Source organism: Microbispora sitophila (genome assembly GCF_014892245.1).
GTDB lineage: Bacteria > Actinomycetota > Actinomycetes > Streptosporangiales > Streptosporangiaceae > Microbispora > Microbispora siamensis.
Map to the genome: position 1 here is coordinate 1 of NZ_JADBGC010000027.1, position 57,671 is coordinate 57,671.

Annotated in this window: 54 protein-coding genes and 1 pseudogene (1 of these 55 running past the window's edge); 40 read left to right on the forward strand and 15 right to left on the reverse strand. The window is 72.0% G+C overall.

Annotated features, from left to right (window positions below; genetic code table 11):
- Positions 1–521: 521 nt before the first annotated feature.
- Positions 522–920: an ACT domain-containing protein gene (locus IL992_RS36635; protein ID WP_193207905.1), complete on the reverse strand. Its 399-nt coding sequence runs from the start codon at positions 918–920 to the stop codon at positions 522–524.
- A 188-nt stretch (positions 921–1,108) separates the two neighbouring features.
- Between IL992_RS36635 and IL992_RS36640 the strand changes: the two genes are divergently transcribed.
- The 4 genes from IL992_RS36640 to IL992_RS36655 all read left to right on the forward strand — a co-directional run bounded on the left by IL992_RS36640 (position 1,109) and on the right by IL992_RS36655 (position 7,880).
- Positions 1,109–1,645 carry a P-loop NTPase family protein gene (locus IL992_RS36640; RefSeq protein WP_193207906.1) on the forward strand — a complete coding sequence of 179 codons (537 nt, stop codon included), beginning with the start codon at positions 1,109–1,111 and terminating at the stop codon, positions 1,643–1,645.
- A gap of 569 nt (positions 1,646–2,214) precedes the next feature.
- Positions 2,215–3,774 (forward strand): alpha-L-arabinofuranosidase B, encoded by a 1,560-nt coding sequence (locus IL992_RS36645; RefSeq protein WP_193207907.1) that lies wholly within the window; start codon positions 2,215–2,217, stop codon positions 3,772–3,774.
- Between the two features lie 127 nt (positions 3,775–3,901).
- Complete coding sequence (locus IL992_RS36650; RefSeq protein ID WP_193207908.1) at positions 3,902–5,455, forward strand: chymotrypsin family serine protease; 1,554 nt, start codon at positions 3,902–3,904, stop codon at positions 5,453–5,455.
- Between the two features lie 175 nt (positions 5,456–5,630).
- Positions 5,631–7,880 (forward strand): N-acetylmuramoyl-L-alanine amidase, encoded by a 2,250-nt coding sequence (locus IL992_RS36655; protein WP_193207909.1) that lies wholly within the window; start codon positions 5,631–5,633, stop codon positions 7,878–7,880.
- Between the two features lie 8 nt (positions 7,881–7,888).
- Here IL992_RS36655 and IL992_RS36660 read toward each other — a convergent pair whose 3' ends face one another.
- A complete protein-coding gene (locus tag IL992_RS36660) occupies positions 7,889–8,983 on the reverse strand; it encodes a hypothetical protein (protein WP_193207910.1) in 1,095 nt (364 codons plus the stop codon).
- Positions 8,984–9,093: 110 nt separating this feature from the next.
- The gene (locus IL992_RS36665; RefSeq protein WP_231514017.1) at positions 9,094–9,432 is read right to left on the reverse strand and encodes a PadR family transcriptional regulator; all 339 of its coding nucleotides are present in this window, start codon (positions 9,430–9,432) and stop codon (positions 9,094–9,096) included.
- Between the two features lie 125 nt (positions 9,433–9,557).
- Here IL992_RS36665 and IL992_RS36670 point away from each other — a divergent pair, with 125 nt between their 5' ends.
- The 16 genes from IL992_RS36670 (at position 9,558) to IL992_RS36740 (ending at position 26,520) form a co-directional block, all read left to right on the forward strand.
- Positions 9,558–10,127, forward strand: coding sequence for a TetR/AcrR family transcriptional regulator (locus IL992_RS36670; RefSeq protein WP_193207911.1), 570 nt, complete (start codon positions 9,558–9,560; stop codon positions 10,125–10,127).
- A 64-nt stretch (positions 10,128–10,191) separates the two neighbouring features.
- Positions 10,192–11,367, forward strand: coding sequence for a GDSL-type esterase/lipase family protein (locus tag IL992_RS36675; RefSeq protein WP_193207912.1), 1,176 nt, complete (start codon positions 10,192–10,194; stop codon positions 11,365–11,367).
- 140 nt (positions 11,368–11,507) lie between these two features.
- Complete coding sequence (locus tag IL992_RS36680; RefSeq protein ID WP_193207913.1) at positions 11,508–12,452, forward strand: aldo/keto reductase; 945 nt, start codon at positions 11,508–11,510, stop codon at positions 12,450–12,452.
- Between the two features lie 168 nt (positions 12,453–12,620).
- The gene (locus tag IL992_RS36685; protein ID WP_193207914.1) at positions 12,621–13,877 is read left to right on the forward strand and encodes a glycosyltransferase; all 1,257 of its coding nucleotides are present in this window, start codon (positions 12,621–12,623) and stop codon (positions 13,875–13,877) included.
- A gap of 450 nt (positions 13,878–14,327) precedes the next feature.
- Positions 14,328–15,353 (forward strand): ROK family protein, encoded by a 1,026-nt coding sequence (locus tag IL992_RS36690; protein WP_319019059.1) that lies wholly within the window; start codon positions 14,328–14,330, stop codon positions 15,351–15,353.
- 98 nt (positions 15,354–15,451) lie between these two features.
- The gene (locus IL992_RS36695; protein WP_193207916.1) at positions 15,452–16,483 is read left to right on the forward strand and encodes an alcohol dehydrogenase catalytic domain-containing protein; all 1,032 of its coding nucleotides are present in this window, start codon (positions 15,452–15,454) and stop codon (positions 16,481–16,483) included.
- A complete protein-coding gene (locus IL992_RS36700; protein ID WP_193207917.1) occupies positions 16,480–17,274 on the forward strand; it encodes an SDR family NAD(P)-dependent oxidoreductase in 795 nt (264 codons plus the stop codon). The genes IL992_RS36695 and IL992_RS36700 overlap by 4 nt, the downstream gene beginning before the upstream one ends.
- Positions 17,271–18,074 carry a sugar phosphate isomerase/epimerase family protein gene (locus IL992_RS36705; protein WP_193207918.1) on the forward strand — a complete coding sequence of 268 codons (804 nt, stop codon included), beginning with the start codon at positions 17,271–17,273 and terminating at the stop codon, positions 18,072–18,074. Before IL992_RS36700 ends, IL992_RS36705 begins: the two co-directional genes overlap by 4 nt.
- Entirely contained in the window at positions 18,071–18,760 is a 690-nt protein-coding gene (locus IL992_RS36710; protein WP_193207919.1) for an HAD-IA family hydrolase, read from the forward strand. Before IL992_RS36705 ends, IL992_RS36710 begins: the two co-directional genes overlap by 4 nt.
- Positions 18,761–18,770: 10 nt before the next feature.
- Entirely contained in the window at positions 18,771–20,072 is a 1,302-nt protein-coding gene (locus IL992_RS36715; protein ID WP_193207920.1) for a sedoheptulose 7-phosphate cyclase, read from the forward strand.
- Between the two features lie 73 nt (positions 20,073–20,145).
- The gene (locus IL992_RS36720; RefSeq protein WP_193207921.1) at positions 20,146–21,612 is read left to right on the forward strand and encodes a GMC family oxidoreductase; all 1,467 of its coding nucleotides are present in this window, start codon (positions 20,146–20,148) and stop codon (positions 21,610–21,612) included.
- A gap of 122 nt (positions 21,613–21,734) precedes the next feature.
- Complete coding sequence (locus tag IL992_RS36725) at positions 21,735–22,976, forward strand: MFS transporter (RefSeq protein ID WP_193207922.1); 1,242 nt, start codon at positions 21,735–21,737, stop codon at positions 22,974–22,976.
- Between the two features lie 104 nt (positions 22,977–23,080).
- Positions 23,081–23,251 carry a hypothetical protein gene (locus tag IL992_RS46965; protein ID WP_226874465.1) on the forward strand — a complete coding sequence of 57 codons (171 nt, stop codon included), beginning with the start codon at positions 23,081–23,083 and terminating at the stop codon, positions 23,249–23,251.
- Positions 23,248–24,597, forward strand: coding sequence for a TrkH family potassium uptake protein (locus IL992_RS36730; protein ID WP_226874467.1), 1,350 nt, complete (start codon positions 23,248–23,250; stop codon positions 24,595–24,597). Before IL992_RS46965 ends, IL992_RS36730 begins: the two co-directional genes overlap by 4 nt.
- Position 24,598: 1 nt before the next feature.
- Positions 24,599–25,252 carry a potassium channel family protein gene (locus tag IL992_RS36735; RefSeq protein WP_226874468.1) on the forward strand — a complete coding sequence of 218 codons (654 nt, stop codon included), beginning with the start codon at positions 24,599–24,601 and terminating at the stop codon, positions 25,250–25,252.
- A 227-nt stretch (positions 25,253–25,479) separates the two neighbouring features.
- Entirely contained in the window at positions 25,480–26,520 is a 1,041-nt protein-coding gene (locus tag IL992_RS36740) for a PP2C family protein-serine/threonine phosphatase (RefSeq protein WP_193207924.1), read from the forward strand.
- A gap of 82 nt (positions 26,521–26,602) precedes the next feature.
- On the opposite strand, the gene IL992_RS36745 is transcribed toward IL992_RS36740, so the two are convergent.
- Positions 26,603–26,776, reverse strand: a complete 174-nt coding sequence (locus IL992_RS36745; protein WP_193207925.1) for a hypothetical protein — start codon at positions 26,774–26,776, stop codon at positions 26,603–26,605.
- A 53-nt stretch (positions 26,777–26,829) separates the two neighbouring features.
- On the opposite strand from IL992_RS36745, the gene IL992_RS36750 reads away from it, so the two are divergent.
- Positions 26,830–27,399, forward strand: a complete 570-nt coding sequence (locus IL992_RS36750; RefSeq protein ID WP_193207926.1) for a hypothetical protein — start codon at positions 26,830–26,832, stop codon at positions 27,397–27,399.
- Between the two features lie 200 nt (positions 27,400–27,599).
- On the opposite strand, the gene IL992_RS36755 is transcribed toward IL992_RS36750, so the two are convergent.
- Positions 27,600–27,863 (reverse strand): DUF1883 domain-containing protein, encoded by a 264-nt coding sequence (locus IL992_RS36755; protein WP_193207927.1) that lies wholly within the window; start codon positions 27,861–27,863, stop codon positions 27,600–27,602.
- A 500-nt stretch (positions 27,864–28,363) separates the two neighbouring features.
- Here IL992_RS36755 and IL992_RS36760 point away from each other — a divergent pair, with 500 nt between their 5' ends.
- The gene (locus IL992_RS36760; RefSeq protein ID WP_193207928.1) at positions 28,364–28,822 is read left to right on the forward strand and encodes a hypothetical protein; all 459 of its coding nucleotides are present in this window, start codon (positions 28,364–28,366) and stop codon (positions 28,820–28,822) included.
- 95 nt (positions 28,823–28,917) lie between these two features.
- Here IL992_RS36760 and IL992_RS49125 read toward each other — a convergent pair.
- Together IL992_RS49125 and IL992_RS36765 are read right to left on the reverse strand one after the other, a co-directional pair.
- A pseudogene (locus IL992_RS49125) lies at positions 28,918–29,019 on the reverse strand (helix-turn-helix domain-containing protein); the annotation flags it as partial.
- Positions 29,020–29,034: 15 nt separating this feature from the next.
- A complete protein-coding gene (locus IL992_RS36765; RefSeq protein ID WP_226874469.1) occupies positions 29,035–29,460 on the reverse strand; it encodes a recombinase family protein in 426 nt (141 codons plus the stop codon).
- Positions 29,461–29,674: 214 nt separating this feature from the next.
- On the opposite strand from IL992_RS36765, the gene IL992_RS36770 reads away from it, so the two are divergent.
- Positions 29,675–29,815: a hypothetical protein gene (locus IL992_RS36770; protein WP_193207929.1), complete on the forward strand. Its 141-nt coding sequence runs from the start codon at positions 29,675–29,677 to the stop codon at positions 29,813–29,815.
- Here IL992_RS36770 and IL992_RS36775 read toward each other — a convergent pair.
- A complete protein-coding gene (locus IL992_RS36775) occupies positions 29,790–30,230 on the reverse strand; it encodes a MarR family winged helix-turn-helix transcriptional regulator (protein ID WP_193207930.1) in 441 nt (146 codons plus the stop codon). The genes IL992_RS36770 and IL992_RS36775 overlap by 26 nt on opposite strands.
- Before the next feature lie 70 nt (positions 30,231–30,300).
- Here IL992_RS36775 and IL992_RS36780 point away from each other — a divergent pair, with 70 nt between their 5' ends.
- From IL992_RS36780 to IL992_RS36790, 3 genes are read left to right on the forward strand one after another with little or no spacing between them, the layout of a single operon-like run.
- The gene (locus tag IL992_RS36780; protein WP_226874470.1) at positions 30,301–30,939 is read left to right on the forward strand and encodes a maleylpyruvate isomerase family mycothiol-dependent enzyme; all 639 of its coding nucleotides are present in this window, start codon (positions 30,301–30,303) and stop codon (positions 30,937–30,939) included.
- Positions 30,936–31,928 carry a hypothetical protein gene (locus IL992_RS36785; protein WP_193207932.1) on the forward strand — a complete coding sequence of 331 codons (993 nt, stop codon included), beginning with the start codon at positions 30,936–30,938 and terminating at the stop codon, positions 31,926–31,928. Before IL992_RS36780 ends, IL992_RS36785 begins: the two co-directional genes overlap by 4 nt.
- Positions 31,925–32,515, forward strand: coding sequence for a hypothetical protein (locus tag IL992_RS36790; RefSeq protein WP_193207933.1), 591 nt, complete (start codon positions 31,925–31,927; stop codon positions 32,513–32,515). Before IL992_RS36785 ends, IL992_RS36790 begins: the two co-directional genes overlap by 4 nt.
- Before the next feature lie 382 nt (positions 32,516–32,897).
- On the opposite strand, the gene IL992_RS36795 is transcribed toward IL992_RS36790, so the two are convergent.
- Positions 32,898–33,245 carry an FAD-binding oxidoreductase gene (locus IL992_RS36795; RefSeq protein WP_319019060.1) on the reverse strand — a complete coding sequence of 116 codons (348 nt, stop codon included), beginning with the start codon at positions 33,243–33,245 and terminating at the stop codon, positions 32,898–32,900.
- Between the two features lie 398 nt (positions 33,246–33,643).
- Here IL992_RS36795 and IL992_RS36800 point away from each other — a divergent pair, with 398 nt between their 5' ends.
- The 5 genes from IL992_RS36800 to IL992_RS36820 all read left to right on the forward strand — a co-directional run bounded on the left by IL992_RS36800 (position 33,644) and on the right by IL992_RS36820 (position 37,640).
- Entirely contained in the window at positions 33,644–33,853 is a 210-nt protein-coding gene (locus IL992_RS36800; RefSeq protein WP_193207934.1) for a hypothetical protein, read from the forward strand.
- 51 nt (positions 33,854–33,904) lie between these two features.
- Positions 33,905–35,671 (forward strand): thiamine pyrophosphate-dependent enzyme, encoded by a 1,767-nt coding sequence (locus IL992_RS36805; RefSeq protein WP_193207935.1) that lies wholly within the window; start codon positions 33,905–33,907, stop codon positions 35,669–35,671.
- 22 nt (positions 35,672–35,693) lie between these two features.
- Positions 35,694–35,855, forward strand: coding sequence for a hypothetical protein (locus IL992_RS36810; protein ID WP_193207936.1), 162 nt, complete (start codon positions 35,694–35,696; stop codon positions 35,853–35,855).
- A 152-nt stretch (positions 35,856–36,007) separates the two neighbouring features.
- The gene (locus IL992_RS36815; protein ID WP_193207937.1) at positions 36,008–36,895 is read left to right on the forward strand and encodes an NAD(P)-dependent oxidoreductase; all 888 of its coding nucleotides are present in this window, start codon (positions 36,008–36,010) and stop codon (positions 36,893–36,895) included.
- Between the two features lie 67 nt (positions 36,896–36,962).
- Positions 36,963–37,640, forward strand: a complete 678-nt coding sequence (locus IL992_RS36820) for an SDR family NAD(P)-dependent oxidoreductase (RefSeq protein ID WP_319019061.1) — start codon at positions 36,963–36,965, stop codon at positions 37,638–37,640.
- 9 nt (positions 37,641–37,649) lie between these two features.
- Here the strand turns inward: IL992_RS36820 and IL992_RS36825 are convergent, their stop codons facing one another.
- From IL992_RS36825 to IL992_RS48680, 3 genes are read right to left on the reverse strand one after another with little or no spacing between them, the layout of a single operon-like run.
- On the reverse strand, positions 37,650–38,534 hold the full coding sequence (locus IL992_RS36825; RefSeq protein ID WP_319019062.1) for an AraC family transcriptional regulator: 885 nt from the start codon (positions 38,532–38,534) through the stop codon (positions 37,650–37,652).
- Between the two features lie 31 nt (positions 38,535–38,565).
- Entirely contained in the window at positions 38,566–39,249 is a 684-nt protein-coding gene (locus IL992_RS36830) for a response regulator transcription factor (protein ID WP_319019063.1), read from the reverse strand.
- The gene (locus tag IL992_RS48680; protein WP_193207938.1) at positions 39,242–41,383 is read right to left on the reverse strand and encodes a sensor histidine kinase; all 2,142 of its coding nucleotides are present in this window, start codon (positions 41,381–41,383) and stop codon (positions 39,242–39,244) included. Before IL992_RS48680 ends, IL992_RS36830 begins: the two co-directional genes overlap by 8 nt.
- A gap of 202 nt (positions 41,384–41,585) precedes the next feature.
- On the opposite strand from IL992_RS48680, the gene IL992_RS36840 reads away from it, so the two are divergent.
- From IL992_RS36840 to IL992_RS36880, 9 genes are all read left to right on the forward strand, one after another.
- Entirely contained in the window at positions 41,586–42,263 is a 678-nt protein-coding gene (locus tag IL992_RS36840) for a hypothetical protein (protein WP_193207939.1), read from the forward strand.
- Between the two features lie 57 nt (positions 42,264–42,320).
- A complete protein-coding gene (locus tag IL992_RS36845) occupies positions 42,321–43,367 on the forward strand; it encodes a LacI family DNA-binding transcriptional regulator (protein WP_319019064.1) in 1,047 nt (348 codons plus the stop codon).
- A 292-nt stretch (positions 43,368–43,659) separates the two neighbouring features.
- Positions 43,660–45,795, forward strand: coding sequence for an alpha-galactosidase (locus IL992_RS36850; RefSeq protein ID WP_226874473.1), 2,136 nt, complete (start codon positions 43,660–43,662; stop codon positions 45,793–45,795).
- Between the two features lie 62 nt (positions 45,796–45,857).
- Positions 45,858–47,192 (forward strand): ABC transporter substrate-binding protein, encoded by a 1,335-nt coding sequence (locus IL992_RS36855; RefSeq protein ID WP_193207940.1) that lies wholly within the window; start codon positions 45,858–45,860, stop codon positions 47,190–47,192.
- Between the two features lie 134 nt (positions 47,193–47,326).
- Positions 47,327–48,280, forward strand: coding sequence for a carbohydrate ABC transporter permease (locus tag IL992_RS36860; protein ID WP_193207941.1), 954 nt, complete (start codon positions 47,327–47,329; stop codon positions 48,278–48,280).
- Positions 48,277–49,158, forward strand: coding sequence for a carbohydrate ABC transporter permease (locus IL992_RS48685; RefSeq protein ID WP_319019065.1), 882 nt, complete (start codon positions 48,277–48,279; stop codon positions 49,156–49,158). Before IL992_RS36860 ends, IL992_RS48685 begins: the two co-directional genes overlap by 4 nt.
- Positions 49,159–49,266: 108 nt before the next feature.
- A complete protein-coding gene (locus IL992_RS36870) occupies positions 49,267–51,882 on the forward strand; it encodes a CBM35 domain-containing protein (RefSeq protein ID WP_193207942.1) in 2,616 nt (871 codons plus the stop codon).
- Between the two features lie 127 nt (positions 51,883–52,009).
- On the forward strand, positions 52,010–54,235 hold the full coding sequence (locus IL992_RS36875) for a P-loop NTPase fold protein (RefSeq protein WP_193207943.1): 2,226 nt from the start codon (positions 52,010–52,012) through the stop codon (positions 54,233–54,235).
- 233 nt (positions 54,236–54,468) lie between these two features.
- Entirely contained in the window at positions 54,469–55,803 is a 1,335-nt protein-coding gene (locus tag IL992_RS36880; protein ID WP_193207944.1) for a glycosyltransferase family 4 protein, read from the forward strand.
- Positions 55,804–55,852: 49 nt separating this feature from the next.
- Here the strand turns inward: IL992_RS36880 and IL992_RS36885 are convergent, their stop codons facing one another.
- The 3 genes in view from IL992_RS36885 to IL992_RS36895 are tightly spaced (at most 1 nt apart) and all read right to left on the reverse strand, a layout consistent with a single transcriptional unit that may run on beyond the window.
- Positions 55,853–57,121, reverse strand: coding sequence for a cytochrome P450 (locus IL992_RS36885; protein WP_193207945.1), 1,269 nt, complete (start codon positions 57,119–57,121; stop codon positions 55,853–55,855).
- Position 57,122: 1 nt separating this feature from the next.
- Entirely contained in the window at positions 57,123–57,323 is a 201-nt protein-coding gene (locus IL992_RS36890; protein ID WP_079317301.1) for a ferredoxin, read from the reverse strand.
- Positions 57,320–57,671, reverse strand: partial view of a TetR/AcrR family transcriptional regulator gene (locus IL992_RS36895; protein WP_193207946.1) — the 3' portion only. 266 nt of this gene lie beyond the right edge of the window; 352 of the gene's 618 nt are visible here — the last part of the coding sequence; its start codon lies off the right edge, out of view; the stop codon is at positions 57,320–57,322. Before IL992_RS36895 ends, IL992_RS36890 begins: the two co-directional genes overlap by 4 nt.

Genomic DNA, 57,671 nt, shown 5'->3' on the forward strand with positions numbered 1-57,671 from the left:
GTGCCGGTCTGATTCGTGGTCACGGCCGCGTGGGCGACGCCGGGCAGCAGCGCCACGGCCGCGGCCAGCACCACGGCGCAGACACGGCCGACGAGCAGCCTGACGCGGCCGCGCCTGCGGCCTGTCCAGTGAGCGGGTGCGTCGATCATGCGCGCTTCCTCCTCGTGAAGGCTGACGGGGGCCAGGCGGCGTACGACGCTCGGCCGGGCGTAAATGGGCGGGTCGCGGCTACCGCACGTCAGTGCCGTACACCTCCGAAAATTATCGGAGTTTTGTCGAAAGTATCGGACCGCAATTGTCCAGCTGTCAACGATTCCCGCAATGCCACCGAAGCCTTATGCTGGGAGAAATGCGCGTTATCCCTGGCCAGCGATCCTCGTCAGGCCAGTGAACGTCCGGGTGACGCCTGCAGAATCAGGGCCGGAGTCCTTGAAACTTTCAGACAGGCTCCGGAGTTCATGCCACGCTCGCCCTCCTGTACGAAGGCGTGCGTGCTGAATCGCGCCGGCAGCGTCGGCTGGTCAGGCGGAGCGTCGCGCGAGATCCTCCAGCACGGCCACCGCCTCGGCGGCACGCTCGTACGGCACGAAAAGATGGTCGTGGTGGAAACCCGCGACGACGTTGCAGCTCAGGCCGGCGGCCGCGAGTTCCCGCGCGACGGCGGAGGTCAGGCCGACCGCCTCGAGCGCCGAGTGGACGCGCAGCGTGATCCAGCCCGCGACGTACTCGTACGCCAGCCCCGCGGCGTCGGCCTCCTGCTGCGGCAGGACCAGTGTGAGGCCCTCTTCCTCGGCGACCGTGACGACGGGACCGACGCCGGGAGGGATCTGGCCGTCGACGGTGGTGAACACGTAGCGGCCCGGGTTGAGCCGCGGGCGCATGGCGCTCAGCAAGATGCGCAGGTCGGTCTCGCCAGTCACACCCAGCACCGTACAAGCGGCCCGCACACCGTCTGCGGAAGACCGCGGCGACCATGGACCGAACTCGACGCCCGCACCCGCGTCCACCTGGTCATCGCCGCCTACGAGGCTCACCTCGCCTAAGGACGTCCCGCGCTCACCGGCGGGCGCGGACCGGCCGCCCGCGAAACGGCTGGTGGAATGTCATCGTGGACAGAGTGCTGATCGCGGGGATCTCCGGGGCGGGGAAGACGACGATGGCCAGGGCCCTGGAGCGGCGGCTCGGGCTCCCCCGCCATGAACTCGACGCGTTGCACCACGGGCCGGGCTGGACGAAGCGGCCGGAGTTCGAGTCCGACGTCGACGGCTTCTCGTCCGGGCCTCGCTGGGTGACGGAGGACCAGTACCACGGGTTCCTGCATGACCTGCTGTGGGAACGGGCGGACACCGTCATCTGGCTCGACCTCCCGCGCCGAACCGTGATGCACCGGGTCGTACGCCGCTCGCTCGCCCGCGCCGTGTCCAGGACGGAGTTGTGGAACGGCAACAGGGAGAGCGTGCGAAACTGGATCGACCCCGGGCACCCCATCCGCTGGGCATGGTCGCAGCACGAACGGAAGCGGACGACCACGCTGGAGCGCATCGGCCGGCATCCGCACGTCACCGTCGTACGACTGGGCACCGCGGGCGAGGCCCGACGCTGGCTCGCCGGCGTCGGCATTCCCGAGGACACCGGGCGACCGTGAGCGCCGGGAATGATGACGGGTGCCGGCTCTCATTCGACGCGCAGTACTACGGCGTTTGATGTTATCCATAACATTTTAGGCTTGCGAATGGGGTCGGAGACGGCGGGATGAGACGCCCGCGGGCGGCGGGTACGGCGGGCGTCCGCCGTTACTGTGAGCGATTCCGGCCCGCCCGTCAAGAGCCGGAAAAAGCCGAGCGGCAGCGCGCTGGCGTCGGTGGTGAAACTTTCACACCTGTCCGTCCCACGCTCGCACTGCCGACCGGATCCGGACGCCGCGGCGATGACCGGAACACCTTCTAATATCCCCTGAACAGGACTAACACACGAATGATCACTCCGGGCGGGCAGCGGCCACTCGTCCGAAAGTCAACCCCGGGCGAGACCCGAAAGGCGCGAGCGAGCGTGCCCTTCGCGAATTCGGGCCTTGACGGAGACGGGTCAGACGCCAACACTGAGCGCACCGATCCCCGTGCATGACTGTGAGACGGCGGCGGCTCACAGCTGCGATTGTTAGCGCTAACAGAAATGACCGGAGACACCCCCCACCAGGAAGGCACGGAAGCCATCATGATTTCCCGATTACGGCATCTGAAGAGGGCGGCGCTGTCCGCGGGCGCGACGATCACGCTCGCCGCGGGACTGCTGGCCGGCCTCTCCGCACCGTCGGAGGCCGCCACGCAGGGGCCGTGTGACATCTACGCTGCGGGCGGCACGCCGTGTGTGGCCGCGCACAGCACCACCCGTGCCCTGTACGCGAACTACAACGGCCCGCTCTACCAGGTGCGCCGCTCCTCCGACAACACCACCCGCGACATCGGCGTCCTGAGCGCGGGCGGCGTCGCCAACGCCGCCGCGCAGGACTCCTTCTGCGCGAACACCACCTGTCTGATCACGATCATTTACGACCAGTCCGGCCGGAACAACCGCCTCACCCAGGCGCCTCCCGGCGGATTCTCCGGCCCGGCCGCGGGCGGCTACGACAACCTCGCGGTCGCGACCGCGGCGCCGATCACGGTCGGCGGGCAGAAGGCCTACGGCGTCTACGTGGCCCCCGGCACCGGTTACCGCAACAACGCCACCAACGGCGTCGCCAAGGGCGACCAGCCGGAGGGCATGTACGCCATCTTCGACGGCACCCACTACAACGGCGGCTGCTGCTTCGACTACGGCAACGCCGAGACCAACAGCCGCGACAACGGCAACGGCACGATGGAGGCCATCTACTTCGGCAACAACAAGGTCTGGGGCTACGGCGCCGGCAACGGCCCCTGGATCATGGCCGACCTGGAGAACGGCCTGTTCTCCGGTGTGAACCAGCACTACAACGCCGGCGACCCGAGCATCAGCCACCGTTTCCTGACCGCCATCGTCAAGGGTGAGCCCAACCACTGGGCCATCCGCGGCGGCAACGCCCAGTCGGGCAGCCTGTCGACCTTCTACAACGGGGTGCGGCCCAACGTCGCGGGCTACAACCCGATGAAGAAGGAGGGGGCCATCATCCTCGGCATCGGCGGCGACAACAGCGTCGGCGCCAGGGGAACCTTCTACGAGGGCGTGATGACCTCCGGCTACCCGTCCGACGCCACCGAGAACGCCGTACAGGCCAACATCGTGGCCGCAGGGTATGCCACGTCGACGGGCGGCGTACAGAACGGCACGCTCACCCCCGGCTCGGCGATCTCGCTGCGCGCGACCACGTCCGGCTACACCGATCGCTACATCCGGCACCAGAACGACAAGGCCGTCACGTCGGTGATCACCTCGTCCAGCTCCACACTCGACAAGAACGACGCGACCTGGATCGTGCGCAGCGGCCTGGCCAGCAGCTCGTGCGTGTCGTTCGAGTCGAGGAACTACCCCGGCGACTACCTGCGCCACCAGAACTACCAGCTCTACCGGCAGCGTGACGACGGCAGCTCGCTGTTCGCCGCGGACGCCACCTTCTGCCCGCAGACCGGCAAGAACGGCCAGGGCACGTCGTTCGCCTCCTACAACTTCCCGACCCGGTTCATCCGCCACTACAACAACACCGTCTACATCGCGAGCAACGGCGGCTCGAACGCCTTCGACAGCGCCACCGCATGGAATGACGACGTGAGCTGGGTTGTCTCCCAGCCCTGGGCATAAGCCCTCCAGCAAGAGCGGAGCCGCCTCCGGCCACGGGGGCGGCTCCCGCCTTCTGCGGCGCGATCACGTGATGTCTTCCGCGGCGCCATGCCTCCGAACGAAGGGCAGGCTGGAGCGCCACCCGCTGGTGAACCAGGCCGTCGTGCTCGCCCCCGGCGACGAGGAGGGCGCCCGCAGGCTCGTCGCGTACGTCGAACCGACCGGCCCCGGCCTCGGCGACGGGCGGTTGCGGTCGTGGCTGCGCGAGTGGCTGCCCGGCTCCGCGGCGACCGGTCCTATTCAGCGACAAGCCGATCACAAGTCCGCCTGCCTACCTTCGGCCGCTGGAAGTCGGTGGAACCGAGGGCTCCAGCATCCGAGGGGGACGAACAGCATGTCGTTGATGTCGAAGGTCACGGGCGCCATCCTGGCGGCGGCCGCCGTGACCGCCGTCGCCGTGCCCGCCGTCGCGGCACCCACCGTCCCGGCGGGGCAGACGGCGCCGATGCCGGGAAACCGGGCTCCGGCGTACCTGACGCCCGAGCAGCAGGACGTTTTCCGGCGGCAGGCGCCCCTGGTCGCGGCGGCCGACGAGATCAGGAAGGCGGTGGAGAGCGGCCCGTCCGCCGGGTACGCGGGGATCGAGCTGGCCGGTGACCGGGTGATCGTCTGGTGGAAGGACAAGGTGCCCGGGCCGGTCCGGGCCGCGATAGGCCGGGCCGGGAAGGCCGTCACGGTGGAGGTACGCCCCGCCGCGTACTCGCAGAGCGAGCTGTCGGAGGCCGCGGACCGGCTCTGGGCCGCGTCCGGCGCCGACCGCGGTGGCCGCGTGCACGCCGTCAAGCTGGCCCTCGACGGTAGTGGGCTCACCGCGGCGGTCAGGGAGCAGGACGCCGCCCTCGCCCGGCAGGAACTGCCGAAGGTGGGGGTTCCGGTCGAGATGGTCGCGCAGGAGCCCATGAAGCTCAACAAGACTCGCTGCGACGACGACGCCCCCTGGTATGGCGGGGCGGCGATCCGCAACGCGACCTTCGCCGCCGGTGGCGGTTGTGGAGGGAACGGCAGCCTCGGCTACCACTGCACCGCCGCCTTCGCCGTGCACATCAACCTGGTCCGCTACCTGCTGACCGCCGGCCACTGCGGCGCGCCGGGCGACCGGTTCACCGACGCCGCCGGCCAGACCATCGGCACCGCCGAGGCCGAGCACGTGGGACACGACCTGCTGCTCATCAGGGTGACGGGCGTCGTCTCGGTGAGCGACGCCACGGGCTGGATCTGGGACGGCATGCCCGGCGTGAACGACTTCGTCAAGCCGGTGGCCGGATGGGGGTGGACCTACAAGGGGCAGTCGCTGTGCGTCTCCGGCGCGACCAGCGGAGCGACGTGCGGGCACGTGGTGGACGGCAAGTACACCGAGATCTGCGGCGAGGACATCTACGGGAACAAGGAGTGCCACGACGACCTGATCTCCGCCAAGCGGCCGCTCGGCAGCACAGCCGGCGGCGACAGCGGTGCGCCCGTCTTCGAGTTGACCGGCGACTCCAGCATGGTGCGGGCGATGGGTTCCCACACGGGCAGCATCAGGACGACTTCGATCTTCGGCAGCAAGAGCGAGTGGACCATCTTCCAGGACTTCGGCACGGCCACCCGGGACTTCCCCGGGCTCGAGCCCTATCTCGGTTTCGACAAGGACCCCGCCTGAGCGGCCGTACCACGTCCGGTATGCGGGTGCCGATGTCCGCTTGACCAGTTCTGTCGGGTTCAGTTAACGATCTCGATGAGATTCGCCCGATTCGCTGGCCACCGGGCCCGTCCGGCGGTGTGATGACCCCTGTCCGATCTTCCCGACACCCCCCGCAGGGAAGGGGCCTGCCCCCGTGAGACTCGCACTGCGCACCACCGCCGTCGCGGGCGCCGCCATGGCGATGCTGCTCCCGGCCGCTCCATGCTGGCCGGAGTCGGCGGCGGACGGATCCGGCTCCCGGGTGTCCTGCGCCGCGACGGTGTCGGCGCCCACCCGCGAGGCCGCCTTCGGCGAGGCGGCCAAGGCGACGGGTGTGCCCGAGTCGCTGCTGAAGGCCGTGGCGTACATGCTGTCTCGTTGGGACGACCACCAGGGCAGGCCGAGCTCCGACGGCGGCTACGGCGTGTTCGACCTGAGCGACGGAACGCCGGTGACGGGAGACGGGGCCGGCAAGGGCCGGACGGCCGTCTCGAAAAGCCAGCTGGCGGCGGCGGCCGAGCTGACCGGTCTGACGGCCGACGCGCTGCGCCGGGAGCCGAACGCCAACATCTGCGGTGGCGCGGCGCTGCTGGCGTCCTACCACGACGGCGGCGACGACCTGAGCTCCTGGCGCGACGCGGTGGCCCGGTTCGGCGCGAAGCAGGACTTCGTCCGGCAGGTCTACCAGACCCTCCGCACCGGCGAGAGCCGCGTCACCACCGACGGCCAGACGATGACGCTCGCCGCCGACGAGTCGATCGCGCTCCCGCAGACCAAGGCGGCGGCCGACCCGGGCGCCGACTGCCCGTCCGGGCTCGACTGCGAGCTGATCCCCGCGCCGTACGCCAGGCACGTCCCGGCCGACCCGGACGACACGACGCGCTACGGCAACCACGACATCGCCGACCGGACCGGGCCGGGCGGGCCGAAGCTCGACTACATCGTCATCCACGACACCGAGGGCTACTACGACTCCTCCGTACGGCTCGTCCAGGACCCCACGTACATGGCCTGGAACTACACCATCCGCTCCTCCGACGGCCACATCGCCCAGCACCTCGACGCCAAGGACGTCGGCTGGCACGCCGGCAACTGGTACGTCAACATGCACGCCATCGGCATCGAACACGAAGGCTTCGCCGGAACCGCCACCTGGTTCACCGAATCCATGTACCAGACCTCCGCCGCCCTGGTGAAACACCTCGCACAGAAGTACGGCATCCCCCTCGACCGGGCGCACATCATCGGCCACGACCAAGTACCCGGAACCGTCCTCGGCGCCACCCAAGGCATGCACTGGGACCCGGGCCCCTACTGGGACTGGGACCACTACTTCGACCTGCTCGGCACCCCCATCGGCGGCACCCGGAAGACCACCACCGACGTCGCCCCCGGAGACGTGGTCGAGGTGCGAACCGGTTACCAGGACAACCCCCAGCCGCTGACCGGCTGCGCCGCCGCCTCCCCGCACTCCCCCGACTGCGTTCCCGGAGCGGGCACCAACTTCCTCCCCCTCTACCAGTCGCCGTCCGAGACCGCGCCGCTCGCCGCCGACCCCGGCTGGAAACCCACCGGAGAGGCCGGCACCACGTACGTCAGCGACATCAGCGCCCGCGTCGTCTCTGGCCACAAACTCGTCATCGCCCAGGTGCAGGGCGACTGGCTCGGCATATGGTGGGCCGGCTCCCTCGCCTGGCTGCACAACCCCGCCGACCGGCCCGTCGTGGTCCGCACCCAGGCGAAGACGGTCACCGTGAAGACCGGAGCGACCACCCCCGCCGCCGTCTACGGCCGCGCCTACCCCGAGGCACCCGCCTACACCGGCACGAACATCCCCGTCCAGGCCCTGTCGCCGCTGGAATACAAGGTCCCGGTCGGACAGACCTACGCCGTCAGCGACGACGACGTCGTCACCGACTACTACCGCGCGACCACATACAACGGATCAGCCCCCGGCGACCGCACCGACCTCAAGGGACAAGACCGCTACTACCAACTCTGGTACGCCCACCGCCAGGTCTTCGTCCGCGCCGCCGAGGTCGACCTGCACGACGCGCGGCCGGTCGCGGTGGTCAACACGACGCCGCCTGTCGTGCGTGGCGTCCCGAAGGTCGGCCGCACGCTGACCGCCTCCCCCGGCGCCTGGACACCGTCGCTCAAGCGGCTCCGCTACCAGTGGCTGCGCGACGGCGCCGAGGTCAGGGGCGCGACCGGGCGGACCTACCACCTCAAGAGCCGCGACCGCGGCGCCCGGCTGTCCGTGCGGGTGACGGCGTCGGCTCGCGACTACGAGCCGGGCGTCGCCACGTCGGCGGCCACCTCGCCGGTCCGGTCCGCGAAGCCCGTGTGGCACGGCAAGCCGCGATGGCGCTTCCATCCCCGGCACGTGAGGTCCTACCGGTAGGCGGAGCGTTATCCGGGCTGCCCGCTCACCTCGGTGAGGCTCCCGTCCTCAGCCCGCAGCGCCCGTACGCCGATGACGACGAGGGTGATCCCGCTCGCCAGGAGCACGGCCAGTTGCAGGGTCGCGTTGAGGCCGATCACGCCGGTCGCGCCCCAGGGCATCGTGCCCGCCCGGGCGAGCACGGCGGGCACGGTCAGGATCGCCGCCGCCAGCGCCACGGGCGCGGCGGGCTTTCCCTGCGCCCCGCGCCGGGCCACGCACCACACCGTGACCGCCAGCAGCGACACGCACATGAGGCCCGGCGTGTCGACCCACATCCAGGCGGACATGAGGGGCCGCGCCGGAACGGTCCCCGCTCGCACCATCGCCCCCAGCACACCGACGACCACGCTGAGCAGGACACCGGCGGCGATCGGGAGCCCGAGCAGGAACAGGGCCCGCCGCGCGGACAGGCGGGGCGGCGGCGCGTCGCGGTGGAACCCGATCACCAGCGCCAGCACCGTGACCGCGGCCGGCAGGACCGAGCAGGCCCAGCGCACCGCGTCCATCTGCCCGATGACGAGCGGTGGCACCAGCACGTACGGCACGACCAGGGCAGCGGTGGCCGCCACCTTGGCCGTGCGGGGACGGCCATGGACGAGCGCGCCGACAGCGACCGCCCACAGCAGGGGCACCAGGTCGGCCGGCACGAGCCGCAGACGGTCGGGCGACTCGGGATCGCCGATGCCCATGACACTGTCAGGGAGAGCATCCACGGGGATGCCGTACGTCAGCACCGCCTGCCCGGCGTACAGGCCGCCGACCATCGTCCAGAAGACAAGGCCGAGCAGGGCGGCCCGGCGGACCGCCTCACCCCACAGGTAGGACCTGGGCGGTGACCCCGGACCGCCCAGCCGCAGCCGCAGCGCGAGCGCGACCACGCTGGCGATCTCCAGGAAGCGCGGGCGCTGGTCGTCGTGTCCGGCCCGCCCGCGTTGAGCGCCCTCCATGAAGGCCGAGACCATCTCCTCCTCGCGCTCCGCCCGGTAGGACGCGGGCAGCAGCCGGAGCCACCGCCGGTAGCGCTCCTCGAGCACGCTCCCTCTACCGAGTCGCTCGCTCATGTCTCCCCCTCGCCTTGCGGCTCGGGGTCGCATGAGCGAACCCCGCCCTGTGCTTATTGATTCGCTCGCTTCGCTTGCTCATGGCTTGTTGATTCGCTCGCTTCGCTCGCTCATGCCAGCCCTCCCGCCTGCCTGAGCCGCAGCCGCTCGACGGCGCGGCGCGCGTTGTCGGCCAGCCGTACGGCCTCCTCCTCCAGCGCCCGCGCCCCCTCGTCGGTCAGCCGGTAGTAGCGGCGCAGCCGTCCCTGCCGCACCTCCTCGCGGTCCGCTTCCACGAACCCGTCGGCCGCGAGCCGGTCCAGCACGCCGTACAGGGTGCCGATCTTTAGTTGAACGCGCCCTCCGGAGAGCCGCTCGACCTCCTGCGCGATGCCGTAGCCGTGCCGCGGCTCGTCGACGAGTGCGGTGAGAACGAGGAACGCCGGTTCCGTCATCGCCCGTGCTGTCACGCCTCCAGGATATATCGGAAGACATGATATTCAAGAGCGCCGCACATCTCCGCGCAAGCTGTCCGGATTTGCCTAAAAGTGTTAGGCAAATACATAATGAGTTCAGGTCAATCAGGGAGAGGGCTATGGCGCGCGCGGGGCTGACCACGGAACGCCTGATCAGAGCGGGGGCGGAGCTGGCCGACGAGGTCGGCTTCGACCAGGTGACGATCTCGGCGCTGGCCCGGCGGTTCGGCGTCAAGGTCGCGAGCCTGTACTCACACCTGAAGAGCTCCCAGGACCTCAAGACCGGAATCGCCCTGTTCGCTCTGGAGGAACTCGCCGACCGGGTCGCGGACGCGCTGGCCGGGCGCGCCGGCAGGGACGCCCTGGCCGCCTTTGCGGACGCCTACCGCGACTACGCCCGGGAGCATCCCGGCCGCTACGCCGCCGCCCGGCTCAGGCTCGACCCCGAGACGGCGGCCGCCAGCGCCGGCGTCAGGCATGCACAGATGACGCGGGCGATCCTGCGCGGCTACGACCTCGCGGAGCCGGACCAGACACACGCGGTCCGGATGCTGGGCAGCGTCTTCCACGGCTACGTCAGCCTGGAGATGAGCGGAGGCTTCAGCCACACCGCCGTCGACCCGGAGGAATCCTGGTCGTGGATCGTGGACTCCCTCGACGCCTTGCTGCGTAACCGGGCCACGCCCTGACTACCAGGGGCTTGCACCGACGCATCGGACCACCGTGAAAATCCCGACCGGACAGGCTGAGGCGATGAGCATCGAGCACGACTGGATCACCACACCCGTCACACCGGACATCCTGCGCGGCGTCCTCGACGTGGAACGCACGGCGCACGGCCTGCTGCCGCACCGGCTGCCCGCCCGGGCTCGCCGGCAGATCCCCGACGAACAACTGGCCGTCGCCGAGGCCCAGCCGTCCGGCGTACGTCTGGTGTTCCGGACCCGGGCCACCGCCATCGAACTGGACACGCTGCGCACCACGAGGGCCTACCGGGGTCTTCCGGCCCCGGCGGACGGCGTGTACGACCTGCTCGTCGACGGCCGCCTCACGGCCCAGGCCACCGTGACCGGCGGCAACGTCCGCACGATCGACATGGCCACCCAGTCCGTCGAGTTGCGCGAAGGACCTCCCGGCACCGCCCGGTTCGCCGATCTGCCCGCGGGTGACAAGAACGTCGAGATCTGGCTCCCTCATACGGAGATCACCGAGCTGATCGCCCTGCGCACCGACGCCCCGATCGAGCCGGCGCCGGACAGCGGGCGCAGGGTGTGGCTGCACCACGGCAGCTCCATCAGCCACGGCTCGAACGCCGCCCACCCGACCGCCGTCTGGCCGGCCCTGGCCGCCGCCCGGGGCGGAGTGGAGCTGGTCAATCTGGGGTTCGGCGGCAGCGCGCTGCTCGACCCGTTCACCGCCCGCGCGATGCGGGACACCCCCGCCGACCTGATCAGCGTGAAGATCGGCATCAACATCGTCAACGGCGACGTGATGCGCCTGCGCGCCTTCACCCCGGCGGTCCACGGCTTCCTCGACACGATCCGCGAGGGGCATCCGGCCACGCCGCTGCTGGTCGTGTCCTCCATCCTGTGCCCGGTCCAGGAGGACACCCCCGGCCCGCTCGCGCCCGACTTCGACGGCGGGACCGTGCGGTTCAAGGCCACGGGCGACCCGGCCGAACGCGCCGCGGGGCGTCTGACGCTCAACGTCATCCGCGGCGAACTCGCCCGGATCGTCCGGCAGCGGGCGGTCGGCGACCCGAACCTGCACTACCTCGACGGCCGGGAGCTCTACGGCGAGGCGGACTACGCGGAACTGCCGCTGCCCGACGCGGTGCACCCGGACCCCGCGGGGCACCGCCGCATCGGCGAGAACTTCGCCCGCCTCGTTTTCGGCGCCGGCGGCCCATTCGCCGTAACCACCGGCTGACCGAAATTCCGGCGGCATATCGCGCCGGCGTAGCTCATTGTGTCAGCGGCTTTAAGTGCCCCATATCCGGGCACTTGCGGTTCACCTGGAATTCCCTCCAGTTGCCAGATTCCTGCACATCCTGACAAAGGGAGCACGGCATGGCACAGGTGAACCTCGCGCTGGGGACGATGCGTTTCGGCAGCCAGGTGGACGAACGCACTTGTTTCGACCTCCTGGACCGGTTCGCCGACGCGGGCGGCACGCTGATCGACACGGCGAACTGCTACGCGTTCTGGACCGATCCGGACGGCGCCGGCGGTCACAGCGAGCGGGTGATCGGTGAATGGCTGGCCAGGCGACCCGGCGGTCGCGATCGCGTGTGTCTCAGCACCAAGGCGGGCGCCCAGCCTGTCGGCGGCGAGGATCCGGACGAGCGGGAGGGGCTGTCGGCCTCGGCGATCAAATCGGCGGTCGAGGACAGCCTCCGCCGCTTACGCACCGATCACGTCGACCTGTTCTGGACGCACAAGGAGGACCGGTCGGTCTCGCTGGAGGAGACGGGGCAGGCGCTGGCGCTGCTCGTCGAGTCCGGCGCCGTGGCCCGCCTCGGCGCGTCCAACCACGCCCTGTGGCGGGTGGAGCGCGCCCGCCGCATCGCCGCGGACAACGGATGGCCCGGCTACACCGCGGTGCAACTGCGCCATTCGTATCTCGTCCCCCGCCCCGGCGCGCCCGTCCCCGACCAGGAGCACCGCTTCGGGTGGGTGACGGACGAGGTCCTCGACTACGTCGCCACGGAGCGCGACCTCGCTCTGTGGGCCTACACCCCGCTGCTCAACGGCTTCTACGTCCGCGACGACCGCCCGCTGCCCGAGGCGTACGACCATCCGGGGACGACCCGGCGGCTCGCCGTGCTGACCGAGGTCGCCGGCGAGCTCGGTGTCACCCGCAATCAAGTGGTGCTCGCCTGGCTGACCGGAGGCGACCCCGCGGTGACGCCGATCGTCGGTGTCAGCAATGCCGCCCAGTTGGAGGAGGCTCTGGCCGGCGCCGCCCTGGCGCTCCCTCGGGAGCTGCGCGCGCGGCTGGACGCGGCCGCCTGAACGCCTCGCCGCCCGCCCGTTTCGTACGCGACGAGTAACCGGCCGGCCGAGTTTACGGTCCCGGTGTACGGGCAACCGGCTTTGGTAGATCGCGCTCAATGATCATGCCCGGGAGGACGCACATTCGCCCGACGAGGTGGCGTGCGCCAATGCTCGAAAGGCACTGCGATGCTGACACCGGTCTGGGAGATCGAACCCGGCACCGAAAAGCCCCTGATCGTACACGTGAACGCGACGGCCACCGGCGGAGGAGTCTCCGAACTGCTGCGCGGACTCATCCGTCATCAACCCGCCGGCTGGGCCGTGATCGCCGGAACCGCGGACTTCTACGCGGTGACCAAGTACGTGCACAACCTGCTGCATGGACAGGCCGACCCCGGACGGCTCGACGATCCGGCGCTGATGCGGACCTACCGCTCCACGCTCGCGCCGCAGGCCGAGTGGTTCACGCGGCACGTGACGCCGGACGACGTCGTGGTCCTGCACGATCCGCAGACTCTCGGCCTGGCCCCGGGGATCAAGGCCGCGGGCGCGCGGGTGGTGTGGCACTGCCACATCGGTGCCGTCGTGGCGCCCGAACGCGGGCCGGGGGCGGTGTGGCGGGCGTTCGACGCCGAGCTCGCCGCGCTGGACGCCGTGGTCACGACGCTGCCCGAGTTCGCTCCGCCGCACGTGCGCGAGCTGTTCGTGGTCCCGCCCGCGGTCGACCCCGCGGCGCCGAAGAACCGGGAGCTCACCTCCGACGAGATCGCCGCGGTGCTGGCCGAGATCGGCCTCACCACCGCCCGCGTCGCGCCCGGCGTGACGGTCACGCAGGACACGCCGTTGCCGCACGACGCACGCGTCGTGCTCCAGGTGTCACGATGGGACCCCCTCAAGGACATGCCCGGCGTGGTGCGCTGCGTCGTCGGCCTCCCGGAGGACGTGCACCTCGTGCTGGCGGGGACCGAACCCGCCGAGATTCCCGACGACCCGGAAGGACTCGCCGTCCTCGCCGAGGTGCACGACGTGCTCGCCGGGCTGTCCGAGGCGGAGCGCGCACGGGTGCACCTGGTGAACATCTCGCTGAAACGGCCGGAGCGGAACGCGCTCGTGGTGAACGCGTTGCAGCGCAGGGCCGACGTGGTCCTGCAGAAGAGCCTGGAGGAAGGCTTCGGGCTCACCGCGACCGAGGCGATGGTCAAAGGCCGGGCGGTGGTCGCGTCCGCGGTCGGCGGCCTGCGTCACCAGATCACGGACGGTCACAACGGCGTGCTCGTCGACCCGGTCGATCTCGACGGCGTGCGCGCCGCGCTGGCCAGGCTGCTCGACGACCCCGCGCTGCGCCGCGAACTCGGCGAGCGCGCCCGGGCCGGGGTGCTTGAGCGTTACACGATGCGGCGACTCGCCGAGGACTACCTGAAGGTGATCGCCGGAGCTCCCTGAGCCCCTTGGGCGGCGGACCAGCGCGAGGTGGACGGCGCCGCGCCGGTCGCTCCTGCCCGGACTCTCCGTACCTGCCGACGTCGTCGCGCGGCTGGTGCCATACGCGAACGTGGCACCAGCCCGCCGGCACCCGGTGACCGCCCGGCGGGCACTCGTCGTGGCCGCGTCGGGAGGGCCGCAGTCTGGCCGACACCTCAACGCTGTTCACGATTTCGCGTTTGTCGTTTATGGCTGTCCGTAATTTCCGGTCTGCTTATCCGGTGCGCGTTCTCTTCGCGTGCGCGAAGGCGACTCGCCCGAGGAAATTCCTCCTGACAGGCGAATACGAAGAAATTTGACCGCTCCGTGTTTTCCCGGAATCAGGCGGGGCACCCGGGCTCGGTAGGCAGGAGCGGAGTTCGAATGCCCTGCCGGAGCCCGAGGCAATCTGCCCAAGGTAGGGGAAATCCAGTGGTGATAACGGTTCTGGACGTCGGTGGCACGCATGTGCGCTGGTCGCGGTGGTCACCGGAGCAAGGGCTCGGTGAGGTCCTGCGGGCACCGTCGCCGAGCTTTTCCCGCTGGGCGCACGCGTCCGTCGAGGAGCTGCGGGCCATGCTGGTGCGGATGATGGCCGAGGCGGTGCCGCCCCGCGCCGTCGCAGGCGTGTCGTTCGGCGCGGCGCTCGACCACCACACCGGCACGGTCTACGCCTCCGCTCCCCTGTGGGGAGCGCACACCCGGCCGTACGACCTCCTCGCGGCGCTGAACGCGGCCCGGCCGGACGTGCGCTGGCATGTCGTGAACGACGTCACCGCGGCGCTGCTGCACCTGGCGAGCGCCCCACGCGCCCGGGATCTGCGCAAGATCCTGCTCGCGACGATCAGCACCGGCGTCGCCTGCCGGACGATCGACCAGCGCACCGGGCGGATCCCGGTCGACGGCTGCGGGCTGCAGGGCGAGATCGGCCATCTGCCGGCGGCCGTGGCCATCGACGGTGAGCCGGTGGACCTGCGCTGTGACTGCGGACGACCGCGGCACGTGGCCGCGTTCTCCTCGGGGCCGGGCATCCGGAGACTCGCCGAGGTCCTGCGGGAGCGGCGTGGCCGCGACTGGGACTCGTCGGACCTCGGCATGCGGCTGGCGCGCGGCGAGGCGTTCGAGCCGGCGTTGGCGGCGGCGCTGGACTCCGGCGACGCGCCGGCCGCCGAGTTGCTCGACGCCGCGACGAAGCCGGTCGCCGACGTCGTGCGCACCGCGTTGTGCCTGGAACCGGAGATCGACCTGGTCGCCTTCACCGGCGGGGTCGCGCTGGGGCTCGGCGAGCACTACCGCGACGCGCTGCTCGCCCACCTGAGCCGGGAGGGCCTGTACCTCACCAGCGAGCGACAGCCCGGCTGGGTGCGCGATCGGCTGATCGTCTCCGAGGCCGACGGGCTCGTCGGCGCGGGACTCGCCGCGCTGGCCGGGGAGGCCCGGGAAGGCAGGGCGGCGTGAATCACCACCGGCACCGTGCCCTCAACCGTGCCCTCCACCGTGGCCTCCACCGGCCCACCCACCGTGCCATCGTGCGAGCGAACGGCACGCTTTCCGTCGTGCCGCGCCCGACCCTCGCACCGGGGCCCGGCGAGCTGAGCGTGGCGCCCCTGTACGCGGGCCTGTGCGGCACGGACATCCAGATGCTGCGCGGTCTACGTGACGACCCGGCGCCGGTGATCGGGCACGAGGGCATCGCACGGGTGACGGCGGCGGGGAAGGGCGTGCCGGAGAAGTTCGCGCCTGGCGCGCTCGTCGTGGTCAACCCGACGCACCCTGCCGATCCCGGGTTCCTGCTGGGACACACCACGGACGGCCTGCTGCAGGAGCGCACCCTGCTGCCCGCCACGGCGGTGTCCGGCGGCCTGGTGCTCGCCCTGCCGGAGAGCACCGACGTCACCGTGGCGGCGCTGCTGGAACCGCTGGCCGTGGTCCGGTACGCGCTGAGTGAGCTGAGCGCCTTCGACCCGGCGACGCTGCTCGTCGTGGGCGACGGCGTCATCGGGCACCTCACCGTACGGGCCGCCCGGCGCCTGCTCGGCAGGGACGTGCGGGTGGCGCTGGTTCACCACACCGAGCGGGGCAGGGCGTTCAGCGAGGCGAGCCCGCACCCCGCCGACCTGCTGCTCGACGGACTGTCCGGAGTGACGCCGGACGGGCCGGTCGCCGCGCTGCTGGCCACGCCGCGCGACGCGACGGTGGCGGCGCTGGAGTCGGTGCTCGCGGCCGGCGCGGACGTCGTCGACATCGTGGGCGGACTGCCGCCAGGCGCGTCGACACCGTCGCTGCCCGGCATCGACCTGACCGCCGTGCGGGCGGCGAACTGCGCGGGGCTGCCCGCCCCGGCACAGATCACGACGGCCGGACGGGTCCGGCTGTTCGGTCATCGCGGTGTCGCGAACCGGCATCTGCTGGACGCGGCGGCCGAACTCGCCGGCGACGCCGGCCACTACCGCGACCTGATCACCCATGAGACCGACCTCGACGGAGCGGCCCGCGTGATGCGGACACTGGCCGGCTCGCGCGAGCGCGTCGTCGAAGACCGGCGGCTGATCAAGCTGTCGGTGCGGATCGCTGAGGATGACCGATGACACTGTTGAGCGAACAACTGACCGGGCGGCTCGCCGGGCGACGCGTGATCGTGGTCGGCGGCTCGACCGGGATCGGACGCGGCATCGCCGACGCCTGGGCCGGCGCGGGCGCAGAGGTGGTGGTGTGCAGCCGCCGCCGTCCCTCCGACGCGCCGCACCTGCACTGGGAACGGATCGATCTCACCGAACCCGATCACGCCCGTGAGCGACTGGCCGAGCTGGGTGCGGGCCAGGTGGACGCGGCGTGTTTCTCCTCCGTCCACTACGGGACGAAGCGCGCCGCCTTCGGCGAGGTGCCGGAAGAGGAGTGGCAGGCCCAGCTCGACGTCAACGTGACCGGCCTGTGGCGCACACTGCACGCCCTGATGCCGTCCCTGCGCAAGGCTCGTCCGGGGCTCTTCCTGGGCGTCTCCTCTGAGGTCGCGTTCAACGCCGGACCGGGCAGATCGGGTTACGCGGCCTCGAAGGCGGCGGCGAAGGCGCTGCTGGACTCCGTGGCCCAGGAGATCGCCCAGGAGAAGGACCAGGAGAAGGACCGGGAGGACGAGGTCCGCATCGTGCAGGTGCTGCCGGCCGGGATGGTGGACACCCCCGGGATCCGCAGGCGCAGGCCCGAGGGCTTCGACTACAGCTCCTACATGAAACCGTCCTCCTTCGGCAGGCTGGCGGTCGAGCTGGCGGCGACCGCGGGGGACGGTCACCACGGCGACAGCCTCGTGGTCGACGGTGACGGCACATGGCGGTCGGCCTACGAGGCGGCGCCGGTTTCGCAGAGCAGGACGCCGGCATGAGCTGCCTGGTCGGACTGGCCGAGTGGCGGCTGCCCGCGTCCGGGGCCGAGGCCGTACGGCTGGCCGCCGCCGCGGGGGCGGACGGTGTGCAACTCGACCTCGGCGGACCTGGCCGGGGCGAGTGGGCCGACGCACCGGGCCGCGTCGACGCGCTGCGAGCCGAGGCCGAGGCCCGTGATGTGCGGCTGCTCGCGCTGGCCGGAAACCATTTCAACGACCTCGGCCTGATCGCCGAGCCCGGGGTCGTGCGCCCCGCGCTGGAACGTCTGCTCGACGCGGCGGTGGCGCTGGGCGTGCCGCTGGTGTTCGTGCCGAGCTTCCGGCGCAGCGCCATCGACGGACCGGACGCGTTCGCCCGCACCGCGGAGGTGCTGCGCTGGGCGGCGGACCAGGCCGAGGGGCGGGGTCTGGTGCTGGCCAACGAGAACGTGCTTCCCGCGGAGCGGGCCCGGGCGCTCGCCGAAGAGGTCGGCTCCCCCGCCTTCCGTCTCGTGCTGGACACGTTCAACCCGGTGAAGGCCGGGCTGCGCGCGGACGCGCTGGTCGCGCCGCTCGCCGGTCTGCTCGCCGACCAGGTCCATCTCAAGGACGGACCGCCCGATGCCGGCGCGACCCCGTTGCTCGGCTCGGGCGACGGCGGACTCGACGACACCGTCGACGCGCTGCGCGAGCACCTGGCCGTGCACGCGTTCGTGCTGGAGAACGACTACCGCGACGGAGACCGCGCCCGATTGGCCGTCGACCTCGCCTGGGCGCGGCAGCGCGCCGGGCGTTTCCCCGCGACCGAGGAAGGAGCATGACCGAGGCACGTACGCCGACATCCGTCGTCGCGGCGGCGCTGCTGTTCGACATGGACGGCACGCTCGTCGACTCCACCGCCGTCGTCGAACGCACCTGGAGATCCTTCGCCACCAGACACGGGCTGGACCTCGCGCGGATCCTCGCGGTGTCACACGGACGCCGCACCGAGGAGACCGTGGCCGAGTTCGCGCCGGCCGGTGTCGACGTCGAGGCGGAGGCCGCGCGTCTGAGCGCGCAGGAGGTCGCCGACACCGAGGGAATCATCGCGGTTCCCGGTGCGGCCACGCTGCTCGCCTCGCTGCCGGAGGGCAGCTGGGCCCTGGTGACCTCTGCCGGACGCGCGCTCGCCGAGGCCAGGATGGGCGCCGCCGGGCTGCCCGTACCGTCCGTGGTGATCAGCGCGGAAGACGTGACGGCGGGCAAGCCGAGCCCGGAGGGCTACCTGGCCGCGGCCGGGCGGCTGGCAGCGGCGCCGGAGCACACCGTCGTCTTCGAGGACGCGGAGGCGGGCCTGCTCGCCGCGCGCGCGTCCGGCGCACGCACCGTGGTGGTCGGCGCCTGCGCCGCGCCCGTCACCGAAGGACTGGACCGGGTCGCGGACCTGCGCGCCGTCTGGGTGGAGTGCGCGGCCGGCCGGCTGCGGGTGTCGTACCGCAATACGAATCGGGGACCTGTGAATGACTGAGGTGCTGGAAATGACTGAGGCAACCGGACTGTACGTCGAGCAGACCGTCTCATGGCTCGTCCGCACGCGAAAGGAGGTCAGCTACGAGGTTCGTTTCCGGGACGGCCTGTTACGGCCCGACCGCACCGACCTGCTGGAGGTCGGGTCGGACGTCGGGGGGAAGCTGCGGCGGTTCGTGGTCGTCGACCGCAACGTCGACAAGTTGCACGGGGAGAAGATCCACGCCTACTTCGAGCACCACGGCGTCGACTACGCCAAAGTGGTGGTGCAGGCGGACGAGACGGTCAAGGAGTTCGGCACCGCCGCGCGGATCGTCGAGGAGCTCGACGGCTTCGGCATCGCGCGCCGGCAGGAGCCTCTGATCGTCATCGGCGGTGGCGTGCTGATGGACATCGTCGGCCTGGTCGCGAGCCTCTACCGGCGCGGCACGCCGTTCGTACGGGTGCCGACCACGCTCATCGGGCTGGTGGACGCCGGTGTCGGCGCCAAGACCGGCGTGAACTTCAACGGCCACAAGAACAGGCTGGGCACGTACGCGCCCGCCGACCTCACCCTGCTGGACCGCTCGTTCCTGTGCACCCTGAATCGCAGGCACATCGGCAACGGGCTCGCGGAGATCCTGAAGGTCGCGCTGATCAAGGACTACGCGCTGTTCGAGCTACTGGAGGAGCATGGCCGGCTGCTGCTGGACGAGAAGTTCCAGGGCCTCACGCCGGCCGGTGACGAGACCGCGGTCACCGTGCTGCGCGCCGCCACCCACGACATGCTGGAGGAACTGCAGCCCAACCTCTGGGAGGCCGAGCTGGAGCGGTGTGTCGACTACGGGCACACCTTCAGCCCCACGGTGGAGATGCGGGCGCTGCCCGCGTTGCTGCACGGCGAGGCGGTCTGCGTGGACATGGCGCTGACCACCGTCATGGCCCACCGCCGCGGGCTGGTCAGCGAGGAGGAACGGGACCGCGTGCTGGCGGTCATGTCCGCGCTGGGACTGCCGAGGTGGCACCCCACACTCGACCCGGAGGTCCTGGCCCACGCGCTGGAGGACACCGTGCGGCACCGCGACGGACAGCAACGGCTGCCGCTGCCCGTCGGGATCGGCGACGTCACCTTCGTCAACGACGTCACCGAGGAGGAGCTCGCCGCCGCCGTCGCCGTGCAACGCGAACTGGACGACCGGTTGCCGAGCGCCACCGGGCCCTTCCCCTCGGCCGACGGCCACAACGGGCACACGCCGGCCGACTCGCAGGACCCCCGACGGTGGCTTGCGCTTCCTTCCGCCGGGCGTCCCGGCCAGTCCGGCGACGGCCGGTGACGCCACCGATTCGCGGCTCCCGCCGAACCGGCGGACGTACGTACCGGTTGACTCCGAAGTGGATGGAGAAACGATGTCAGAGAACCTGCGAGCCGACGTCGTCGTGGTCGGCGGCGGCGCCGCCGGTTGCGCACTGGCCGCCCGCCTCAGCGAGGACGAGCGTCGCTCGGTGCTGGTGCTCGAGGCCGGGCCGGACTACGGGCCCTACCAGGAGGGCCGGTGGCCGGCCGACCTGCTGGACTGCCGGACCCCCGCGCGCAGCCACGACTGGGACCGTGGAGGGCCGCCGTACACCTCGCGGGCCCGCGTTATCGGCGGTTCGTCGGTGAGCAACGCCTGCTGGATCACGGCCGGCGCCCCGGCCGACTACGACGCCTGGGCCGCGTACTCCGGCGGCGCGTGGGACTACGCCGCGCTGGCTCCGTACCTGGCCGAGGCCCTGCGCAGGCTGCGGGTGCGCGATCCTGCCGAGTCCGACCGCGGCACCTGGCACCGGGCGGTGCTGGCCGGGGCCGCACAACTCGGCCTGCCGCCGCTGGCCGACGTCAACGCCCCCGACGCGAGGGAAGGCGCGGGGTGGGTGCCGCTCAACGCGATCGGGCACACCCGCTGGAACGCCGCGTTCGCCTATCTCGACCCGGCCCGTGGCCGGCCGAACCTGTGGGTGGTCGCCGACGCCCCGGCCGTACGGCTGCTGGTGCGGGGCGAGCGCGCCACCGGTGTGGAGATCCTGCGGGGCGGGCGGGCCGAGACGGTCGAGGCCGGCACGGTGGTGCTCGCCTCGGGCGCCTACGGCAACCCGCCGCTGCTGATGCGCAGCGGCATCGGACCCGAGCGGGTGCTGCGCGAGCTGGGCGCGCCGGTGGCGCTGCCGCTTGCCGGGGTGGGGTCGAACCTGATCGACCACCCCAAGGTCGACCTCTCGCTGACCCCGGCGGATGCGCTCGTGCTGCCGGACCTCCACGTGTACATGGCCCAGACCGTGCTCAAGGTCCGCTCGGGCATGGCCGCCGACGAGTACTGGGACGTGCACATCGTGCCGACCGCCGGCGCCGGCGAGGACGAGCACGGCCGCTTCGTCGGCCCGCTCACGGTCACGCTGAACGTGTTCGTGTTGACGCCCCGATCCCGCGGCACCGTGCGGGCCCGGTCGCTGGACCCGCTGGCCCCGCCCCTCGTCGATCCCCGCTACTTCACCGACCCCGACGGCCACGACCGTCAGGTGGCTCTGGACGGCGTCGACCTGGCGCACAAGCTCGCCGAGACCACCCCGGTGAGCGAACTGGCGACGCTCATCCCGTGGTCGCCGGCCCGGCGGGAGGCGATCGCGGAGGCGGCGGGCACGTACTGGCATCCGGTCGGCACCTGCGCGATGGGACCGGCCGAGGACCCCGCCGCCGTGGCGGGCGCCGACGGGCGGGTGCACGGGTTGTCCAACGTGTACGTCGGGGACGCCTCACTGATGCCGGTGATCCCTCGGGCCAACACCAACCTGACCACGGTCGCGGTCGCGACCCGGCTGGCCGAATCGATCCGGTGAGGACCGGGTCGCCGGCACGGCACGCTCCTCGCCGAGTGCCGCGGCGCGGCGCTCGGCGGCGGCGTATCAGGGTCGGCGGAGCGCTCCGGCGTGGCTCGAAAGCAGAGGAAGGGGGAGACCGCGTGCGCTCGCAGCGGGTTTCCGTGTTCACCGTGTTCATCGTGTTCGTGCTCAACGGCGTCATCGCCGGCTCGTGGGCGCCGCGCATACCGACGCTCGCCGGGAAGATCCACGCGGAACCCGGGGTGCTCGGCATCGTCCTGCTCGGCGCCAGCGTCGGCCTGACCGTGGCCGCGTCGTTCGCGGGCCGGTTGTGCGCCCGCTTGGGCGCCCCCGCCATCGTGTTCGCGTCGGCCGTCAGCGCCGCGTGCGCGCTGCCCGTCCTCGCGCTCGTCACGACACCGCTGCAACTCGGCCTCGTCCTGGTGTGGATCGGCGCGTCCTTCGGCGTGTTCGACGTGTCGATGAACGTCGCCGCCGTGACCGTCATCCGCCGCGTCGAGCGGCCGCTGATGCCGGTCTTCCACGCCGGATTCAGCTTCGGCGGGCTGGCCGGCTCGCTGGGCGCCGCGTTCGCCGCCGGGCAGGGCGTCGGCCTGCTCCCGTACTTCGCCGTGGTGACCGTCGCCTCCCTGGCCGTCACCGTCGGCGTGATCCGCTTCGTGCCGCGCGAGGAGCCCGCGACCGGCGCCCAGGAGCGCGGCGGACCCGACCGCCGTATGCTGCGCCGCCCGGTGCTCTGGCTGCTCGGCAGCATCGCGTTCGTCTCCGCCATCGTCGAGGGCTCGAACGGCGACTGGTCGGCGTTGTTCGCGGTTCGCGAGCGAGGCATGTCCGAGGGAACCGGGGCGCTCGTGTTCTCCGTCTTCTCCGTCGCGATGGCGGTGGTCCGGTTGCTCGGTGAGCGGATCCAGCGCCGCTTCGGCCCGTTCGGGATCCTGGTCACCGGATCGCTGTTCGCCGGGATCGGCCTGCTGACGGCCGCGATCGTGCCGGTCGCCTGGCTCACCTACGCCGGGTACGCGATGGCCGGCGGGGGCGTCGGGCTGGTGTTCCCGATCGTGCTCGACCTCGCCGGCGCGGTCAGCCGGCGGAGCGACGGCAGCGGCGGCGAGCGGGAGATCGGGTTCGTCACGAGCATCGCCTACTCGGGCTTCCTCATCGGTCCGCCCGTGATCGGCGGCGTCGCGCAGCTGACGAACCTGTCGTTCGCCGTCGGCTTCATCGGGGTCGTCGCGATGCTGATCGTCCCGGCCTCGCTGGCCTCGGCCGCCGCGCGGCGGCGTGAGGAGCCGTCCGCCGGCGATCCGGACAGGCACGCGACCACGTTCAGGGCCGGCCTGTCGGTTCCGGCCGAAGACTGACCAAGGCCGATGTGCCTGGTGGGAAATGTGCTGTTACGGTAGGCCGCGGTGTGCCGGGAAGTCGGGTCGGCGACGTCGTCCCGTTGCCCGCACGGAGGTTCTCGGTGGTATCGCAGACGCCCCGCCAGGGTTTCGGGCCCAAGGGCTTCGCCTCGGTCGCCCACAGGCTCGTCGTGCCCGGCGCCGGCGTCGCCGCCGCCCGGCAGGTCTTCCGGCTCGTCGCGGCCACCATCGCCGCGTCGATCATGCCGCACGCCGCGGAGCGACCGGCATGAGACTGTTCTGGGCCATGGTGGCGCGTTTCCACCAGCCGGCGCAGGTCATCACGACCGTGTTCGGCGCGGCGGTCCTCCTGGGGACCGCCCTGCTGTCCAGCCCGCTCGCCACGGCCTCGGGCAAGCCCGCGGACTGGCTCACCGCCCTGTTCACCGCGACGTCGGCGGTGTGCGTGAACGGGCTGACGGTCGTCGACACGGCCACACACTGGTCGGCGTTCGGCGAGGTGGTCATCGCCGCCCTGATCCAGGTGGGCGGCCTCGGCATCATGACCCTGGCGACGGTCTTCACCCTGCTCGTCTCCCGCAGGCTGGGCCTGCGCGCCCGGTTGTCGGCCCAGGCCGAGACCAAGGTGCTCAACGGCAGCGACCTGCGGCGCGTGGTGGGCAAGGTCGTGGTGTTCAACCTGACCTGCGAGGCCGTCGTAGGAACCGTCCTCACGCTCAGGTTCGTGCTCGGGTACGGCGAGCCCGTCGGGCGCGGCCTGTACCTGGGCCTGTTCCACGCGGTCTCGTCGTTCAACAACGCCGGTTTCGCGCTGTGGCCCGACAGCCTGGTCAGGTTCGCCGGCGATCCCTGGGTCTGCCTGACCGTCGCGACGGCGGTGATCGTGGGCGGGCTCGGCTACCCCGTGGTGTTCGAGCTGCGCCGTTCCTGGCGCCGCCCCGGACGCTGGTCGCTGCTGACCCGCATCACGCTCACGGTCACCACCGTCCTGCTGGCCGGCGGCACCCTGGTCTTCCTCGTCACGGAGTGGACGAACCCCCGCACACTCGGCCCCATGGACGGCCAGGGCAAGCTGCTCGCCGCGTTCTTCACCGCCGTCATGCCGCGCAGCGCCGGGTTCAACAGCCTCGACATCACGCAGATGCATCCCTCCAGCTGGCTGATCACCGAGCTGCTGATGTTCGTCGGCGGCGGCAGCGCGGGCACCGCCGGCGGCATCAAGGTCACCACGCTGGGCCTGCTCACCTTCATCGTGTGGGCCGAGCTGCGCGGCGAGAGCCGGGTGAACATCGGCCACCGCCGCCTCACCGAGGCGGCGCAGCGGCAGGCGGTCTCGCTCACGGTGCTGAGCGTGGGCCTGGTCGCGCTCTTCACCTACGTCCTGCTGGTGCTGACGCCGCACTCCCTTGACCGGGTGCTCTTCGAGGTCGTCTCCGCGTTCGGCACGACCGGACTGTCCGCCGGCGTCGCCTCCGCCGTCTCCCCCGCCGCGCAGGTGCTGCTCACGCTGCTGATGTTCATCGGCCGGATCGGCCCGCTGACGCTGGGCTCCGCCCTGGCGCTCAAGGAGCGGACCCGCCGCTATGAATTACCGGAGGAGGACGTCATCGTTGGCTGACATGAGAAACGATCCCGTGGCGGTGATCGGTCTCGGCCGCTTCGGCACCGCGCTCGCCCTGGAGCTGGTGCGGCGCGGCACGGAGGTGCTCGCCATCGACCACCGCCCCAAGGTGGTGCAGAGCCTCGCGGGTCAGATCACCCACATCGCCACCGCCGACGCCACCGACCCCGAGGCGTTGCGCCAGCTCGGCCTGCCGGACTTCTACCGCGCGGTGTGCGCCATCGGCAGCGACCTGGAGGCGAGCATCCTCGCCTCGTCACTGCTGGTGGAAATGGAGATCGACGACATCTGGGCCAAGGCCGTCAGCCGGCAGCACGGCCGCATCCTCAGCCGGATCGGCGTCCAGCACGTGGTCTTCCCCGAGCACGACATGGGCGAGCGCGTGGCCCACCTGGTGAGCGGGCGGATGCTCGACTACATGGAGGTCGACGAGAACTTCGCCCTGGTCAAGACCCTCCCGCCCAAGGAGTACGTCGGTGTCCCCCTCGGCGAGTCCAGCCTGCGCCGCAAATTCGGGGTGACGGTGGTGGCGGTCAAGCGGCCGGGCGAGGAGTTCACCTACGCCACCGCCGAGACCGAACTCGGCTACGGCGACGTCATCATCGTGTCCGGCCGTACGGACCAGGTCGAACGCTTCGCGGAGCTGCCGTGACGGCGTGGGGGGAAGGCCGGATGTCTCGCTTTACCGGCCACCGCGTCACGAATTCGAGTAACGTCACTACTCGTAGTGATCAGATGGGGCGCGCCGCGACTTGACCGACCGGCCCGAAATGGCGCCATCCGTCGCGGACATTGGGGAGTGCCCCGTTCACAACGCGGGAAGGAGTAAAGCCATCAAAGGATTCATGTGCTGACGTGGGGGCCGGCTATGGAGTCGCGATGAGTTCCCAGAGCATCCTGCGTGCGTTGCCGTTCATCGCGATTTCCCTGGTCGTCGTCGTCGACCTGATCACCGGGCCCGGTGTGGGCTTCCTGCCGCTCCTCACCCTGGGCCCCGCCTTCGCCTCGGTGGCGGGCGGCGTGCGCCGCACGGCCCTGGTGGGGATGCTGGCCCTCGCCATCTGCATCCCCCTCGCCGTCTACGACGGTCTCCTCGGCAGGCCGCAGAACAACCTCACGATCGCGGCGATCGTCGGTGTCACCGCCGCGAGCATGATGGCAAGCAGGCTGCGGAACCGGCGGGAGCGCGAACTCGCCAACGTCCGCCTGGTCGCCGAGGCGGCCCAGCGGGTGCTCCTGCGCCCGGTCCCCCGCCGCGCCGGCGACCTGCGGGTGGCGCTCTCCTACACCTCCGCCGCCGCGGAGGCCCAGATCGGCGGCGACCTCTACGAGGTCGTGACCACCCCCGAGGGCGTACGGATCCTCATCGGCGACGTTCAGGGCAAGGGCCTGGAGGCGGTCGAGACCGCGGCGTGGGTGCTGGGCGCCTTCCGCGAGGCCGCCTACGACCAGTCCGAGCTCGCCGGCGTGGTCGAGCGCGTGGAGACCAGCCTGGCCCGGCACCTGAGCGGCGAGAAGTTCGTCACCGCCATTCTCGCGGAGGTCCACGACGGGGAGATCTCCCTGCTCAACTGCGGTCATCCCGCGCCTCTCGTGCTGCGGCGCGACGGCGGCGTCCACTTCGCGGAGCCGCAGGAGGAGGCCCTCCCGCTCGGGCTCGGCACGCTCGGCTCACCGCGCCCGAAGCCGCACCGGGTGCCGTTCGGCGACGGCGACCAGATCCTCTTCTACACCGACGGCGTGATCGAGGCCCGCGACCGGCAGGGCCGCTTCTACCCGCTCCCGGAGCGGGCGCATCTGCTGCGCGGCGCCGATCCGCAGGTGGCCCTCGACGAACTGCGCGCCGACCTGCTGCGCCACGTCGGCGGCCCCTTCCCCGACGACGCCGCCATGCTCCTGCTCCACCGTCATCCTGGATAAGCTCGGCATCCTAGGTAATCCCGGCACCCGGGCGAGCCTGGCGTCCCGGTTGAGGCCGGCACCCCCGGCGGAGCCGCGGCCCCTACTCGGGGTGCTCGCCCCTGGCGCGGTCGCGGAGCCTCCCCACCAGCGTGGCCGCGGCCTGACCGACCCTGCGGGGCACGGCGTGTGCCGGGCTGGCCGCGAAGCTCGACTCGTCCAGCATGTCCTTGACCATCTGCAGGGCGATGCGGTTGCGGTTCGGCGTGCCCTGCACCAGCGCCTCGGTGCCTGGCGGCGAGCACCGCCGCGACGGCGACGGCGGCTCCCGTGCCGCCGGCGACGACCGCCCGCAGGCCTCCGCGTCCGCCGGCTCCGTCTCCGGCGGCTGGTCAGCTCGTCGCGAAGGACGGCCAGGCGGCTCGGTTCCAGGCCGACCACCGGGATCCCGGCCTCGACGAGCGGGCCGACCGCGTCGAGCACCCGGCGCAGATAGCGCCACGCGAGCGTGAGCATCCCGTAGTCGTACAGCGGGCGGCCGCAGCACAGGGGGCCCTCGGGCACGATGACGTGGAACCCGGCGGACTCCAGGACGCCCACGGCCGCGACCCCCACCTCCGGCTGGAAGTGCTCGGTGAAGGTGTCCGGCCACAGCAGGACGGGCGGCCCGCCCGGGTTGCGCGGCGCGTGGCCGGCCATGACGCGGCGGAACGTGCGGGGTGCGAGGCGCGGCACGTCGCGCTCGGGCGCGATCCCGGCGGCCAGCTTGACCAGCCGCGCGAGCGCCGGCGCGTGGGTGACGGCGTTGGCCAGGCGCGGGACGCGCGAGGCCAGCCGGGCCCACACGTCGACGAGCCCCAGCGCGTACGCCTGCCGGGGGCGCAGGCCCCGGCGTGGTAGTGGTGCAGGAACTCGGCCTTGTAGGTGGCCATGTCCGCCTTCACCGGGCAGTCGCTCCTGCACCCCTTGCAGGCCAGGCAGAGGTCGAGGGCCTCGCGTACGGCCTCGCTGCGCCAGCGGTCCCCGACGGGGCCCAGCGTGGAGCGGCCGATGCCGAGGTGTTTGGCGATCGCTGTGACCGACTCCCCGCGGACGCGTGGTCAGTCGAAGACCTCAGTGACCCAGACCTTGACCCGCTGGCCGTTGCTGTCGACGACGAGATACCAATAGTCGTCGTAGGGCACCTCCAGGACGACGGGGCTGACGTCATAGAAGCCGCCGTAATACTCGTATTCGCCCCCGTCGAGATATGCCTGGTAGTGGTCGATGTCCATGAGGCAAACCCTGGCGGCTGAGCCACGCAGCTCCACCTCGAAGCAGGCGCCGCCTGCGCGGGATCCGAGGTCCCAGTAGAGATGCTCCACACGTTATTGGTAGCGGGTCACGCAATGAACAGGAACCCTGGTGCGGATCCGCGCTGGGCGTCGCTCGCGGACGGATGCATCGCCTACGAACCCCTGCCGCTCCCGCCGGGTCTTGCTTCCGACATGCCCAGCAGGGACAGTTAGACGCTCCCTTGAGGAGACTTCACCGCCTCGACATGATTCTTGATCATGGCCTGGGCGAGGGACGAGCGAGGGTACTCCGTTGGAGCCGGTGCCGGAGGAGGCGCCGATCAATCGGCCGCAGGATGATGGGCATCCGCGGTTGAAGGCGATGGCCACCAACGACCGGCTCCAGGAGCAACTGGAGCAGCGCTACGGCGAAGACGACCACCGCGCCCCGCTGCTGCTGATCGGGACGGTGGCCACCGTGGTTCTGGCCGCGGTGATAGTCGTGGCTGCGGTGCTGTGGCTTGTGCTCGGGCTCATCGGTGCCGTGGTCACAACCGCCGCGAGCGGGCTGGACAGGGTCGCTGCCTCCGATGTCTTGGCGGTCATCACCCGGCCGATCCGCGTACCTGAGCGGGCACGCGGCCGGGCCGCCGAGCGGCCCGGAGGCGCTGTGGCAGGTGTGGGCGCTGGCTGGGCCGTGCCTGTGGCTGCTGGGGCTGTTTCGCGGCTGGGCCCGCCTGGCTTGGATCCTGTACGGGGCGGCCACGGTGGGCATGGTCTACGCCGGGAGTCCTCCCACCGGGCAGGCCCTGGCCGGTGGGCTGACCGTGCTGGTGTGGGCGGTGCTGTCGCTGCCGGTCCTCGCCGGCGTCGGCCGTCGCCCCCGCACGGTCATCCAGGTGTCCGCCCCGGCCGGGGCGATCGAGAACGCCGTGGCGATGATGCGCGACCAGGTGAGCGAGCTGGAAAGCACCCTGGAGCGGATGGAGCGGGCCAGCGATGAGCTGGCCATCCGGCGGTCGTCGGCCGCCGACACGGACGACGATTGAGAAAGACCAGAGCGTGCGGCTACGGGATCCTCTCCGTCTGCGAGTGGCGTAAGAGCAGATCCTCCGCCCGTCTTGGGGGGCCTTCGGCTTGTGGCCTACCCCTCTACCGGATGTGTGGGGCCGTCGGCTTCCAGCGCCCGGTACAGGGTAGAGCGGCCGATGCCGAGGTGTTTGGCGATCGCGGTGACCGACTCCCCGCGGGCGCGGCGGGCTCAGGCGATGGCCAGCACGTCGGGGTTGACCATGGCGGGCCGGCCGCCTTTGCGGCCATGGGCGGCGGCCGCCGCCAAGCCGTCCAGGGTCCGCTCGCGGATCAGGTCGCGTTCCATCTCGGCCGCCATCGCCGCGACCAGGAACAGCATCTTGTCGGCCACGGTCTGCCCGCCCGGCCGGTGCAGACCGGCACAGATCCCCGTCAGGATGTGCAGGTTGATCCCGCGCGGGGCGAGCTCGTCTTCGAGGAAGACCAGCAGCTCCTTCACCGAGCGGGCGACGCGGTCGGGCTTGTAGACGACCAGCGTGTCCCCCGGCTTCATGCTCGCGACGGTCGCCTGCAGCTTCGGGCGGTCCTTGCGGGTGCTGGCGGTCTCCTCCACGATCTGGCGGCAGTCGGCGGCCGCCAGCGCCTCCATCTGCAACAGGTGGTCTTGAGCGCGGGCCCCCGCGCGGCAAACAAAGGCGCGCTCGGTGGAGGGTTGCGATCCGCGGCTTCAGATGGGAAGCGGTCTACCCGAAATACGGCGGCCTCGCCCTGCGGGTCGAGCACAACGTGGGTCGCCGAGATCCGCGCCGCCCGGGGCGGCGCGGATCTCTGCGTCGGCGACCTCGTCGGCAAGCAGGGTGTAGAGCTGGGTGGTCTCGGCGGAGGTGGAGCTGCGCACCCCGGGCCCGGTCAGGGACCTCCCCGACGGGGTGGCCCGCCCGCCGGGGCTGCGGCGCATCACCGAGCTCCTCATGATGGACCTGGTCAGCGGCGCTGGAAAGGATCGGTGATCTCCCGTAGCGACGCCAGACTCCGTTTCAGCTCACGCATCCGCGCCTTGCCCAGGTGCGCCTCCCAGTCCGCCTCGATGGCGTCGAGGACCGGGATGCCGATCTCGATGAGTTCCCGGCCCTTGGCGGTCACCTGGACCAGGCGGGCACGGGCATCGCTGGGGTCTGGGACCCGCTGGACGTACCCGGACCGTTCGAGCTGGTCGACGATGGACCCCACGGTCTGCTTGCTCACCTGCGCGGCCTCGGCCAGCTCGGCCAGGCGCGACCCTCCGGGGGCGATCCGCTGGAACACGCGCGCCTGGCTGATCGGGATGTCGTGCCCGTGCGCCTTCAACGCGGCCAGCACCGCGGTCTCCATGAACCGGTAGGGGACGAACAGCAGGAGCCCGAGGTTGAGATCGTCGTCAGCCATACCGCCATTCTTGCAGAAGTCCGAACTTCGGATTATTTTAGTCCGAGGTTCGGACTTTTAGGAGGCAGTGTTGGACGAGGAGTACTGGGCGGCGGTGCGCGGCCTGCGGCTGCGCGTCGCCGACCTGCTGGAGGCGCTGAGTCCAGCGGAGTGGGACACCTCGTCCTTGTGCCGCGGCTGGCGCGTGCGTGACGTCGCCGGACATCTCGCGATCATTCCCACCATCACCACCTGGGACCTGGTCGCCGCCACGCCGCGGGCGGGGTTCAACCCGCACCGGATCAACACGCTGATCGCCCGCCGCAACGGGTCACGTGACCGCGCCGACCTCGTCGCGCAGATCCGGCGGCATGCGGATGACCGGCGGACGGCCCGGGTGCTCGACGCGCGCGACTCCCTGTTCGACGTGATCGTGCACAGCCAGGACATCGCGCTGCCGCTCGGGCGCGACTTCCCCGTGCCCGCCGAGCACAGCCGCAGGGCGTTGCGGCGGGTGTGGGAGATGGGCTGGCCGTTCAATGCCTCGCGGAAGCTGGCCGGTGTGACCCTGCGGGCGACGGACACCGGCTGGAGCGAGGGCGCCGGGCCGGAGGTGGCGGGGCCGGCGCTGGCGCTCCTGCTGCTGGCCACCGGGCGTACCGCACCGGCCCTGGACAGCCTGCACGGCCCCGGAATCGCCACGCTCAAACCGGCTCAAGGAGGCGCATGATGCGTCGTTCACCCGTTCTCATCACCGGGCTCGTTCTCGGCATCGCGCTCGGCCTGCTCGATCTCGCCGGGCTGGCGGGACTGTTCGTCGAGCCCGCGCCGCCGCCCGCGCTGGTGATCGTCAGCGCGCTGCTGGGCGTGGTCACGCTCGTTGCCGTACCTGCCGCGTGGCGGGGAGGACGCCGGGCGGCCGCGGTCGTGACCGGCGCCCGGATCGCGTCCGCCCTGCTGGCGGTGCCGGCGTTCTTCGCCCCGGAGGCTCCGGGCTGGGCGAAGACCGCCGCGGCGGCGGCCATCGCGGTGACAGTCGTGGCCGTCGCCCTCATCTGGGCCGGTTCGCGTCGGCGGGTGGGTGCCGGCGTGACCACCCGTACGGCAAGCCTGCTGTGCGTCGCCGGGGCGATCCTGGGCATCGCCGGCGGCCTGGCCATGATCGTGGTTGCGCCGGAGGTCGGTCAGGACCGATTCAGCTATCCCTTCGACACACCCATGCACGTGATCACGCAGCTCGTCTTCGCCGTCAACCACGTGCTGCTGCTGGTCGCGGTGCTCGCCGTCGGGCGCGCGGCGATCGGCCCGAGCCGGGCGGGCAGGGCCGGCGTCCTCCTCGCCGCCGCCGGCATGATCGGGCTGACACTGTGCGAGCTCGGGGCGATGGCCCTCGCCGGCGCGCAGGTCGACGATTCCCGCGTGGACCTGCTCAACCTCGGGTACGGCGTCTCCAGCCTCGCCATCGGCGCCGGGCTGGTCCTGGCCGGTATCCCGGTCATCCGTTCCGGCCGGTGGCGGGGCTGGGCCCGCTACACCGTGCTGGCGTGCGGCCTGGCCCTCTTCGCGGTGGTGCTGCCGGCGATCTCCGGGCCGATGGTGGCCGGCCGGCTGGCCCTCATCGCCTGGATGGTGCTCTGGGCGGCCATGGGCGTCGCCCTGGCCCGCGATCCCGGCGCCGCCCGCCCCGCCGTCACGCCGGCCGCCGCCATGGGACGATGATGACCGTCGACCATGCTGTCAAGGACTCCACCCGCCCGAAGCCGGCCGCCTGGCTCGCCATGGGCGGCGTCTGCGGGCTGGCGTGGGCCTCGGGTCTGCGCGGCGTGATGGCCGTGTTCGCCGGTCCCGGCTCCACGTTCTCCTGGAGCGGGACCTTCGGCTGGATCGTCGTGCCCGGCGTGGCCGTCGGGATGCTGCTGGCCTGGGCCGACCACCTGAGGCGGACCGGCGGGCCACGCCGGGACCGGCTCCGGCACCGGCTCGCCCTCTCGCCCCTGCTGTTCTCGGCCGTGCTGTTCAGCGATCCGGCGGGGCTCGCCCAGCTCCTGAAGGACGGGATCGGTGGCGGCGCGCTGGCCATACCGCTGTTCGGCATCATGGGCGGGTACGCGCTGTCCACCAGGGGGCTGCTGTGGGCGCGGGTGCTGTGCCGGGTCGTGCTGCTCGCCCCGGTTCCCGCCGGGCTCGCCGCCCTGCTCCTCACCGGAGCCGCCATCGGACCGCGCGATGCGTGGATGTTCCTCTCCATCTACTCCTTCGTCCTGGTGCTGGGCATCGCCTGCGCGATCCCGCACCGGCCGCGATGAGTTCAGCGGGCCGGCATCGCCCCACCCCGGCCGCCTCGGGGTAGGCGGTGTTCTTGGCAGCCTGGTGGACTTCTCCACCTCGATGTCGTGGTCCCAGCAGTCGCCGAAGTCGTAACGGTAGGCTCCTCGCGGGTCACCAGGAAGCTCGGGCACATCACCCCGCCGGACAGGTGGCGGCACTTGCCGACCCCGAAGCAGCGGCCGGCCGCCTCGGTGAAGCTGCCGCCGTCGAGCGGGTAGCCGAAGACGTGCTCCAGATCGCGCGGCCGGTACGCCGGACCCTCGCGCAGGTGCGTGTCCAGCGGGTAGGGGTCGATCCGCTTGTGGGGGTTTCATCCGCCCGTCGGGTCCCACAGGCGCTTGAACTCCTCGAAGGCCCGCATCAGCTCGGGCGGGAACATGCGTCGGCCACGCGCTGGGTCTCACCGCGGTCCCTGAGCTCGTCGCGGATGACGCCGGGCTGCACCCTCGCGCTGCGGCGCATGGGGGTGAGCTCGGCGATGCGGTCCACGTGGCGGGTGAAGTCGAACACGACGGCCCCGTTGACGGTCTGCCCGGTCAGCGAGGTGCCGCAGCCGCGGGCGAGCACGAGAGCGCCGAAGCGGCGGCACACCTCCAGCGCGGCCTCGACGTCGGCGGCGTCCCTGGGCGTCACCACGCCGACTGGCACCTGCCGGTAAATCGACGCGTCGTAGGCGTACATAGCCCGGTCGCCGCCGCCGAACCTCACCTCGCCCGCGATGGCCTCGGCGAGCCGGTCGCGCAGTTCCCCGGCGTACGGGGGCGGCGGGGGGTTCCTGGCCTCTGAGCCCCCGGCCCCGCGCGGGGCGGCGCCGACGGCTCCGGTCTCGGGAAGACACGGGTCATGTCCGCCTCCTCACGGATCTCGCCGGCCGGGCGCGCGCCACGGCCTGACGGCAGCGTGTGCGGCGGCCTCTCGCGCGACCCTTCCCGCCGAGTGCGGGCAGGACCGCGGGGGCGGGTAAAAGCACGGCGGGGATTCCCCCATGCGGGCCGTGCGATATGCGGGTCTGCCGCACACAAAGCCGCCGTGACCTGCGGCTTCGTTTACGTATATCGGGGGCGGGAAGGGCCCGACGGGCGAGCCGTTGGATGCCGGAGTCGATCATGAACGTGCAGAGCAACGCGGTGAAGAGCGCGGGCGACAGACTGGCGTCGGCGATCGGCAGCGTCGCGGGCGCCGTGGCCGACCCGAAGGGCGGCGTGAAACAGCTGAAGTCCGCGATGTCGTCCCCGAAGCGGCTCGCCGTGGCCGCCGGCCTCGCCGCCGCGTACGTCCTCGGCTGGCGCCGCGGCCGCCGGAGCGCGACCCGGTGAAGGTCGCGGGCGCCGTGGCGCCCGTACGGCTGATCTCAATCGGAGGCGGACATGACCGAGATCGTGGGTGAGAGCCTGGCCCGGCGCCTGGTGGAGTGGGGGGTCGACACGATCTTCGGGCTCCCCGGTGACGGGATCAACGGCCTGATGGAGGGCTTCCGCAGGCACCGGGAGAAGCTGCGGTTCATCCTGGTGCACCACGAGGAGGCGGCCGCGTTCATGGCGACCGGCTACGCGAAGGCGACCGGGCGGCTCGGGGTGTGCGCCGCGACGTCGGGGCCGGGCGCCATCCACCTGCTGAACGGCCTGTACGACGCCAAGCTCGACCACGTGCCCGTGCTGGCCCTGACCGGCATGCAGGAGACCTCGGTGCTGGGGACCCACTACCAGCAGGAGGTCCACCTCGACCGCCTCTACCAGGACCTGGCCGCCTACAACCTGATGGTCACCAATCCGCAGCAGATGCCCGGGGTGGTGGACCTCGCGGTGCGCAACGCGCTGGCCAAGCGGACGGTGTCGCATCTGACCTTCCCCAACGACATCCAGGTGGCGCCCGCGAGCGAGGACCCCTACCGGCACGTGGGGCCGGGCAGCCCGCCCGCGAGCCTGCCGACCTGCGCTCTCCCGCCGCTGCGGCCCGTGGAGGAGGACCTGACCAGGGCGGCCGAAGTGCTGCGGCAGGGCGAGCGGATCGCCATGCTCGTCGGCGTCGGCGCCCGGCACGCCCGCGAGGAGGTGCTGGCGGTCGCCGAGAAGCTGGCCAGCCCGATCGTGAAGACCCTCCCCGGCAAGTTCGTGGTGCCCGACGACCACCCGCTCACCACCGGCGGGCTCGGCCTGCTCGGCACCGCGCCGAGTGAGGAGCTCATGGAGGAGTGCGACACGCTGTTCATGGTCGGCACGTCCTTCCCCTACGGGAAGTACCTGCCGCCCGACGGGCAGGCCCGGGTGGTGCAGATCGACGCCGACCCCACCCTGCTCGGCATCCGTCGGCCCACCCAGGCCCCGGTCGCCGCCGACGCCAGGCTCGCCCTGCAGGCGCTGCTGCCCATGCTCGAACCGGCGAAGGACCGGTCGTTCCTGGAGAAGTACCAGCGCAAGATGGACGCCTGGCGGGAGGAGATGAAGGCGCTGCAGGACCCCTCGCGCGACCCCATCGCGCCGCAGTACCTCATGGCCTGCGTCGACGAGGCGGCCTCCGGCGACGCCATCCTGACCTGCGACTCCGGGACCATCGCGACGTGGGCCGCGCGGCACTGGACGATCCGCGGCGGGCGGGAGTTCTACCTGTCGGGCAACCTCGCCACCATGGCCCCGGGCCTGCCGTACGCCATCGGCATGCAGCACGCCTTCCCCGGCCGCCAGGTGATCGCCTTCGTGGGCGACGGCGGCTTCGCCATGCTCATGGCCGACTTCCTCACCGCCGTACGGCACGACCTTCCCATCAAGGTAGTGATCAACAACAACAACAGCTACGGGCAGATCCTGTGGGAGCAGATCATCCTCGGCTACCCCGAGTACGCCGTGCGGCACCGGCAGCCCGAGGCCGACTTCTCCGCCTGGGCCCGCGCCTGCGGGGCGTACGGCGCGAAGATCAAGGACCCGAAGGACCTGCCGGGCGCGATCCGCGAGGCCCTGGCGCACGACGGGCCGGCCCTGGTGGACTGCGACGTCAATCCCAACGAACCGCCGATGCCGGGCAAGGTCAAGTACGAGCAGGCCAAGCACTTCACCGAGGCGTTCCTGCGCGGCCAGCCGCACAAGGCGGGCGTCCTCGCCACGGTGGCCCGCGACAAGATCAACGAGCTGCTCTCCTAGGTCGCCCTGAGAGAGCAGGACTGTGACCGCTCCGCTCGCCGACCGCCGGGCGGCCGAGGTCGCGATCGCGCGGCTCCGCGTGATCCTGGGCGACACGCTCCGCACCGTGCCCGCGCTGGAGCCGCCCCGGCGGACGGCATCCGATCGTGCGCGGCGGGGTGGGCGGCAGGGTGGGCGGCGGTGAGTGCGGCCTGCCGGAGCACCGCGGACGAACCGGTAGCGGTCGTCGCCGGGCGTACACAATCGTTCAAGACCGCCACCGCGCCATGGGCTACAACGGTCCCCGGCGTCACCCGGGGAGGGCGGCGCGAGGACGTGTGCGCGGGGAGGCGAACGATGGACGTGGGTTTCGTCGGTCTCGGGATCATGGGGCAGCCCATGGCGCTCAACCTGGCCCGTGCGGGAACCCCCCTCGTGGTGTGGAACCGCACGGCCGCCAGGAGCGAGCCGCTGCGCGCCGCGGGCGCGCGGGTGGCAGGCAGCGCGGCCGAGGTGTTCCGGCGGGCGCGGGTGGTGATCCTCATGCTGGCCGACGAGGCCGCGATCGACGCGGTGCTGGAGCGCGGCACGCCCGCCTTCGCCCGCAACGTCGCGGACCGGGTCGTCGTCCACATGGGCACGACCTCCCCCGTCTACTCGGCCGGACTGGAGGCCGAGGTGCTCACGGCCGGCGGCCACTACGTCGAGGCGCCGATCTCCGGCTCCCGGGTGCCCGCCGAGCAGGGGCGGCTGGTGGCGATGCTCGCCGGCCGGCCCGAGGCCGTGGAGGAGGTCCGCCCGCTGCTGAAGCCGATGTGCGTCAAGACGGTGGTGTGCGGGCCCGCGCCCAAGGCGCTGCTGATGAAGCTCGCGGTCAACATCTTCCTGATCACCACGGTCACCGGCCTCGCGGAGTCGCTGCACTTCGGCGAGCGCCAGGGCCTCGATATCGGGCTGCTCGTCGACGTGCTCAACTCGGGCCAGATGGCGAGCGACGTGTCGCGGGTGAAGGCGGTCAAGCTGGCCGGGCGCGACTTCGGCGCCCAGGCCGCCATCGCCGACGTGCTGAAGAACAACCGGCTCATCGCCGAGGCGGCGCGGCGGGCCGGCATCGCCTCGCCGCTGCTCGACGTCTGCCACGCCCTGTTCCGCGAGACCCTCGCGCTGGGCCACGCCGATCTGGACATGGCCGCCGTCGTCCACGCGATCGAGGCCAGGACGGACGGAGAAGAAGCACGCGGATGACCTCTCGTCCGGTCGTCATCGTCACCGGAGGGACGCGCGGGATCGGTCGGAGCACGGTGCGACGGCTGTGCGGGACGGGTTCGGCGTGGTCTTCACGCACTCCGGCTCCGACGCCGACGCCGAGACGCTGGAGGACGACCTCGGCCGCCAGGGCGCCTTCGTCCGCGGAGTACGGCTCGACGTGACCGAGGAGGACGCGCCGGAGAGGCTGTTCGAGCTGGCCGCGTCCGTCGGTGAGGTCGCGGGTCTGGTGAACAACGCGGGCGTGACCGGCAGGATCGGGCCGTTCACCGACCTGGCCGACGCCGACCTGCGGCGGGTCGTCGAGGTGAACCTGGTGGCGCCGGTGCGGCTGTGCCGCGAGGCGGCGCGTCGCTGGACCGGGCGCACACCGGCGACCGAGGCCGCCATCGTCAACGTCTCCTCGGTCGCGTCGCGCACCGGCTCACCGCACGAGTACGTCGCCTACGCCGCGACCAAGGCGGCGGTCGAGACGATGACCGTGGGCCTGGCCCGGGAGCTCGCCCCGGCGGGCATCCGGGTCAACGCCGTCTCGCCGGGGACGATCGACACCGCGATCCACGCCCGCGCCGGGGAGCCGGGACGGGCGCAGCGGGTGGCGGCCCGCGTCCCGATGGGGCGTCCCGGAAGGCCGGAGGAGATCGCCGAGGCGGTCGCGTGGCTGCTGTCGAACCGTGCGTCCTACGTCACCGGAGCCGTGCTCAACGTCGACGGCGGGCTCTAGCCGCTCGGGTCACGCGAGCGCGGCGGTCCACCGGGCGGGCGTGAGACCGTAGGCCCGTTTGAACATGCGCGACATGTGGGCCTGGTCGGCGAAGCCGGCGAGCTGGGCCGCCCCGGCCAGGGGCACGCCGTCGCGCAGCATCCGGCGGGCCAGGTCGAGTTGCCGCATCGTGCGGAAGCGGGTCGGGCTGGTGCCGAACGCGACGCGGAACTGCCGTGCGACCGTCCACCGGTCCAGGCCCGAGACCTGCTCGAACTCCGCGAGCGTGTGCCGCACCGTCGGGTCGTCCGCGATCAGGTCGCGCACGCGGGCCAGCGCCTCCAGCGCCAGCGGAGCCCGCCCGCCCGGCCGCGCGGAGCCGACCGCGGAGAAGTCACGTACGGAGGAGTGCCGCACGAGCGTGCGGACCACCCGAAGCGTGAGCGTCAGCCGTTCGACCTCGTCCAGCGGCTCATCGATGTCCCGCAGGCACGCGGCGAGCGCGGGATCCGCGTCGCGCCGCCCGATCACGGGGTCGGCGACGAACGGCAGCGGCGCCCCGCCCAGCGCCTCCTGGACGAGGGAGGGGTCGAGGTAGATGATCCGGTAGCCGAACCCCTCGTCGGTGCCCGCCACGCCGTCGTGCGGCTCGTCGGGGTGCAGCACGTGCCACTCCCCCGGCAGGCAGTGCCGCAGCTCACCGCGGTAACGGAACGTCTGCACGCCGCGCAGCGTCATCCCGATCGCGTACGTGTCGTGGCGGTGCGTGGCGAACCCCTCGCCGACGAGCGACGCCTCCAGCCGCTCGATGCCCGCCGCTCCTGAGCCGAACCGCAGCCGGTGGCCGGGCCGGGTCCCGCCGTCCGGCAGATGCCGGCGCAGGCCCCCACCTCCGTCCGGTGACTCGTGCCGCACGCGCCGAGACTACAGGCGTTCGCGGCCGTCGTCAGGACCGTCGCCCGCCCTGACCACGACCGAGCCCCGCGTCCCGGGCCCGGATTATGGCCTCCGCGCGGTCGGCGACCTGCAGCTTGGCGAAGATCGTGGAGACGTTGTTGCGCACCGTCTTCTGGGACAGGAACAGCGCCTCGGCGATCTGCGCGTTGGTGCGCCCCGCCGCGACGAGGGAGAGGATCTCCCGCTCGCGTGGCGTGAGCTGGGGGAAGACCTCCTGGTCCGCGGCCGGGGGCCCCTCGGCGAAGAACTCCGCCACGCGGCGGGCCACGGCGGGGCCGAAGATGGCCTCGCCGTGGGCGACCGCGGTGACGGCCCGCAGGATCTCGGTCTGGTTCGCCCCCTTCAGCAGGTAGCCCCGCGCCCCGGCCCGCATGGCCGCGAACAGCGTGGCGTCCTCCTCCGACATCGTCAGCACGACCACCCCCATGCCGGGGTTCGCGGCGGTGATCCGCCGGGTCGCCTCGATGCCGTCCAGATCGGGCATGCGCACGTCGATGACCACGACATCCGGCCGCAGGGCCGCGGCGCGGTCGACGGCCTCCCGGCCGGTGGCGGCCGTGCCCGCCACCTCGACGCCCGCCATCGAGCCCAGCAGCGCCGCCAGGCCGTCCCGGTAGACCGGATGGTCGTCGGCGAGCAGCACCCGGATCGGCAGGCTCGGTTCGTCAGACACCGGTGAACTCCCTCGTCTCCGCCAGCGGCAGCCGCGCGTGGACCAGCGTCCCCCCGCCCTCCGGGCAGGTGACCACGCAGTCGCCGCCGAGTTCGGCCGCGCGCTCCCGCAGGGACAGCATCCCGACGCCCGCCGTGACGTCCTCGTCGATCCCCACCCCGTCGTCCCGCACGACGACGTGGAGCATGCCGTCCCGGACGGCGAGCCCGATCTCGCATCGGGCCGCGTGCGCGTGCCGTGCCACGTTCGCCAGCGCCTCGGAGACGATGCGGTAGGCCGCCACCTCCACCGCCGCCGGAAGGGCGGGCAGCGGCTCGTCGTCGCCGGTCAGGACCCCGCTCAGGACCACGGTGAGCCCGCCGCGGAAGCGGCCGGCCTGCTGCTCGACGGCCCCCCGCAGGCCCAGCTCGTCGAGGGCGGGCGGGCGCAGGTCGTGCACGATCTGGCGGACCTCCGCGACCACGGCCGACACCTCCTCCGCCGTCCGCGCGAGGATCGCGTCGGCCTGCTCGGGAGCGGTGCGCGACAGGTTGCGGGCGGTCTCGATGCGCAGCGCCACCGCGCCCAGGCTCGGCCCCAGCCCGTCGTGCAGGTCGCGCCGCAGCCGCCGCCGCTCCTCCTCCCTGGCCACCACCATCGTCGCGCGGATGCGCTGCAGGCCGGCGCTCATCTCCGTGGCGCGGGCGGCAGCGGCGGCCTGCCGTACGAGGTCGCCGAGCAGCCGCTGGTCGCGCTCGGTCAGGTCGGCGCGGCAGAGCACGAGCCTGCCGACCTGCTCACCCCGGTAGGCGACCGGCAGCGACACCGACGGGCCGCGGGCCACGCCGTGCTCGACCGCCGAACGCTTCCCGTCCGGCCTTTCGATCTCCACACGTACGTAGGACAGCCGGAACGCCTCGGCCAGCGTGCGGGCCAGGGCGACGAGCTGCTCGTCCGGGCCCGCCGCGAGTTCGAGCCGTTCGGCCAGCGTCGAGACGGTCGCGTACGGATCCTCGCGCGGCCCGCGCAGCAGCCGCCTTACGGTGCGCACGAGCCACGTCCTGGCGGGCAGGTAGACGAGCGTGACGACCGCGATCGCCGCGAGGGCCGCCTGGCGCTCGTCGACCGCCCCGGCGGCGGCGGTGAAGACGGCGGCGTCGACCACGATGACGAGCACGGCCGCCATGCCGTAGCCGAAGGTGGCGGGCAGCAGCCGGTCGACGTCGTACAACCGGTGCTTGGCGATCGCCACGACCACGGCGAAGGAGGTCAGCGCGACGGCCACCGTGAGCAGGAACGCGGGCACGTCCGGCGGCAGCACCAGCGGGAGCAGCAGCACGAGCATGTCGGCCAGGGCCGCCCACGTGAGCCACCGGATCTGCGCCCTGCGGTCGGCGTCGCCGGGGCCGCCGGACGCCGCGGCGCGGTAGCGGTGCACCGTCACCGCGAACGGCACGACCAGGCTCACCACCACCGCCGACGAGGCGGCCGTCAGCAGCGGCTCCCAGACCGCGTACGGCAGGGGCAGGGCGACCGGGTCCAGCGCCAGCCGGGCGAGCTCGGGCGGAAGCGGCACTCCCCCATGCCGGCTGAGCACGGACACGGGCGCCACCAGCCGTAGCGCGGGCAGCGCCGCGGTCAGCGCGAGGCTGGCGATCGAGAGCCGGCGCCAGAGCGGGGCGGCGGGGAGCCGCCCGTCGGGGAACAGCAGGATCAGCAGCGGCAGCTGGAGCAGCAGCGCGGCGCCCAGCCGCAGGTAGAACCAGTAGGCGGCCGACGCCCCCGGCAGGCCCGGCTCCACGTACACCGCGTAGGTCGCCCACGCGGCCGCGGCCCCGTTCAGCAGCCACATGACGCCGGAGCCGGTCAGCACCCAGGCGACGGGGTGCCGCGGCAGCCGCCGCAGCAACAGCACGCCCGGCACCGCCTGCGCGAGCCCGGCCAGCGCGGAGGTCCATCCCGGATCAAGCTCGGCGCCCGCGGGCACCCTCGTTCCCCGGGCGAGGACGTCCAGCAGCACCGTGCCCGCGGCCACGGCGAGCAGGGCGGCGACGGCGGCCACCGCCGCAGCGGCGGGCAGCCGGCCCTCGCCCGCGGGAGCGGCCCCCACGGCCTCCGGCACGTCCGCCGTCTTCGCTTTCCCTGCTTTCCCCACGGCAAGCATTGTGACGGGTCGAATCACCCTTTTTGCCCGGCACCGGGATGTCCCGCCCCCAAGGGGACTCGCGTCCCGAACCGGACGGACATGCCAGGGGCGCGATCGGGGACCGGCGGCCCTGCCCTCCCGGGTCGGGCGGCCCCGAGCCTTGATCGGCGCGGCCGTCCCGGCCTGCCGACGAACCGACGAAGGACGTCCCATGGAACCGCACTACACCATGACCCCGGCCAGAGCCCGCACCGACGTGCGCGGGAGCACCCCCGTCCCGGCACAGGCCGGGCCCGCACCGATCACCGCGGGCAGGGTGCGCCGACTCGGCCTCGGACTGGCCGCCGGAACGCTGATCTGGGCCGCGACCATCTTCCTGTTCGACCCGTCGGCCGGCGGGACGGCCGGACGGATCGGCGACCTGGGCGGCCTGGCCTTCCAGATCGGCCTGTTCGGCCTGCTCCGCGTGCAGTCGCGGACCGGCGCGACGGGCACCTCGGGCGCCAGTTCGATCATGCTGAGGATCGAGGCCGTGCTGCTCGCCCTGGCGAGCGTGTGGTCGCTACTGCACGCGATCCTGCCCGAGGCCGTAGGCGACAGCGTGCTGCTGGGCGTGCTCGACCTGTTCTGGCCGCTGTCGATGTTCGGCATGTTCGTGATCAGCGTCAAACTCCTGGTGGCCCGCCGCTGGAGGGGCCTGCTGCGCTGGTGGCCCCTGGTCGCCGAGAGCTGGGCCGTCGCCACCGTCCCGGCGTACGTGCTGCTCGGGGATGGGGCGCCCCGGTGGTTCGGCGGCGGTCACCTGCTCGTGGGATACACGATGCTCGGCCTGCTGCTCGCCCGGCGGCCGGAGGATGCCCTGCCGGCACGGGAGGCGGCGGACTCGTGACCACTCGGCCCGGACGGCGTTTTGACCCCGGCTCGGCAGACCGATCACGATGGGGACGTGAACGAAACCCCTGTTGAGGTGCCCTCGCCGAGTCCCGGCCGGGAGACGGTGCCGAGCATCCGGGACGTCGCGGCGGCGGCGGGCGTGTCCAGGCAGACGGTGTCCCGGGTGCTCAACGCCTCGCCCAAGGTGAGCGCCGAGACGCGGCGGACCGTCATGGAGGTCATCGAACGGCTGCAGTACCGGCCGAACCGAGTGGCCCGGGCACTGGGGACGGGGCGGGCGCGGGGCGTGACGGTGGTCACCTCCGACACCATGCTGTACGGATACGCCTCGACGCTGCAGGGCATCGAGGAGGCCGCGCGGGTCGAGGGCCTGGCCGTCGGGGTGCGGGTGGTCGAGTCGGACCGCGAGGGCGACGTGCGCAACGCCGCCGACTACGTCAGCGATCCGAGCGCCGGGGGCGTGATCGTGATCGCGTTCGACGCGGCCGGCATCGCGGTGCTGCGCGCGCTCCCCGAGTCCCTGCCCGCGGCGGCCGCCATAGAGCCGGGCGTACGCGGTGTGGCGCGGCCCGCGATCTGCCTGGACGAGCAGCAGGCGTCGGCCGAGGCGACGCGGCACCTGCTGGGCCTGGGACACCGGACCGTCCACCACGTGGCGATCCCCTCGGAATCGGAGCACAGCGGGCGTCAGGCGGGCTGGCGCCGTGCGCTGGCCGAAGCCGGAGCCGACGTCCCGCCGGTGGTGCCGGCGGGCTGGGACGTGCGGTCGGCGTACGAGGCGGGACGGGTGCTGGCGGCCGACCCCGGCGTGACCGCGATCCTGTGCGGCAACGACGACATCGCCCTCGCGGTGCGCCGCGCGCTGTTCGAGGCGGGCAAGGACGTGCCCGGTGACGTGAGCATCGTGGGCTTCGACGGGGTGCCCGGCTCGGAGTACTGGACGCCGGCGCTCACGACGGTGGAGATGGACTTCGCCGGGCTGGGCCGCGCCACGGTGGCGGCGGTGCTGGCCGAGCTCGCCGGGACGCCCCAGCCCACGGTTTCGCTGACGCCGCCGCGGCTGGTGGTGCGTGAGTCGACGGCGCCCCCGCGCCGGTGAACCGCGTCCGCGCCGCCCGGCAGGCCCGTGGAAGACCGTGCGGCCGCGGCGGCGCCAACGGCGGATCCCGGCGCGCTGCCGGATGTTATTAACAACAACGTAACGGGCTCTTCCCCTTGGTCGTGTGACCGGTCACACTCGCATTCGTGCGGATGTGACCGGTCACACGCATGCAGGGGAGGATTCCCGGGCTCGCCCGCCGCCCGTGGCCTGTCTCCTCGCGAGGGTCACCGTCACGGCCCGCACGCGGAAGGACCTCCGGAGAACCCGGCTCGATCGTCAGGAGACGCAGTTGAACTCACGGCACACCGAGACCAGCCTGGTGTGGGGGCACTCGGCACTGCGGGTGGTGATCGCCATATCACCCGACGGTGTGGTGAACATCCGCGAGCTCGGCACGGGCGGCCCAGGACCGAGGCCGCCCGCGCAGCCCCTCGTGGAGGTGCTGCTGGCCGGTCAGGGACGGGCGCGGGCCTCCCACCGCTTCTCCGACACCGCCGTCGGCCGCCGTTTCACCTATGTGGGGGCCGAGCAGGTCCGCGACGGGCAGTGGCACGAGCTGCGGGTCACCATGCGGGACGAGCAGACCGGTCTGGAGGCGCACACACACCTGCGCTCGGCCGAGGGCGTGCCGGCCGTACGGTCCTGGACGACGATCGCCAACCACGGCACCGGGGACGCGGTCGTGCTGGGCGTGACCTCGTTCGCCGCCGGGTTCCCGGCCGGCTCGGCCGACGGCCTGCAGGTCGTGCGCGCCGACAGCGAGTGGCTGGGCGAGAGCCGCTGGCGCGTACGGCCGCTGCGTGAGGAGATGGCGGACCTCAACCTGCCGCTGCACGGCCAGGACGGCCGGGGCCGCCTGGCGGTCACCAGCACCGGCACCTGGTCGACGGGGCAGCACCTGCCCACGGCGGGCCTGCTCGACCCGGACTCCGGCCGGGCGTGGCTGTGGCAGGTCGAGCACAACGGCCCGTGGCGGTGGGAGGTCGGCGAGCGCAGGGACGGCGCCTACGTAGCGCTGCTCGGCCCCACCGACATCGACCACCAGTGGCACACCGTCCTCGCCCCCGGGGAGTCGTTCACCACGGTCCCGGCGTCGGTGGCCGTCTCCTCCGGCGGTCCGCACGGTGTCTCCGGGGGGCTTCACGGCGCGGCGGCCGCGCTGACCGCCCACCGCCGCGCCCTGGTGCGCCCCCATCCGGACCGGACCCGCCTGCCCGTGGTGTTCAACGACTACATGAACACCCTCATGGGCGACCCGACGACCGCCAAGCTGATCCCGCTGATCGACGCCGCCGCCGAGGCGGGCGCCGAGGTGTTCTGCATCGACGCCGGCTGGTATGACGACGACGGCGACTGGTGGGACAGCGTGGGCGAGTGGCAGCCGTCCCAGACGCGGTTCCCGCGGGGCATCGAGGAGGTCCTCTCCCACATCAGGGGGCGCGGCATGGTCCCGGGCCTGTGGCTGGAGCCCGAGGTGATCGGCGTACGCAGCCCGATGGCCGACAAGCTGCCCGCCGAGGCGTTCCTGCAGCGGGGCGGCACGAGGATCGTGGAGCACGGCCGCTACCACCTCGACCTGCGCCACCCGGCCGCCGTCGCCCATCTCGACGAGGTCGTCGACCGGCTCGTGGAGCAACTCGGCGTGGGCTACTTCAAGCTCGACTACAACATCGACCCCGGCGCGGGCACCGACGTGGACGCCGCGAGCCCGGGCGCGGGTCTGCTCGCCTGCAACCGGGCCCACCTGGCCTGGCTGGAGGCGGTGCTGGACCGCCATCCGGACCTGATCCTGGAGAACTGCGCCTCCGGCGCGATGCGCATGGACTACGCCCTGCTGTCGCGGATGCAGCTCCAGTCCACCAGCGACCAGCAGGATCCCCTGCTGTATCCCCCGATCGCGGTGGCCGCTCCCCTGTCCGTCCTGCCGGAGCAGTCCGCGAGTTGGGCCTACCCCCAGCCGGACATGGACGACGAGCAGATCGCCTACAGCCTGTGCACCGGCATGCTGGGCCGTCTCTACCTGTCGGGGCACCTGCCCACCATGACCGGCGCGCAGCGCGAGGCGGTCGGGGCGGCCGTCGGCGCCTACCGGGACATCCGCTCCGACCTGGCCGCCGCCGTCCCCGTCTGGCCGCTGGGGCTTCCGGGCTGGGCCGACCCCTGGCTCAGCCTCGCCCTGACCACACCGGACCACACGTACGTGGGGGTCTGGTGCCGCGCGGACGAGCAGACGACGGCCTCGCTGTCCCTCCCGCACCTCGCCGGACGTCAGGTCGACGTCGAGGTCGTCTACCCCTGCCACCTGCCCGCCTGGGGCGGGGAGTGGGACCGGGAGGCGGGCCGGCTCGTCCTCACCAAGCCGATTTCCTGCCCTTCTGCCCGCATCTTTCGCGTTTCACCCGTCTCATCATCCTCGCCCGATTAATCCCTCCTGCTCTAAAATCCCGGGCCTGCGGTCCGGGCGCCCCCAGAAGAGAGATCGAAACCATGAAGAAATGGCAGACCCTCGCGGTCGTCGCCGTGCTCGCCGCGGGCGCCGCGGCCTGCAGCGACCCCTCTGTGGACTCCTCCGCGGACACCGCCGGCGGCACCTCGGGCGCCACTGCCGCCGCCACCTGGGCCGAGCCGACGGCCAAGCTCGACGGCGTCACCCTGACGATCTGGGCCGCGCAGAACAGCAACACCGTCCCCAAGCAGGTCGTCGACGCGTTCAGTAAGGCCACGGGCGCGAAGGTCGAGATCGTCACCATTCCCGACCCGTACGAGCAGGGCGTGCAGACCAAGGTCGCCACCGGGGACAAGCCCGACCTCGCGTTCTGGCAGCCGACCGCGTCCATGCTCACGGCCATCAACGCCAGGACGAACCTGCAGCCGCTGGACCAGGCCCCCTGGCTGTCCAAGCTCGCTCCCCAGCTCAAGGACATCACCGGCATCCTGAACGGCACGCGGTACGCCGCCCTGGTCACCAGCCCGGCCGTCGAGGGCGTCTACTACAACAAGGAGGTCTTCGCGGCCAACGGGATCACCGAGACCCCGAAGAACTTCGACGAGATGGTCGAGCTGGCCCGCACGCTCAAAGCCAAGGGCGTCACCCCCTTCTACGAGATGGCCGGCGACCGGTGGGCCACGCAGTGGTGGGTCCAGGTCCAGCTCGCCGACGCCGCCAAGGACGGGCTCTGGGACAAGATCAACAAGGGTCAGGAGACCTTCTCCAGCCCGGTCGTGCTCGACGCGATCAAGAAGTACAAGTCGCTGATCGACGAGGGACTGTTCAACAGGGACATCAAGACCGCCAGGTTCGAAGACCAGGGCAAGGCCCTGCTCGACGGCAAGGCCGCCATGGTGGTGCAGGTCAACTCCTTCTTCGGCCAGCTCCAGGCGAGCGCCGACACCGCCACCCTCGACAAGAGGATCGGCTTCTTCCCGATCTCCCCCAGCGGCAACGTCGGCACCTTCATCCCCGACCAGTCCAACGCCCTGGTGGCCTTCAGGACCGGTGACGCCAAGCGCGAGGCCGCCGCGCGCCAGCTCCTGTCGTTCTGGATGGGCCCCGGCTACAAGGACTTCGTCGCCGACCGCAACACCGTCTCCCTGGAGACCGACGTGCCGAGCCCGGCCTCGGTGCCCAAGGCGCTGCAGCAGGTGCACGACTCCCTCGGCGAGGCCGTCGGCTCCATGCAGGCCCTGGCCGTGGCCAACCCCGACCTGTACATCAACCTCGCCGACATGATCACCGGCACCATGACGCCCGAGCAGGTGGCCTCCACCACCCAGGAGCAGTTCGCCCAGCTCGCCAAGGCCGCCGGCGCGGCCGGTTTCTGACGCCCGACGACTCGCGCCCGACGACTCGCGCCCGACGACTCGCCCATCGGCTCGCGCCCATCGACAGGCCTATCGACAGGGCGCGGAGGCCGCGGCTCGCCCCGGTCTCCGCACCCGGCACCTGAGGACATGCCATGCTGACTGCCACGGACACCCCCGTCCCGGACCGGCCGCTCGCGCCGCCGCCCGCTCCGCGCGGTCCCGCCGGCCGCCCCCGCGGCAGGCCGGACCGGACCCACCCGATGTGGTTCATGGCCCCGGCGTTCGCGATCCTGCTGGTGTTCTTCTTCCTGCCGACCGCGTTCAACTTCGTGTACGCGTTCACCGACTGGTCGGGCTTCAAGAGCGCCATCAGGCCGGTCGGGTTCGGCAACTTCGCCGACCTCGCCTCCAGCGGCACGCTGTTCTCGGCGCTGCGGATCACGGTGGTCTACGCCGTGCTCGTGGCGGTCTTCCAGAACCTCTTCGGGCTGGGCCTGGCCCTCCTGCTGGAGCGCGACACCTGGGTCAACCGCACACTGAGGGTCTTCTTCCTCATTCCGGTGCTGATGTCCGCCCTGGCCGTCGGCTACATCTTCCAGGCCCTGCTCAAGCCCGAGGGCAGCCTCGACCAGCTGCTGTCCGGGATCTTCCGGCATCACATCGACTACGCCTGGCTGGGCGACACCCGCTGGACCATCGTCGTGGTCGCCCTGGTCCACGCGTGGAAGTGGATGGGCCTGTCCATGCTCATCTACCTGGCCGGGCTCAAGACGATCCCCGAGGAGATCATGGAGGCGTCCCGCATCGACGGCGCCTCGCGGTGGCACGCGTTCCGGCGCCTGCGCTTCCCGCTGCTCGCCCCCGCGATCACGTTCAACGTCGCCACCGCCCTGCTCGGCTCCATGAACGGCTTCGACATCGTGCAGGCCACCACCGGCGGCGGTCCCGCCCGGACGACCGAGATCCTCAACATCTTCATCTACCGGACCTTCGGGCAGGGCCTGTTCGCCCAGGCCACCACCATGAGCCTGGTGCTGTTCCTGCTCGTGTCGCTCATGGCCTTCCCCGTCATCCGCATCCTGCGCAAGCGCGAGGAGATCCTGTGACGCCGCACTCCCCCGCCCGCCGGCACGCCTCCTCCGTGGCCGGCCCCGTGGTCAGGGACACCTCGTTCCTGACCCGCCTGCAGCCGTTCGCCGCCACAGCGCTGGCACTGGTCGTCATCGGCATCCCGCTGTGGCTCGTCGTGGCGACCGCCGGCAAGTCGCGGGGCGAGGCCCTCATCCCGGACCTCACCCCGCCCACCCACTGGCACCTGCTGGAGAACCTGGGCGAGGTGTGGAGCGAGGGCGAGGTGCCCGCCGCGTTCTTCGGCAGCCTCCTCGTCGTGGTGCCCGCCGTGGTCGGCGTCCTGATCTTCGGGTCGATGGCGTCCTGGATCCTCGCCCGGCGCGCCACCCGGCTCAACGCCGTGCTGTACGCGCTCGCCATCAGCGGCATCATCCTGCCCCCCGCGGTGGTCACGGTCGTGCTGCTGCTGCGCCAGCTCGGCTTGGCGGGCAGCGCGGTCGGGATGATCGGCGTCTACATGGGCATCTACATGTCCACCGTCATCTTCTTCGTCACCGGCTTCGTCCGCACCATCCCCGCCTCGCTGGAGGAGGCCGCCCAGATCGACGGCGCCGGGCCCGTCCGCGTCTTCTTCCACGTCGTCCTGCCCCTGCTGCGGCCGGTCCTGGCCACCGCCACGATCCTCGTCTCCCTCTACGTCTGGAACGACGTCTTCTACGCCTTCTTCGTGGTCGGCGGCCGCCTCGACACCCTGCCGCTCAACCTCTTCCGCGTCGCCAGCGCGGGGCTCTACCTCAACAACTGGCACCTCATCTTCGCCTACGTCATCCTCATGAGCCTGCCGCTCGTCGTGGTCTTCGCCGTCGCGCAACGGAAGATCATCTCCGGCATCACCAGCGGCGCCGTGAAGTAACGACCGCGCGGCGCCCTTTTCGCCTCCGATCCCGGCGGTGCCCGTCGAGCCCGCCGTACCACCCCCCCTTGGGGCGCTCGCGCGTCCCGGTAACAGGAGAGGACACCCATGCACCGACAAAGGTCATTCCGGCGTGCCCGCGCGACGGCCGTGACCGCGGCCCTCGCCGCGGCGGCCCTGACCGCCGGGCCCGTCGCCGGTCCGGCCGGCGCGGACACCGCCGCCGCCGACGTCGTCGCGGTGGACTTCGGGCAGCGCACCGGTCCGGTCCACGGCGGCGCGACCGGCATGCTGTACGGCCTGTCCGACCCGGGCGTCCCGGCAGACCCCCTCGTCGCCGGCGCCCGGCCGCGTACGGTCGCCCAGAAGGCCCCGGACGGCGACCAGCATCCCAACGGCGACGCGCTCAAGATCGCGGATGGCTTCTTCGCGTCGGGCGGCGAGGAGATCGTCGTCTACATGCAGGACGTCTACAGCAAGTGGCCCTACGAGAACCTCGGCATCGACGACTACCTCGCCAAGGTCGACGCGATGGTGCGCAAGGTCGTCACGGAGCGTCCGCAGGACAAGGACAGGTTCGTCTGGGTGCCGTTCAACGAGCCCGACTGGATTTGGTATCAGAACTGGGCCCAGGTCAAGCAGAAGTTCTTCAGCGACTGGAAGGCGGTGGTCGAGCGTATCCGGTCGATCGACCCCGGCGCCCGCGTCGTCGGCCCGAACGAGGCGAACTACAACCCCGGCCGCCTGCGCGACTTCCTCACCTGGGCCAGGGACAACACCTGCGGCGGAAAGAGTTGCCTGCCGGACATCATGGCCTGGCACGAACTGTCGCGCGGCAGCCTCGCCGCCTACCGGGCCCACTACGAGGACTACCGGCAGATGGAGCGCGACCTCGGCGTCGGCCCGCTGCCGATCAACATCGACGAGTACGGCAACCGGCGCGACATGTCCGTCCCCGGCCAGATGGTCCAGTGGATCACCATGTTCGAGGACACCAAGGTGGACGCCGACATGGCGTTCTGGACCTACGCCGGCAACCTCTCCGACCACGCGGTGCGCACCCGCCAGGCCAACGGCGGGTGGTGGCTGCTCAAGTGGTACGCGGACCTGACCGGGCAGACGGTGAGGGTCACCCCGCCGCAGCCGGACGTCCCCGACACGGTCCAGGCCCTCGCGGCCGTCGACCCCTCCGTACGACGGGGCACGATCCTGGTCGGCGGCGGCGCCGCGCCGGTCCGGCTGGACGTCTCCGGGCTCGACTCCGCGGTCTTCGGCACGCAGGTCGACGTCGTCGTGTCCAAGACGACCTGGTCAGGCTACGAGGGCGACGCCGTGCAACCGCCGGTCGTCGCGGCCACCCGGACCACCCTGCGCGACGGCACGCTGCGGGTGGACCTGCCGGGCGGCGACGTGATGGCCGCCTATCGGGTCACGATCGTCCCGTCGAGCGGCGGCGCGCCCGCGGCCGACGCGCCGTGGAGCGTCTCGGTCGAGGCAGAGTCGGCCACGCTCACCTCGGCCCAGGCGTACAACCAGGACACCACCGCGGACCCGCAGCTCTACGCGACCTCCGGCAAGCGGGACGTCGGCTCCATGAACAAGGTGAGCTCCGCCGTCACGTTCCCGGTGACCGTGCCACGCGACGGCCGTTACCGCCTGGGCATCTTCCAGGGCGCGAACAAGGCCCCCGGCAGGCACGCGCTGTTCGTGGACGGCACGCTCGACCAGATCGTGCAGTACTCGGCCGACCTCGGCTGGACCTACCGCGGCCGCACCGACGTGGAGGTCGAGCTGACCGCCGGCACCCACGAGCTGTCGCTGCGCACCAGCGCCGACGGCACGACCCTGCTGCCGGGCAGCGACGTCACGCTGGACAGGTTCGACCTCACCGAGGTCACCGGCCCCGCGCGGGCGGCGTACCCGGCCGACGAGGCCCGGCTTTCCGGCGGCGCGGGCATCATCCGCGAGGGCAAGGGCGCCGCCGTCACCCTCGGCGGCCGCGCCCGCGCCACGTTCTTCGCCGCCGTGAGCGAGAACGGCTACTACGACCTCACCTTCTCCTACAAGACGGCCGGAGCCGGCGACCTCGACGTCCGCGTCGACGGACGACGGATCGCGGGTGTGCGGGCGACGCGCCCCGGGGAGGCGGCCTCCCGGGCCCGTGTGTACCTCCCCACCGGCGTCTCGATGGTCGAGGTGGGCGGCCCGGCCGGCCTGCGACTGCGCGGCCTGACCACGGTCAGGGCCGAGGAGGCGGACGCGGCGGCCTACCGCGTCGAGGCCGAGCAGGCGCAGCGCGCCGGAACGGCCCGCGTGGTCACCGTCCCGGCCACGAGCGGCTCGAACGCCTCGGCGGGCGCCTACGTGGGCGACGTCGGCAACGGCGCGGGCAACACGCTCACCCTCACCCGGCCCAGCGGTTTCGGCCCCGGCGAGTACGTCCTCGTGGCGCACTACGCCAACGCCGACAGGAACACCGGGCACCCCTACAACACCGACGTCATCAGCCGGTTCGTCGACGTCACCGAGACGGGCGGGGCGACGACGCGCGGCGTGTTCCGGCACAGCTACGCGTGGGACAACTTCTGGTCCCAGGCGACGCCGCTCGCCCTGACGACCGCCTCCGGGGCGCTCGTCCTCGGCAACGCCACGGCGTACGCGCCCAACCTCGACCGGTTCGAGCTCGCGCGGCTCGTTCTGGAGGTCGACAACACGGCCAAGTGAGCGGAAGGGCCCGCCGTGCCCGTCCACGGCGGGCCCTCCTTCGCCGCGCTCGCCGGCCGTACGGACGATCGGGGCATGGTGGGTGAGACGTGCCGCATGTCATGTCGAGGCGTAGGACGATGTGACCATGAGCACTCCCCCGGCTTTCGGAGTCGAGCAGGCGGTCGCCCGTATCAGCGACGAAAAAGGGGCGGTCGCGGGCGCAGGCGTGCTCGTCGCCGCGGATCTCGTGCTGACGTGCGCGCACGTGGTCACCCGCGGGAGGCAGGAACAGCCGGAGACCGTGCTCGTGGACTTCCCGTTCCTCCGCACGGGGCCTTCGCGGGCAAGTGTCCACTTCCTGGCACCGGCGGAGCCCGGTGCGGATCTCGGGCCCGGGGACCTCGCGATCCTCCGGCTGGAAACGGCGCTGCCGCCGGACGTCCGGCCGGTCGAGTTCGCCGCCGCCGCGCCGCCGGGCCTTCAGGTCAGCGCCTACGGTTTTCCGCAGGGCTACCCGGATGGGCGCTGGGCGTCCGGGCGCACGGTGGGAAGCCTGCCGCACGGCGCCGTCCAACTGGAGGCCACCGACAGCGCGGGGTTCACGGCCGGCTACTCCGGAGCGCCCGTCTGGAGCCCTGAACTCGGCGCGGTGCTCGGCATCCTCTTCGCGGCGGACGGGCCGAACGGCAGAGCCGGGTACATGAGCCCGGCTCCCGCTCTCGCCGAGATGTGGCCGGAGTTCGACGCCGTCGTCCGCTCTGCTCGGGAGCGAGCCGCCGAGGTTCCCGAGGACCGGCGCAGAAGGCCCGGAGAGTTCGCGCCCGGCGGCCGGGAGCGCACGCAGTGGGTCAGCGACGCGCCGGCCGACCGTGACGTGCTCAGGCGGGCCGCGCTGGCGAACGTGCTCGCCAGGCAACTGCGCCACGCGCGGACGGAAGCCCCGGACGCGTCGTTTCTGGTGCACATCGACGGTTCGTGGGGGACGGGCAAGAGCACCCTGCTCAAACTGCTCGCCCGCGACCTGCGAAGCGACTCGATCGTGGCCTTCTTCGACACCTGGCGGCACGTGCGGATCGAACCACCGTGGTGGGCGCTGCTCACCACAGTCCGCAAGGCGGTCGTCCAGCACAGGCCCCGCTGGCGACGTCCCTTCTTCCTCGTACGAGAGCTTCTCGCGCGCGTCCGTCGCGACGGCGCCCCTCAGGTGCTGTCGGGCCTGCTCCTGGTCGGTGCGGCGCTCCTCGCCGCGTTCCTGTTCAGGGCGGGCGTCATCACGGTGCGCAGCGTCGAGCCGACGGTCAAGACGGTGACCACCGTCGTCGGAGCGGCCGGCGCGTTGTGGACGGCCGGAATCCTCGTCAGCAGATACGCGATGTGGGGATCGGCGCGCAGGGCCCGCACCTTCGAGCAGTCCCACACCGACCCCATGAACGACGTCGCCGAGCACATCGCCTGGCTCGTGCGCCACGCCGGCCGGCCCATCGTGGTCTTCGTGGAGGACCTCGACCGCTGCAACGCCGACTATGTCGTGAACTTCCTCGATTCCGTCCAGACGCTCGTCCGCGACGTGCCCGAGCACTGGCGGCGGTCCATGCGCCGCACTCCCGACTTCCATGCCCCGAGCTTCGTCGTCGCGATGGACGGCGCCTGGCTGCGCTGCGCCTACGAGAACGCCTATCAGACGTTCGCATCGGCGGTCGCCGAGCCGGGGCGTCCGATCGGCTACCTGTTCCTGGACAAGCTCTTCCAGCTCAGCGTCCCCATGCCCAAACTCGGCGGGGCCAGCCGGGACCTGTACTTCGGCGAACTGCTCGGTGTGAGCGTCGCGAAGCCCCCGCCGACCGCCGCCGACCAGGTCCGTGCGGCCCTCACCACGAGCAGCGACGAGATCGAGGTGCTGGAGACGCTGGCGAAAGCCGACCCCCGGGTCCGTGAGATCGTGGCCTCGCAGGCGGTCGAACGGATCCTCGACGCCGGCGTACAGGACGTCTCCCACCACGCCCTCGCGAAGTTCTCCCGGTTGCTGCACAGCAATCCGCGCGCGATGAAACGGTTCGTCAACACCTACACCGTCCTGCGTGCCGTACGTGTTCTGGAGGGCAGCCTGGTGCCGACCGACACCCTCGCGCTGTGGACGCTCCTTCGCATCCGATGGCCGGAGTTGGCGGACTACCTGGAGTCGCATCCCGAGGCCATCGATCAGATCACGGAGGGCTCCGGCGCGCATGATCTCCCCGAGTCGCTCCGGGAGCTGGCGGCCTCGCAGGACCTCCATGAGGTGCTGTGCGGTGTGCCGGGGGTGACGCTCACGGCGGACGTGATCCGTTCCTGTTCCGGAGCGGGCGACGACCTGGCACCGCTCCGCGCGTAGTCCCCGGCGGGCGACTCACGCTCTGATCGTCTTCGTCGCGCAGTGGACGAAGGCGCAGTGGACGAAGGCGCAGTGGCTCCGGTGCCGGTCGCGGTCGTACAGCCGGTTCTCCTCTCCTTCCCCTCGTGACTACGGCAGGCCGCATGGATCCGTCTTGCGTCCCACTGCCGCCGCAGGCCGGGCTCCCCGCGACGGTCTTGGCCGCGCGCGGCGCGAGGGACTAGGTTCGCGCCGTGCCCACCGCTGATCACCTCTCCCCCGGCGTCCGCGTCTACGCCGTCTGCTCGGAGGTCCCGCCCGACGTCGTCGGCGGGCTGGGCCGGTATGCCGAGCGCATCATGGACGCCCTGCATGACGCCGGGGTGCCGGTCGTGCTCTTCGGCGCCACGGCCCGACGCGGCCGGGCGCCCCGGACGGAACGCCGGGGTGACGTCGCGCTGCACCGTCTGCCCACCCCCGGCTACGGCCTGCGCGAAGGCTTGGTACTCCCGCCGGGCGTACGGCGGCTCGTCAGGGTCGCCGGGCTGCTCGCGTTCAACGTGCGGGCGGCCACCCGGATCCTCCGAGCCGAGGCGGGACGGACCGGGGCGGTCGTCGCCGTGCACGACTGGATGGGCTGCGTGGCCGGGATCCTGTGCCACGTGCTGGGACGGCTGCCGGTGGTGTTCCACGTGCACACCCGCGAGCTGAACGCCCACGCGGGTGATCCGGATGCGCCGCGCCGGTCGGCGTACGCCGTCCTCCTCGACCTTCTGGAGACGGCCCAGGCGAGGACGGCGCGCCTGATCCTCGTGCCGAGCGCCCGCATGCGCGACGACCTCGCCGCGCGCGGCTGGCCGGCGGACCGGATGCTCGTCGTGCCGCACGGCTTCGAGGAGCCCGGTCTGCTGCGGCTCGCCGGGCTGCCGGACGACGAGCGCGACCGGGTCCGCGCGGAGGTGCGGCGGCGCTACCTGCCCGGCGGGCAGGGCCGGCTCGTCGTGTTCGCCGGGCGGCCGTCGCCGCACAAGGGGGTCCACACGCTGATCCGGGCGGTGCCGCGGGTCGTCGCCGAGCACGACGACACGCGCTTCGTGCTCGTCGGCGCCCAGGCGCCGCAGACCGGCGACGCAGTGGCGGTGGCCCGGCTGATCGAGCGGACGCGGACCTCCGGGCACGTGATCGCCGGCAACCGCTTCCTCGCCTCCGCCGAGGTGTTCGCGCACTTCCTGGCCGCCGACGTCTGTGTCTTCCCGTCGGTGTACGAGCCGTTCGGCCTGGTCGCCGTCGAGGCGATGGCGCTCGCCCGCCCGGTGGTCGTCGGCCCCGGCTACTCGCCGGTGGTGGTCGGCGACGGCGCCGTCCGCTGCGTACACGACGACCCGGGCGAGCTGGCCGCGGCCCTGCTGCGCCTCCTCGACGACGCCGAGGAGGCGGACCGGCTCGCCCGGCGGGGGGCCGCGTACGTGCGGGAGCACTACAGCTGGGCGCGCACCGCCCGGCACACCCTGGCGGCGTACGCCGGCGCGGCCCCGTCCGACCGGAAGGCGTCGTGGGTGCGCCGCCGCGGGTCCGCGCCGGTGAAGTGATCGACGGCGGTCGGGACCCCGCCACTTGACCTTCGACGCCTTGAGGTCGTCAGCCGATGCGGAGCGGGAGCGTGCGCGGTCCCCGCACCTGGCCGGGGGCCCAGGTCACCTCCGAGGGATCGGCGAGGCCGAACACGGGGACACGCTCCAGCCAGACCTCCAGGGCGACCCGGAGCTCCATGCGGGCGAGGTGGGAGCCGACACAGCGGTGGATGCCGAGCCCGAACGCCGCGTGCCGGTTGATCTCACGGTCGATGATCACCTCGTCGGCCCGGTCGAACTGCGCGGGGTCGCGGTTGGCGGCCGGGAACGACAGCAGGACCCAGTCGTCGGCCTTCATGTCGACGCCGCGCCAGTGCATGTCCTCCTTCACCAGCCGCGCCATCGTGACCGGTGCGTACGCCCGGAGGAACTCCTCCATCGCGGTCGGCAGCAGCGCGGGCTCGGCGACCAGGCGCTCGCGGTCGGCCGGGGTCTTCGCCAGGTGCCACAGGGAGGCGCCGATCGCGCTCCACGTCGTGTCGATGCCGGCGATGAGCAGCAGGGCCATCGTGCCGGCCACGTGCGAGGGGTCGAGCTTGCGGCCGTACAGCTCCGCGTCGATCAGGTAGGTGGTGAGGTCGTCGCGCGGGTTGGCGACGTGGTCACGGATCTGCTCCAGGAGGTAGTCGAACAGCTCCCCCATGTGCGCCATCCGCTCCTCCGGCGGGAGGTTGACGCCTTCGAGCGCGTGCTCGACGAACTCCCGGAACCGCGGACCGTCCTCCGGCGGGAAGCCCAGCATGTCGGCGATGACCCGCATCGGGATGTGCTGCGCGTAGTCACGGGCGGCGTCGACGATCTCCGCACCCTCGAACCCGTCGATCAGAGAGTGGCAGAACGCCCGCGCCGCCGCCTCCCGCTTCGCCACCTCCTTCTTGGTGAACGCCGGAAGCAGCAGCTTGCGCGCGTCGTGGTGGAACGGCGGGTCGGAGGAGATCGGCGGCACGGCTCCCACCGGCGCGATGTCCCTGGGCGGCCGGTAGTTGCTCATGATGATCGCCCGCGAGGAGAAGTGCTCGGTGTCGTAGGCGATCGCCGCGACGTCCTCGTACCGCGTCGGCAGCCACCCGCCGCCGAACCGCTCAGTGTGCGCGACCGGGCAGCGCTCCCGCAGGTCGTCCTGGATCGGGTACGGATCGGCGGCCCACTCGGGCTCCAGGTGGGAGAAGTCGGTCGCCCAGTCGGAGACCGGGCCGGTGATGATCTCGTTGCGTGTGCCGAGGGGCTCTTCCTGCGACTCGCGGAAGTCGCGGACGAAGCGATCGTCGACGGTCATGTCAGGCCTCCTCGACGAGGACGATCGCCTTCTCCGGGCAGTTGGAGGCCGCGACCCGCGCCGCCCGCTCGCCGCCCGGCGGCACGAGGCCGTCGCCGGCGACCTGGCCATAGCCCTCGTCGTCCTCGGTGAACAGGTCGGGCGACAGGTCGTAGCAGCGGCCGTGTCCCTGACAGCGCGCGGGATCGATCTGCACTTTCACTGGTGCTCCCCCTTGTGGTGTGTGGGGTCGGTCGGGGCGATGGCGGTGACGAGACGCGTGAGCAGGGCGCTCCACTCCTCGTCGCCGACCGCGTGCAGGTCCGGCGTGAGGAGCGCGCTGCCCATCGCGAGCAGGAGACAGAAATGGGCGACGGCGCCCGGCGAGAGCGCCGGGTCGATCTCGCCGTCGTCCTGTGCGGTGCGGACGAGCCCGGCGAGCCAGCCGGCCCGCTCGCCGACGTAGTCGTGCATCGGGCGGGCCACGTCCTCGTCGCGACGTGCCGCCACCAGCGCCTCGACGATCAGGGAGCCGCGGGCGTCGGGACGGCGCGGGAGGCTGCGGCCCACG

Bases quoted from the DNA above. Each gene is read 5' to 3' on its own strand.
- IL992_RS36860 (WP_193207941.1), top strand. From the start codon at position 47,327: ATGCTGACTGCCACGGACACCCCCGTCCCGGACCGGCCGCTCGCGCCG.
- IL992_RS36670 (WP_193207911.1), top strand. From the start codon at position 9,558: ATGGCGCGCGCGGGGCTGACCACGGAACGCCTGATCAGAGCGGGGGCG.
- IL992_RS36785 (WP_193207932.1), top strand. From the start codon at position 30,936: ATGATGCGTCGTTCACCCGTTCTCATCACCGGGCTCGTTCTCGGCATC.
- IL992_RS36680 (WP_193207913.1), top strand. From the start codon at position 11,508: ATGGCACAGGTGAACCTCGCGCTGGGGACGATGCGTTTCGGCAGCCAG.
- IL992_RS36805 (WP_193207935.1), top strand. From the start codon at position 33,905: ATGACCGAGATCGTGGGTGAGAGCCTGGCCCGGCGCCTGGTGGAGTGG.
- IL992_RS36790 (WP_193207933.1), top strand. From the start codon at position 31,925: ATGATGACCGTCGACCATGCTGTCAAGGACTCCACCCGCCCGAAGCCG.
- IL992_RS36660 (WP_193207910.1), bottom strand. From the start codon at position 8,983: ATGAGCGAGCGACTCGGTAGAGGGAGCGTGCTCGAGGAGCGCTACCGG.
- IL992_RS36800 (WP_193207934.1), top strand. From the start codon at position 33,644: ATGAACGTGCAGAGCAACGCGGTGAAGAGCGCGGGCGACAGACTGGCG.
- IL992_RS36870 (WP_193207942.1), top strand. From the start codon at position 49,267: ATGCACCGACAAAGGTCATTCCGGCGTGCCCGCGCGACGGCCGTGACC.
- IL992_RS36760 (WP_193207928.1), top strand. From the start codon at position 28,364: ATGTCTTGGCGGTCATCACCCGGCCGATCCGCGTACCTGAGCGGGCAC.
- IL992_RS36645 (WP_193207907.1), top strand. From the start codon at position 2,215: ATGATTTCCCGATTACGGCATCTGAAGAGGGCGGCGCTGTCCGCGGGC.
- IL992_RS36740 (WP_193207924.1), top strand. From the start codon at position 25,480: ATGAGTTCCCAGAGCATCCTGCGTGCGTTGCCGTTCATCGCGATTTCC.
- IL992_RS36705 (WP_193207918.1), top strand. From the start codon at position 17,271: ATGAGCTGCCTGGTCGGACTGGCCGAGTGGCGGCTGCCCGCGTCCGGG.
- IL992_RS36720 (WP_193207921.1), top strand. From the start codon at position 20,146: ATGTCAGAGAACCTGCGAGCCGACGTCGTCGTGGTCGGCGGCGGCGCC.
- IL992_RS36775 (WP_193207930.1), bottom strand. From the start codon at position 30,230: ATGGCTGACGACGATCTCAACCTCGGGCTCCTGCTGTTCGTCCCCTAC.
- IL992_RS36875 (WP_193207943.1), top strand. From the start codon at position 52,010: ATGAGCACTCCCCCGGCTTTCGGAGTCGAGCAGGCGGTCGCCCGTATC.
- IL992_RS36700 (WP_193207917.1), top strand. From the start codon at position 16,480: ATGACACTGTTGAGCGAACAACTGACCGGGCGGCTCGCCGGGCGACGC.
- IL992_RS36710 (WP_193207919.1), top strand. From the start codon at position 18,071: ATGACCGAGGCACGTACGCCGACATCCGTCGTCGCGGCGGCGCTGCTG.
- IL992_RS36730 (WP_226874467.1), top strand. From the start codon at position 23,248: ATGAGACTGTTCTGGGCCATGGTGGCGCGTTTCCACCAGCCGGCGCAG.
- IL992_RS36885 (WP_193207945.1), bottom strand. From the start codon at position 57,121: ATGACCGTCGACGATCGCTTCGTCCGCGACTTCCGCGAGTCGCAGGAA.
- IL992_RS36735 (WP_226874468.1), top strand. From the start codon at position 24,599: ATGAGAAACGATCCCGTGGCGGTGATCGGTCTCGGCCGCTTCGGCACC.
- IL992_RS36855 (WP_193207940.1), top strand. From the start codon at position 45,858: ATGAAGAAATGGCAGACCCTCGCGGTCGTCGCCGTGCTCGCCGCGGGC.
- IL992_RS36815 (WP_193207937.1), top strand. From the start codon at position 36,008: ATGGACGTGGGTTTCGTCGGTCTCGGGATCATGGGGCAGCCCATGGCG.
- IL992_RS36675 (WP_193207912.1), top strand. From the start codon at position 10,192: ATGAGCATCGAGCACGACTGGATCACCACACCCGTCACACCGGACATC.
- IL992_RS36840 (WP_193207939.1), top strand. From the start codon at position 41,586: ATGGAACCGCACTACACCATGACCCCGGCCAGAGCCCGCACCGACGTG.
- IL992_RS36685 (WP_193207914.1), top strand. From the start codon at position 12,621: ATGCTGACACCGGTCTGGGAGATCGAACCCGGCACCGAAAAGCCCCTG.
- IL992_RS36715 (WP_193207920.1), top strand. From the start codon at position 18,771: ATGACTGAGGCAACCGGACTGTACGTCGAGCAGACCGTCTCATGGCTC.